Here is a 56498-nt window from a genome sequence, read left to right on the forward strand (position 1 = left end):
AGGAGCCGCCATGCTCGCCATTGTGATCTCGGTCTGCCTCGTGACCGATCCGGCGGTCTGCCGGAACGAGCGTATCCCGCTGCAGCAGGAAATGTCCGCGTTGCAGTGCATGGTGCAGGCGGGGTTCCAGGTGGCACTCTGGAACGGCGAACACCCCGCATGGCAGGTCGTCCGCTGGCGGTGCAGCACCACCGATGACAAGGATATCTGACGCTCGCCCATGCGGGCGTGCGGAGCGCCGGATCAGGGCGGATCGGGGCGGATCGGCGCGGCCGGACCTGTGGCCCCCACCATCCAAGGCTTTGATAGAATAACCTTTTCGGCTTAAGGGCGGTCTGCCTGAAGCGGCACCATCTGCCGTTCCGCCTGAGGCTTGGGCGCGCCCTGAAAGCCGCGGTAGATGAAATCGCTGCGGTGGGAGGCGGCTTCGGCCTCCGCGAGCGCCACGATCTGCTTGTGCAACGGCGACAGCGAGCAGGCCGGATCGGTGGCGGATGCATCGCCCGCCAGCGCCATGGCCTGGCAGCGGCAACCACCGAAATCCAGATCCTTGCGGGCGCAGCTGCGGCAGGGCTCCTGCATCCAGTCCGTGCCGCGAAAGGCGTTGAACGCCGCGCCATGATACCAGATGTCGGAGAGGCTGCGCTCCTGCACCGTATCGAAGGCGAGGCCCGGAATGGTCTGCGCCGCATGGCAGGGCAGGGCCACGCCGGCCGGGCTGATGTTCATGAGCCGCGCGCCCCAGCCGCCCATGCAGGCCTTCGGGTAACGGGCATAGTAATCGGGCAGGACGCAATCGATGACGAGACGGCCGGCCGTGCGGGCGCGCGCCTCCTCTACATCGGCCATGGCGCGCTCGACCTGCTGGCGCGTGGGCATCAGCCGGGCGCGGTTGACGATGCCCCAGCCGTAATATTGCACATGGGCGATCTCGATGCGGGCCGCGCCCCAGTCTTCGGCGAGTTGCACGAAGTCCTTGGTCTGGTGTGCGTTTTCCCGATGGATCACGGCGTTCACCGTGAGCCGCAGCCCGAGCCGCGCGATGTCGGCGGCCACCATGTGCTTGCGCTGCCAGGCGCCGGCATAGCCGCCGACACGGTCGCAGGTTTCCGCATCCATGGCCTGTATGGACAGCTGGATGTGGTCGAGACCCGCTTCGGCCACCGCATCGAGCGCGGCGGGCTGAAAGCCCACGCCGGAGGTGATCATGTTGGTGTAGAGGCCGACGTCGCGCGCATGGGCGACCAGTTCGGCGATATCCGGCCGCAGCATGGGCTCGCCGCCGGAGAAATAGACGTGCAGGATGCCCAGCGCCGCCGCCTCGTCCAGCAGCCGTTTCCAGACGGCGGTGGGAAGCTCGCGGTCGCGCCGGTCCAGTTCCAGCGGATTGGAGCAATAGGGGCAGCGCAGGGCGCAGCGATGCGTCAGTTCCGCCAGCAGGCCCATGGGCGGCGGCGGCAAGGGATGCGTGCTGGCAGGCCGGTTCAGGGTTTCGGCACGGCTCACAGATCAATCATCCTCTGGCCGGCCAGATCCCGCAGAAACGCCATCACATCGGCGGCGATCTCCGCTGGATCGGCCTCGAATTTCCCAGCCAGATCCTGCGCGATGGCCTCCACGCTGCGCGTGCCATCGATGAGCCGCAGGATCTCCGCCGCTGTATCGTCCGGCTCGAACACCCGCTCGGGGCCGAGCAGGAACCATTGCTGACGGCTCTCGTCGAAGCGCAGGCGAACGCCGCGCGGCAGCGCCGGAACGATGGAGGCAAGGCCGCTGGCGGCGAGATCGACGCTCATGGTGTCGGCGCGTTCCTGTGGGATGTCGGCTGATGGGGTGTCGGCTGAAGTGCCGGCGCCTCCATGCAGCACCGGGATGCGGGTGTGAGCAAAACGTTGGGACGCCTCACTCCGCCGCCCGTGCGTGCCTGGCGGGCACCCGCTGGAACATGTGTGTCTGGCGGATGTGTCTGCCGGACCGAAGGCCCGCTCACGCCCCGCCTGCCGGCAGCTGGCGCGCGCCCGCACGAGGCGCAGGCTTCACGTCGCGGCTGGCTTCACGCAGTTGCCGCCTTCACGTCGTGGCGGGGTTCATGCCGTGGCCGGCTTCACACGGTGGCCAGCTTCACACGGCGGTTGTCGCTTCACGGGCCACCTCTGCACGGGCTCCGGATGTTCCGGCCCCCGACGCACAGACGCCGAAGATGAAGCGACAGGAGCGCGATCACGGCTGGGCGCACCACAGGGGCAGACACATCCGCGACGCGCATCTGCCCCTCAGGGCACCGACGATGGAACCACCGATAAGAGCCCGCCATTTTGGCGAGGGCCACGCGTCAGGGCAGGAGTTCAGAACTCCGCCGGCGCGTAGGACGTAACTTCGCAGCCGACCGCCACTTCGGTGATCATGGGTTTTTTCCATTTGCGCATGACTGGTTTCTCCGAACCGGTGAATGCTTTCTGGCATGACGCCTGACCCGCGCAGGGCGGCGTCCGCAAGCAGTAAAACTCTGCACCTGCACATGGGCGCTGTCAACGAATTGCAGTCGGAAACTGGAGATGAGCCTGACTTTCGTAAATAAATGCATGCAATGTAAAAGTTTCTGACATCATGTATTTCAGGGTGCATTGCAGCGCAATGTTGAGGCACTGCAAAATAAGTCGTTTATGAAGACTGTTTTCGGGGATGATCACATTTTTTCTTAGAAGAGGTACTTGGATGGCGAATTATGTCTTTGTTGTATCTTGTTTGGCGTCGAAAGTTGGCCTACCTCTCTAAGCGTCCAGCCGACTGATGTGCCCATGTCCGTATGCGTTGCATGGGCGGCAACCTGGAAGTCCTAAGCAACGGGTTGCGTTGATAGGCCGGCTGCGACCATTGGAATGCTCTATAAAATAAGACAAAATGCCAGGAGGATCGCCATGGGCAAGTTTTTCCTGTCGGCAGCTTTGTTGACATCTGTCGCCTTGTCGACGCCAGCTTGGGCCAATCCGGATCTGATCAAGAAGATTGCAGATCCCAACCAGTGGGCGATCCAGACCGGCGACTATGCCAACACGCGCTATTCGAAGCTCGATCAGATCAACCGCGACAACGTCAAGAACCTGAAGGTGGCATGGACCTTCTCCACCGGCGTCCTGCGCGGACATGAGGGTTCGCCCTTGGTGATCGGCAGCACAATGTATGTGCACACGCCCTTCCCCAATGTGGTCTATGCGCTGGACCTGAACCAGGAAGGCCGGATCATCTGGAAGTATGAGCCGAAGCAGGATTCGTCCGTCATTCCGGTGATGTGCTGCGACACGGTCTATCGCGGCGTCGCCTATGCGGATGACGTGATCTACCTGCATCAGGCCGACACCACCGTCGTGGCGCTCGACGCCAAGACCGGCAAGGAAATCTGGAAGCAGGTCAATGGCGACCCCAAGAAGGGCGAGACCAATACCGCTACCGTGCTTCCGGTCAAGGACAAGCTGATCGTCGGCGTATCAGGGGCCGAGTTCGGCGTGCGCGGCCATGTCACCGCCTACGACCTGAAGACCGGCAAGCGGATCTGGCGGGCCTATTCCACCGGGCCCGACAATGAGATGCTTATTGATCCGGAGAATACCAAGACGCTCGGCAAGCCGGTCGGCAAGGATTCGTCCCTGAAGACCTGGACCGGCGACCAGTGGAAGATCGGCGGCGGCACCACATGGGGCTGGTATTCCTACGACCCGGAAACCAACCTCGTCTATTACGGCACCGGCAATCCCTCCACCTGGAACCCGGCCCAGCGCGCGGGACCGGACGGCAAGCCCATCGACCAGAAATGGACCATGGCCATCATCGCCCGCGACGCGGACACGGGCGTGGCGAAATGGGCCTATCAGATGACGCCGTTCGACGAGTGGGACTATGACGGCGTCAACGAGATGATCCTGGCGGACATTCCCATCAACGGGCAGACCCGCAAGGCTCTGGTGCATTTCGACCGCAACGGGCTCGGCTACACGCTGGACCGCGTGACCGGCGAACTGCTCGTGGCGCAGAAATACGATCCGGTGGTCAACTGGACGACCGGCGTGGTCATGGACAAGGACAGCCCCCAGTACGGCCGCCCGCAGGTCGTCCCGGCCATGTCCACGTTCAGGAACGGCGAGGACAAGAACACGAAGGGCGTCTGCCCCTCGGCGCTCGGCACCAAGGACCAGCAGCCGGCGGCCTTCTCGCCGCGCACCAATCTGTTCTACGTGCCCACCAACCACGTCTGCATGGACTATGAGCCGTTCCGCGTTTCCTACACGGCCGGCCAGCCCTATGTGGGCGCAACCCTGTCCATGTTCCCGGCACCGGGGAGCCACGGCGGCATGGGCAATTTCGTTGCCTGGGACGCCGCGCAGGGCAAGATCGCCTGGTCACTGCCGGAGAAGTTCTCCGTCTGGTCGGGTGCGCTGGCCACCGGTGGCGGTGTCGTCTTCTACGGCACGCTGGAAGGCTATCTGAAGGCGGTGGATGAGAAGGATGGCAAGGAGCTGTACCGCTTCAAGACGCCCTCCGGCATCATCGGCAACGTCATGACCTACACGCACGGCGGCAAGCAGTATGTGGCTGTGCTGTCCGGCGTGGGCGGGTGGGCCGGCATCGGCCTCGCCGCCGGCCTGACCAATCCCAATGACGGCCTCGGCGCGGTGGGCGGCTATGCGGCCCTGCGCGACTACACCGCCCTCGGCGGTACCTTGACCGTCTTCACCCTGCCCTGACCGGAGGGTTGGGCGATGGCCGGCGTGCCGCCAAGGCGGTGGCGCCGGCCTTTGCAGGTCCGCGCGCGGAAGCTGCGGACGGGTGCCACGTAACGTTTCCGGAGATGATCACGTGCGAAGGATTGGCGTTTCTCGTACGGCCATGGGCCTTGCCTTGGCCTTTGCCCCGGTCTTCGTCTTCATGGCGGCGGGCCCCGGCGCCTCGCAGGATAAACCCCCGCAGAACCAGCCAGCCAAGGATACGCCCGCCAAAGACGCTTCGGGCAAAGACGCGTCGGCCAAGAGCGCGGCAGGAAAGACCGAAGAGGATGGCAAGTGGCTGGATGCCGACGGCAACCCGACCTACAACATCTCGGCCGACGGCAAGGTGGACTGGTACACCTATTCCGGCTTCCGCCGGTATCATTCCGAATGCCACGTCTGCCACGGTCCCGAGGGCGAAGGCTCGACCTATGCGCCGGGGCTCATCAATTCCCTGAAGACCATCACCTATCCGGAATTTCAGGAAGTCGTCGCCAGCGGGCGCACGGTGACGCGCCCGGACAAGACCAGCGTGATGCCGGCGCTCGGCGATAACGTCAACGTCATGTGCTACCTCGATGACATCTACGTCTATCTCAAAGCCCGCGCCGATGGCGCGCTCCCGCGCGGCCAGCGCCCCCAGCGCGGCGTGGAAAAGCCCGAGACGGCCATCCAGAATGAAAAAAGCTGTTTGGGATTGTAGCATGCTGCGGCACCTGAAACACGCACGGGCCGGCACGGGCCGGATGGCGCACGCTTTGCGTTGGCTGCTGGGCGGAGCCGCCGTGCTGTGCCTTGCGGGCGCGGCCGGCGCGGCGGAGAATCGCGCCGATCTGGTGAACCGCGAGGTGCTCCGGGTCTGCAGCGATCCGGCCAATATGCCCTTCTCCAACGAGGCCGGGCGGGGGTTCGAGAACAAGATCGCCGAACTGGTGGCGGCCGAGCTCAAGATCCCGGTGGAATATACGTGGTTCCCGCAGGCCACGGGCTTCCTGCGCAACACGCTGTTCGCCAAGCGCTGTGATCTGGTGATGGGCTACGTGCAGGGGGATGAGCTTGTGCTCAATACAAACCCCTACTACCGCTCGGCCTATGTGCTGGTCCACCGCAAGGGGCAGGGGCTCGACGGCGTGGATACGCTGGGCGACGAGCGGCTGAAAACCAGAAGCCTCGGCATCGTCGCCGGCACGCCGCCGGCCACCATCATGGCCATGCTCGGGCTCATGGAGAAGGCCACGCCCTATCCGCTGATGGTGGACCGCCGCTACGAATCCCCCGCCGAGCGGATGATCGCGGATATCCGCGCGGGGAAGATCGATGCGGGGGTGCTGTGGGGGCCGATCGGCGGCTATTTCGCCGACACGCCCGGCGAGGAGCTGGTGGTGACGCCGCTGGTGAAGGAAGCCACCGGGCCGCGCATGGCCTACCGGATCACTTTCGGCATCCGCCAGCGGGAGGATGAGTGGAAGCATGTGCTGAACGACATCATCGCCCGCCGGCAGGCGGACATCGATGCGATCCTCATCCAGTATCACGTGCCGCTGCTGGACGAGGACATGAAGCCCATCACCGCTCCCCGGCGGTGAGCATGGGACGAGCGGCGCCGTCATAGGCGCGCTGTGTGTCCGGGTTGCGCCGTTTCCACAAAAGCGACGTCCTGCCCGCGCTTGTCCCCCAAGTCGGACATTGCCGACTTCGGCTTCCAACGTGACTTTGGCTTCCAACGTGCGGAAGCCGGAAGCATCCGCCTTTGGCTTCCAATTTGCGGAAGTCGGAAACATCCGACTTCCGGGCATCCACGTCAGACCGATGGTGGACGCCGTGAGACCGGACGGACCCCCGCCGCTCTCCCCATTTGCGACGCTTCACCGAACCACGTGGAGGCCCGGATCACGTCCCGGCCTGACGATGCGCACAAGGGAGCAGGGCGCGGGCCGCCGTCGCCAATCCACCCTCAGTCCTTCATCAGTCCCCGGATGTCGCGGGCCAGCTGGAAGGCGCGCTGTTCGATCTCCACGGGGATCTCGCAGGCATAGGGGAGCGCATCCTGCCGCTCGGCGAAGAAGCGCGTGTCCCATTTGTAGCGGTCCTCGGCCGCCTTCAGCTCGGCGCGGGACTTGTCGTCGGTGGCATTTTTCGCCTGCAACTGGCCGAGGGTCACGCCCTGCGCCTCGATCCGCTGGGACAGTTCCCGCTGCCGGCGCTGAAAGCGCTCGATCCCGGAAATGACCGCGGCGCGATCCTCATTGATGCTCTTCAGAACCCCGGCGAACAGCAGCTTCAGCTTCTCGTCCCGCGTGGTCTCCGGCTGGGTGCCGGCCCATGTCTCCAGCGCCGCGCTGGCCTTCTCGGCCGGCGTGGCGCGGCTGATGAGGAGCCGGATCAGGCGGCCCATCTCCGCATCGTCCTGAAAGCCGGTGAGCCCCTCCACATCGGGGCCATCCCACATCTGCGCCGCCGTGAGGGTCACGACCTTGCGCTGGATGCAGGGCCATTCCGGCGTCTCCGCATGCCCCGGCAGGGGCATCAGCGCCGCGAGGGCGCACAGGGGCCAGAGCGCCGCGCGAAGCAGGCTGTGTCCGGGCAGAAAGTGTTTTGTCCGCCTCATGCCGCGCCTCCGGGGGCACCGCGCCGGCCCAGCAATCCCTTGGAGGGATCATAGGCATAGAGGGCTCCGGCGAGGAAGATGGTCAGAAAGCCAAGCACAGCCGCCAGCGAGACGGGGTCGAGCTGCCCATAGAGGGCAAAGCGGATCAGTTCCACCGCATAGGTGAAGGGATTGAACCGGCAGATCTCGTAGAGCAGCGGGCTCGCCTCCCTGATGCGCCACAGCGGGTAGAGCGCGGAGGAGGCGAAGAACATGGGGAAGATGACGAAGTTCATCACGCCCGCGAAGTTCTCCAGCTGGCGGATGACGGACGAGATGAACAGCGCCAGCGCCCCCAGCATCAGGCCGGAGAGAAACAGCGCGGGCAGCACGGTGAGATAGCCGATGGGCGGCGGCTCGATCTCCCAGGCGTAGGCGATCAGCAGAAACACATAAACCTGCAGAAAGGCCACGAACACGCCGCCGACGAGCTTCGAAACGAGAAGGAACCAGCGCGGGAAAGGGCTGATGAGCAGGGTGCGCATGGCGCCGGTCTCGCGGTCATAGACCATGGAGAGGGACGACTGCATGGCGTTGAACAGCAGGATCATCCCGATCAGGCCGGGCGTGACGAAGACCTCGTAGAGCACGTAGGTCTCGTACGGCGGGATGATGGAGACGCCGAGCACCTGCCGGAAGCCGGCGGCGAAGATGAAGAGCCAGACGAGGGGCCGTACCAGCGCCGAGAGGAAGCGCTCCTTCTGGTGCACGAAACGCAGGATCTCGCGCCAGACGATGCCGTTGAAGCAGGCCAGCCAGGCCGAAAATCCCCAGCGGGCGGGAAGCGCCTGCCGGGTGAGGGCGCTATCCATGGCGCTCCTCCTCCTGTCGCGTCTCCTCTTGCCGGCCCTCCTGTTGCCGCTTGCCGCCGGCGGATGCGGCATCGGCGGCGCGGATCAGCGCCGTGAAGGCATCGCGGATGGTGGCGGCGCCGGTGCGCGCCAGGAGATCGTTGTGGCCGCCGCCGAACAGAACCCGGCCCCGGTGCAGGACCACGATGCGATCGGTGGGCGCGATCTCGTCGATCAGATGGGTCGCCCACAAGATGCAGAGGCCCTCGCGCGCCACCAGATCGCGCACCAGCGCGATGATGCTCTCGCGTGCCTCCATGTCGAGCCCGACGGTGGCCTCGTCCAGCAGCAGCAGGCGCGGTCCGTGCAGCAGGGCGCGCGCGATCTCCACCCGCCGCGCCTGCCCGCCGGAGAGCGCGCGCACCTTGTCGTGCGCCTTGTGCGCGAGGCCGACCATGCGCAGCAGGTCCATGGCGCGCGCCTTGGCCGCTCCGGACCGGTAGCCGTGCAGTGCGCCATGATAGGTGAGGTTCTGCAGGGCGCTGAGATCGGCGTCCAGCGTCCGGCTCTGGAACACGACGCCCATCTGGCGCAGGGCCGCCGAGGGCGCCCGGCGCACGTCATGGCCGAACACGCGGATTTCGCCGCTCACATTGTCGTAGAGGCGGGTGATGAGCGCGAACAGGGTGGATTTGCCGGCCCCGTTCTGGCCGAGCAGGGCCGTGAACGATCCGGCGGCCAGCTCCAGCGACACGTCCACCAGCGCGGGCCTGTCACCGAAGGCGTGACCCACGCCGGCAATGGAGAGTGCGGGCGGGGCGGGGACGCTCACTTGACGATGAACCGCCCGGCCATGCCCTTGTCCGCGAGTCCGCTGCAGGACCAGGCATATTCGCCGGGCCGGATGGGTACGAAGAAGATCTCCGCCTCGCCCTCGCGCTCCATCTCGATCTCGTAGATGTGGCTCGCCTTGATCTCCACCTTCTGGACCTCGACCTTGCGCAGCCAGATGAAGTTGGTGAATTCGGGTGCGATCCAGGCGCATTCCTTGGCGCCGGTGGACTTCAGCTTCAGCACATAGCCCTTGCCGGTCTGGAGGTTGAAATCCTTCTGGGAGACGCCGTAGCCGGCCTGGCCTAGCCCGAGCTCGAGCACGGGCAGCCGTTCGACCTTCTGCGCGAGATAGCCCTCCGCATGGGCCTGCCCCGCCATGAGTGTCGGAACCAGCGCCAGCATCAGCGATACGGCGGCGAGATGGATCTTCATGTGTGCCTCCCCCGGAGTGTGCGGCTTTTCGCCTGTGATTGACTGGATGCTCAGAACGGGGCGACCACCACCCCCCAGGGATAGCGCCCCACCTTCACCGATTTGGTCACGCGCAGCTTCTCCACATCGATGATGGAGACGTCGTTCGAGGTGCCGTTGGTGGTGAAGAGCTGCTTCTCGTCCGGCGTGAAGGCCAGTTGCCAGACCCGCTGGCCCACCAGCAGATAGCGCTCCACCTTGAGGGTGGCGACATCCACCACGGCCACGCGATTGGCCGGCCCCAGCGCGATGAAGGCCCGCTTGCCGTCCCTGGTGATGCGCACGCCCACGGGCTGGATGGCATCGGCATTGACGCCGTTGATCTGGAACGACACCTTGCCGATGGGCTGGCGGGTCTGCACGTCGATGACGCTGACCGTGCCGCCGATCTCCGAACTGACCCAGACCTGCGATCCATCCGGGGTGAATTCCGCATAGCGGGGGCGGGCATCCACCAGCACGTGATCCGTGGTCTGGTTGGTGGCGGTGTCGATGAAATGCGCCATGTTGGTGGTTTCGGAGGTGTTGACGAGCACGGTCCCGGCCGGGTTGATCCCCATGCCCTCCGGCTCGACGCCGACGGAGATCTCGGTCAACACCTTGCCGCTGTCGATATCCACCACGGTGACGATGTTGTCGTCCTCATTGGCGATATAGAGCGGATTGCCGGTGGGGTGCAGGACGAACAGCTCGGGGTCGGGGCCGGACGGCAGGTTCTTGATGAACTCCAGCGTCCGGGCGTTGAACACCTGCACCGTATTGTCGTCGCTGGCGCAGATGAGCAGCCACTCGCCATTCTTGGCCAGCGTGATGCCGCGCGGGCGCTGGCCGACCTTGATGGTCTTCGTCACCGTCATGGTGGTGCCGTCGATGACGCTGACCGTATTGTCCTTCTCGTTGGTCACATAGGCCGTGAAGGCATCGGCGGTGGCCGTGCTCAGGAGAAGGGCGGCGCAGGCAGCAAGTCTGGACAGCATGATCTTCAGCTCCCGACACTCCGGTGGATACCAAGGACGCCATTCATTTCGCGGCAGGGCCGGCGCGTGCCGGCAGCCTGCATTTCGTTTCCGGCCGATCGATCCCGAGCGTGTCGAGTTCGGAGAACTGGTGCAGGAAGCCCGGCTGGGGCGAAACCGTCACCGGAAGCTTCGGGGTTCCGAGCAGGATCGGTTCGCGCAGCTGGCCGTTCCAGTCCCGGAAGGTCAGCTTCTGCCCCTTGAAGCCGGCCACCTCGAATTCAGGGGAGCGCAGGCGCGCGGCAATGGCGGAGAAGTCGGTGGCGCGGGTGCGCGCGGCGGCTTCCCCGAGGCTGCGCACCGCGAGCCAGACGTCGTAATCCTGCGGGCGCATGGTGCGGCCGGCGGAGCGCGCGAAGCGGTTCTGGAACTGGGTGGCGCCCCACTGCTCCAGCGCGGGATGCCAGCTTGCGGGGGTGAGGCCCTGCGTGCCCGCCACCGGGCGCGCGTCCCAGGTGCGGAAGGGCAGATATTCGCCGAACTGCCCGGCCTCGTCGGCGACCACCACCACATCGTGGGCGGCCGCATTCTGCGTGAACAAGGGGATCTGCTGCTGGATCTGCTCGTGGCCGCCATCGGCGCGCCGGGAGCCGGTCTCCACCGGGAAGGCGCGGTCCTCCACGATGCGCGCGCCGAAGCGCGTGGCGGCCCGCCGCATCGCAGCCGCGAACGCCATGTCCTCGGGCTGCGGCCCGACGATGAGGAACCAGCGCCGCCATTGCTTCCAGACCAGATACTGCGCCAGTGCATCGGCGAGCATGGTGCGTGAGGGGCCGGTGTGGAGCACGTTGGCGCGGCAGTCCTCCTCGCGCAGGTTCTCGTCCGGCGCGCCGGCATTGAACAGCAGCGCATCCTGCCCCTTCAGCGCGTCGGCCAGCATCAGGACGGTGCGCGGCTGAACCGCGAGAACCAGGAAACGCTGCCCCTGCGCCACGCGCTTCTGAGCCTCCGCCACCAGCACGTCGGGTGCCGCGTCCGCGAGCACGTCGAGGCGGAACTGCTGGTTGAGGAAGCGCCCCGTATTGTTGTTGTCGGCGATGGCGAGCTTGGCGCCGGCGAGACCCTCGTCCTGCGGCGGGATGTCGAGCAAGGACAGCGGTGCGGGTTTGGCTGCCGTCTCGCGGATGAGCAGGATGTCAATGATGCCCGGCGGGGTCGCAGGCGGGGATTGCGCATGGGCGCCTGACGGCCCGCCCATGAGCCATGGCACGCCCACCGCAAGAGCGATGGCCAACGCACATACTGCCCTTGATCGGTGAATGCGGCGGCGGGCCTCGCATTCCTCCATGCGCACTCCCAGGCGGCCAACTGACCGCTCTCTTATTATCGTTAAAGGCTGCGCTCTGGCGTCCGGCAGGTCAAGGGCTTGCCTGTCTATCCGCGCAGCCGTTCCTCGCTGCTCTTGGCGTCTTAAGAAGATAGCTGCCTATATTGGCGGGTCACGCGTACCTGCTTCTCGCCAGTCGAGGTATCCTTCTCGTCATTTATTGTGCGTTGCACGCATTTTGTATGTGTTGACAATCGTTTGCCTCCCCATAACTTGACGGTGGGTTGGGAGAGCAATTGCAAACATAACAATTGAGAGCATTGAGACGCGAGTTGTGCGCTCCGTCACGCTCCGCGCCTGCGAAGGGGCGTGGAGAGCCTGGGGCCAGCTGCTGCGCCACGATGTCGCGAGCCGGTGGGAAACCCCGGCAGGGGGCGAAAGGGCTTGGGATGATGGGGCTGATTTCTCGGCGCGCCATTGCGGCTGCGCTCGGCTTTGCGACGACACTGCCGGTCTTCGTGACGATGATTCCTTACAGAGCAAGCGCACAACAGGCCACGCCGGCACCGGCGGGGCGGGTGGTGGAGCTGCCCATCGTGCAGGTGGTGGATACGTCTCCGCTCGCAGGCGCCGGGATCGCCGCGGACAAGGTGCCCGGTGCGGTGTACGGGGTGAGCGCGCAGGATTTTCAGCGCCTCTACACCTTCTCCGTCACGGACGGGCTGTTTCAATATATTCCGGGCGTGACCACGTCGGACGTGCAGGGCAACCCGTTCTTTCAGGACTTCCGCTATCGCGGCTTCGCCGCCTCGCCGTTGCAGGGCACGCCGCAGGGCATCGCCGTCTACCAGAACGGCATCCGCCTGAATGAAGCCTTCGGCGACACGGTCAACTGGGATCTCGTCCCGACCATCGCCATCGACCGCGCCGACGTCTATGCCAACAACCCGGTCTTCGGCCTGAACGCGCTCGGCGGCGCCGTCTCCATCCAGATGAAGAACGGCTTCACCTATCACGGTCTGGAGGGCACCATTCAGGGCGGCTCGTTCGGTCAGGTCGGCGGCTCCGTCCAGTATGGCATCGAGAAGGACGGCGTCGGCCTCTATGTGGCGGCGGATGCGCTGCGCGAGGACGGCTGGCGTCTCCAGTCACCCTCCGAGCTGGTGCGCTTCTATGGCGATCTCGGCTGGAAGGGCGACAAGGGCGAGGTGCACATCACCGCCCAGCTCGCCCGCAACAGTCTGGGCGTGATCGGCCCGACGCCGGTGGAGATGCTCGCGTTCGACAATGCCTCGGTCTACACATGGCCGCAGACCACCACCAACGCGGTGGGGGCGCTGGCGCTGAACGGGAAATACGATCTTTCCGACGCCTGGCAGCTGCAGGGCACCCTGTATGTGCGGCGGTTCAAGCAGGCGCATGTGGATGGCAACGATGCGGAGCTGGAAGGGTGCAGCGCGCGCTGGAATCCGACCATCCCGTCCGGGCGCCTGTGCCTGGAGGAGGATGATTTCACAGGTCCCCCCGGCGGCGGCACCGTGGCCTCGAACCCGCTCTATGCGGCGTTCCGCAGCCAGATGGTCCTCTACAACCAGCTCGGCCAGACCGTCCCCTTCGCATCGCTGCCGGACAATGTGCTCTATGGCGTGATCAACCGCACCAACACCGAGACCACCACCACGGGCGGCTCGGTACAGGCGGTGAGCAATGCGCCGCTGCTCGGCCACGGCAATCACTTCGTGATTGGCGGCAGCGTGGACTACAGCACCATCAACTTCCAGTCCTCCGCCGAGCTTGGCCTGACGGATGTCAACACGCTGGGCGTTTCCGGGCTTGGCGTCATTCTGGCGAACAGGCCCAACACGTCCCTGCCGTCGGAATATGTGGTCACATATCTGCCGGTGAACCTGAACGCCACCACCACCTATTACGGCCTCTACGCCACCGATGCCTTCGACATCACCGACCGCCTGACCTCCACCTGGGGGGCCCGGCTGAACATCGCGCGCATTTCCATGAGCGACGGCAGCGGCATCAGTCCGGAGCTGAATGGCGATTACACCTTTTCCCGCGTCAACCCGATGCTGGGCCTCACCTACAAGCTGACGCCCGACATCAGCCTGTATGGCGGCTATTCGGAATCCAACCGCGCGCCGACGCCTCTGGAGCTGAACTGCGCCGATCCGAACCGGCCGTGCATTCTGGAGAATTCGCTGGTTGCCGATCCGCCGCTCAATCAGGTGGTGTCGCACACCTATGAGGCGGGCCTGCGCGGCCGCCATGGGGCTCTGGGGGGCCTCGTCGACTGGAAGGTCGGCTTCTACCGGACCGACGCCGACGACGACATCATCGCGCTGGCGAGCCCGCAGACGGGCTATGGCTATTACACCAACGTGCCGAGCACGCGCCGGCAGGGCTTTGAGGCCAGCGTGCAATATGCCTCCGGCCCGTGGATGTTCTACGCCAATTACAGCTATATCGACGCCACCTTCCAGTTCTCCGGCGCGCTGTCCTCGCCCAACAATCCGTCCGCCGTGGATGGCGAGGTTTTCGTGACGCCGGGCGACCATATGCCTGGAATCCCCACCCAGACGCTGAAAGTCGGCATGGATTACATGATCACGCCGCAATGGAAGGTCGGCGGCGACATCATCGCGGCCTCCAGCCAGTATTATGTGGGCGACGAGGCGAACCAGAATCCGAAGCTTCCGGGCTACTGGATCGCCAATATCCGGACCTCCTACCAGATCACCCGGAATTTCCAGGTGTTCGCGCTGGCCAACAACATCTTCAATGAGAAATACGCGACCTATGGCACGTATTTCGACACGGGCTATCTCGGTCTCAACAATCCGGAGATGCAGACGCCGGGGCAGCCCCTCGCTGTCTATGTGGGCGCCCGGGGGACGTTCTGAGAGGCGCGGGGAGGGGGAGACGGTTGTTTCCCCCGACCGCAGCACGCTGAAGACGGCCGCGCGCGTGACAGAACTCCGTGTCGCGAGCCGTCGGGACGACGCGTGAACGCGATGGGGAACCGCATAGGGAAATCGATGGGGAGTGTTTCGGGTGCGAGTATCGCTAAACCCGAGAAGTAAATGGCGCGCCCGAAAGGATTCGAACCTCTGACCCCCAGATTCGTAGTCTGGTGCTCTATCCAGCTGAGCTACGGGCGCGTTTCCCTTTGGAGATCAAGGACGAAGCACTGGGCTTCACCACGATCCGGAGGCTGGACCTCCGAGGGCCCGCTGCGGTGTTCCGTCAGCGAGGGTTCGTCAGTTACTGCCTTTTCGAAGGCATGGCAAGCCCGATCGCCGTCAAACTGTCATCCGCAACACCGGCCTGTGGACAGCGCAGGGCGCAAAGCCATGATCTTCCGTCTGGCCCGCTCGCCTAGGGCGCGTCAGGCGCGGGCGCGCTGGGCGCGCTGGCGCAGTTCGATGGGACGGTCGGGCAGGGAAATGAGGAAGGTGGCGCCCAGCGTGCCGTCCAGAAGCCGCAGCTCGCCGCCATGGGCCCGCACCAGCTCGTCGGCAATCGGCAGGCCGAGGCCGGTGCCGCCCGGCCGGGCAGACGCCTGGAAGGCCGCGAACAGGCGGTCCCGCAGCTGCGGCGGGATGCCGGGGCCGGTGTCGGAGAGTTCGATCTCCACCACCGAGCCCACCCGGCGGGCGCTGATGCGGATCTGGTCGCGCTCCGGCGTGTTGGGCGCGCGCGCCTCCAGCGCCTGCCGCGCGTTACGGGCGATGTTCAGCAGAACGCGGAACAGCTGGTCCGGATCTGCGTCCGCCCACAGATTGCGCTCCACCGCCGCCACCCAGCCGATGGGCGCGGCCTCGCTGAGGCCCAGCGTCTCGCGCACCTCGGCGATGAGGGCGGCCACGTCCACCTCGCGGCGGTCGGGCAGGGGCTCCTGCGCGCGGCCGTAGGAGAGGGTCTGCTGGCAATAGGCGATGGCCCGGTCGAGCGCCGCCATGAGCTTGGGGGCGAAGCGCTGCACGGCCGGATCGGGAATGGACACCAGACGGTCCGAGATGAGCTGGGCGGAGGCCAGCAGGTTGCGCAGATCGTGGTTGATCTTGGACACCGCGAGGCCGAGGGCGGCCAGATGGGTCTTCTGGGCCAGCGTCTGCGCCAGCTCGGTCTGCATCTCGGCCAGCGCCTCCTCGGCCACCCCGATCTCGTCGCCACGGCCGGAGGGCACGATGATGCGCGAGGCATCCTCGGGCGCCTCATGGAAATCGGACATGCGCCGGGTGAGCTGGCGCATGGGGCGCACGAACATCCAGTGCAGGCTGGAATAGATCAGCACGCCCACCAGCACGGCCACCACCAGCGAGATGCCGAGCAAGGTGGCGGCGAAGCGCAGCATGGCGGTGCGCAGCGGCGTCTCGGCGATGACGATCTCAAGGAACTCGCCGCCGCGCGGTGCATCGCCCACCACGCGCAGGGTGCGGCCATTGCCGGCGCAGAGCGTGTCGAAGGCATCCGCCACCGCCCGCCAGAGCGTGGTGTCGCGGGTGTCCACATGGTGGTCGATGGGCGGAGGCATGTCCGACATGGCGAGCAGGCGCCGCGTGTCCTCGCGCTTCACCACCACCACCTTGGCGCCGACGCTCTGGAGGAGCTGGCGGGTGAGGTCGGCGGGGATGGTGTCCTCCGGCGCGGCATCGAGCACGAGGGCGGCGATCCGCGCGGCGGCGAGGCGGTCGGAAATCCAGGCCAGACGGTAATTGGCCAGCGCCGGCACGAAGATGGCGATTTCCGCCAGCGTGACGAAGACGACGGTCAGCACCAGCAGCTTTCCGGACAGGCCGAAGCGCACCCGCCGTTCCGCGGCAGGCTGTGCGGTCGTCCTGGTGCCTTGCTGGTCCACTGGCAGTCCCACGCCCTCTCCTACGCGCAACCATAGGGAAATGGATGCGCGCTGACTCGCGGCTACGTGAAGAAAGGGGCGTTTTGGTGTGCGAATGCGAAAAAGACGTTCGCAGGCGGAGGTATCCCCGCTTCGAAATAGTTCATGCCGTTAGGGAATTGTCCGCGCCGGGGAGGCGGAAACAGTGTTCCGGGGGCTATTCCTCTTCGCCGAAGCGATCGGCGACCAGCGCCTCGAGGGCATCCAGCACCGCCTCGGCCTGATTGCCGGTAGCCGTGACCACCACGCTGGTGCCGGGGGCTGCGGCGAGCATCATCAGGCCCATGATGGAATTGCCGCCCACCGCCTCGCCATTGCGGCAGACGGTGACATGGGCGTCGAAGGCTTCCACCTTCTGCACGAACTTGGCGGACGCCCGCGCGTGCAGGCCGCGCTTGTTGATGATGGGCAGGCGCCGCACCAGCGCATTCTCCGCCGCCGGCACCCCGCAGGCGGCTTCCACCTCGGCGGGCTGCACCTCGGCGGGCTTCGCGTCCGCGTCAGCGAGGGGCTGCGGGCTATTTTCCGGCAAGGACGCGGCTTGCGACATTGATGTATTTCCGGCCCGCTTCCTGGGCGATGTTCACCGCCTCGGCCAGCGGCAGCTCGCCGCGCACCTTGGCCAGCTTCACCAGCATGGGCAGGTTGATGCCGGCCACCACTTCCACATCCGGTGCGTTCATCACCGAAATGGCGAGGTTGGACGGGGTGCCGCCGAACATGTCGGTGAGGATAACCACACCCTGTCCGGATTGCACTTGCGCGACAGCGTCAATGATATCGTGCCGCCGACGCTCCATGTCGTCGTCGGGACCGATGGTCACGGCCGCGATCTGGGTTTGCGGACCCATGACGTGCTCCAGGGCGGAGCAGAACTCAGCGGCCAGGCGGCCATGGGTGACGAGCACAAGACCGATCATGTTGCCTCCGCCTCCACCTCTTCAAGGGTGAAGGCCTTCCCGCCCAGCGGGGAAGCCATATTCAGAGCGGCTCAAAAATTACGCAAGGGGTGCAGCGCACAATTGCATTACATATTGTTCATCGCTTCGGTGGCCAATGCGGCCGCCAGCACCGGCACAGGGTCCGCACCCTCCGGCAGTGCGATCCGGAAAAGCGTTACGCTTTCAAGGCTTGCGATCTGTGCCTCTGGCATGGGCAGCCGCATGGCGTCGGTCGCACACAGATCGACCAGCCATTTAACCTTCACAGAAAAAAGATGGGGAACCCGGCGCAGGCCGAGGTAGCGCACCTCGATGAGGCCGGCCAGCGCCTCCGGCGGGCGGGCGATCAGGGCGCCATCGGCTACCGCGAGGTGCACCCGGTCGTCCGCCACCAGCCGGGCGGGGGGGAGCGAACGGGGCGGGTCGAGCATCAGGCGCAGCGCGAGGGTGGACTTGCCCGAGCCGGACGGACCGCGGATCAGCACCCCCGTTTCGCCCACCGCCACGCAGGTGCCGTGGATGCTGGCGCCTGCGGGGGAGGGGGCGGGCGTGGTCACGGCTCAGCCGTTGGGCAGGCGGACGACGAAGCGTGCGCCCAGCACCTTGGCCTCGCTCTCGCCGGCCTCGGCGGGAGCGGTGCGGTTCTCGGCCCAGATCTGCCCGGCATGGGCCTCGATGATCTGCCGCGAGATGGAGAGGCCGAGGCCGGAATTCTGCCCGAAGCCCTGATGGGGGCGGTCGGTGTAGAAACGCTCGAAGATGCGGGAGAGGGCGTCCGGCTGGATGCCCGGCCCCTCGTCCTCGACGATGATCTCCGCGCCGGTCTTGGTGCGGCGGCAGAGCACGCTCACCGTGCCGCCCTCCGGCGAGAAGGAGCGGGCGTTGGAGACGAGATTGTCCACCACCTGCCCGAGGCGCGAGGCGTGGCCGGCGAGGGTGAAGTCGGCGGGCGCGCCCTGCGCGCGCTCGAAGGCGAGGGTGACGTTGACGCCGTCATCCTCCTTGCGCACGTCCTGCGCCATGCCGACCACCATCTCCAGCAACTGCTTGAGATCGACGCTGGCCGCCTCCTGCCGCTGCAGCTCGGCGTCGAGCCGGCTGGCGTCGGAAATGTCGGAGATCAGGCGGTCGAGGCGCTTCACATCGTGCTGGATCACCTCCATGAGGCGATTGCGCGAATTCTCCGTCTTGGCCAGCGGCAGCGTCTCCACGGCCGAGCGCAGGGAGGTGAGCGGGTTCTTCAGCTCGTGCGAGACGTCGGCGGCGAAACTCTCGATGGCCTCGATGCGGTTGTAGAGCGAGGAGGTCATGTCGCGCAGGGCGCCGGACAGATGGCCGATCTCGTCGGCGCGGCCGGTGAAATCGGGGATCTCCACGCGGGTCTTGATGCGTCGACGCACGCGCTCGGCCGCATCCGCCAGCTTGCGCACGGGGTCGGCGATGGTGCCGGCCAGCAGCACCGAGAGCAGCACCATGACCACGGCGGCCACGAGGAACACGCGCACGATGACGAAGCGCTCCGCCTCCACCGCCTCGTCGATCTCGCCGCCCTGGGTGGAGAGCAGCAGCACGCCGAGGATGGCGCGGAAGCGCTGGATGGGCACCGCCACGGACACCACCACCCGGCCGCGATCATCCACGCGCACGGCGCTGGCCTTCTGGCCGAGCGCGGCGGAGGCGACCTCGGGATAGTCGCGCCCGCTCTGGGGGCCGAGTTCCTTGTAGAGCGGCAGGTCGCCGCGTCCGACCCAGCCCTGCAGGCCGCGCCATGCACGCTCCAGCAGGCCCGGCGCGGGCTGGGTGGGCGGGGGCAGGTCGAAGCGTAGGATCTCGCCCTTGGAATAGAGCGAACGCGAGTCCAGCAGCATGATGCCGTCGCGGTCGTAGATGCGCGCGCGGGTGCGGGTCGGGCCCACGAGGCGGCGCAGCACCGGGGCCACGCGCTCGGGATTGATGGGGAATTCCAGCGGCGCGAACCCCTCTTCCGAGGGGCCGTAGCTCTCGCCCGCCTGCAATTCCAGCAGGCGTTCGGGGTCGATGGTGATGGCGTTGGTTTCCACCTGCGCGGAGGCGGCAATCGCACCGGCGATGATCTCGCCCTGCACCAGCAGGCTCTGCACGCGGGCGTCGATGAGGCCGGCGCGGAATTCGGACAGATAGAGGATGCCCGAGACGAGCGCGCACAGCCCCGCCAGATTGAGCAGGACGATGCGCCGCGTCAGGCTGGAGAAGCTCTTGAAGGCCACGAAGCGGCGCACCCGCCGCAAGGTGGCCAGGATCCCGAGGCCGCGCTTGGGGGTGGCTTCCGGCCCCTGGCCGGCATTGGGACGGTCAGGCCCCCGGCCGGCGATCTGTTCTGCGGCGTCGGTCATCAGATGAAGCGCACTCCGCGCTCGCTCCCAGGCTCTGTCAGAGAACGGTCAGCGGTCTGGACGGCGGTGCCATCCAGACCACGCGCGCCTCAGGTTTCCTTGAAGCGATAGCCGACGCCGTACAGCGTCTCGATCATCTCGAAATTGTCGTCGGCCGACTTGAACTTCTTGCGCAGCCGCTTGATGTGGCTGTCGATGGTGCGGTCGTCCACATAGACCTGGTCGTCATAGGCCGCGTCCATGAGGGCGTTGCGGCTCTTGACCACGCCGGGGCGCTGGGCGAGCGCCTGCAGGATCAGGAATTCCGTGACGGTGAGGACCACCGGCTCGTTCTTCCAGGTGCAGGTGTGGCGCTCGGGGTCCATGCGCAGCAGGCCGCGCTCCAGCACCTTGGCGCTGTCGGTCTCGCGCGGGACGGAGCCATCCTTGGCGCCGACGCGGCGCAGGACGGCCTTCACGCGTTCCACCAGCAGGCGCTGGGAGAAGGGCTTCTTGATGAAGTCGTCGGCGCCCATCTTGAGGCCGAAGAGTTCGTCGATTTCCTCATCCTTGGAGGTGAGGAAGATGACCGGCATGTCGGTCTTCTGCCGCACACGGCGGAGCAGTTCCATGCCGTCCATGCGGGGCATCTTGATGTCGAAGATGGCGAGATCGGGCGGGTTGGACTTGAAACCGTCCAGCGCCGAGGCCCCATCCGTGTAGGTGTCGATGCGATAGCCTTCGGCTTCCAGAGCGATGGAAACGGAAGTCAGGATATTGCGGTCGTCATCGACGAGGGCGATCGTGGGCATGGCACCTCTTTCAGGCGTCGGTGTCGGTCAGGATCTCAGCCTCTGCGGTGAAGCCGGTTCGCGTGGCCGAAATGTGACACTGCGCCGATTTATACCTGCAAACTAGCTGGAAAAGCTTGAGTCGCCAAATGCCGCACATCTGCAAGGGTTCCAACGTGGCCGCTGCGCGCGGAGGTCATCTTGACAGCGCAGGGGGCGATCCCGAGACCCTGTGACCGCTTTCGGCGTCAGGAGGGGCTTATGGGTGAGGCAGTAACACGCGCGACGGCATGGATCCGCCGCCTGATGCGGGAGGCGCGCTTCGCCACCCTCGCCACGCTGGAAGAGACTGGCGCTCCCTACGCCTCCCTCGCCGCCGTGGCCCCCGATGCGGACGGCACGCCTGGGCTTCTGGTCTCGACTCTGGCCCGCCACACCCAGAACCTCGCCCGTGATGCGCGCGCCTCGCTGCTGCTGGTTTCCGGCGGTGCGGACCCCATGGATTCGCCGCGCGCCAGCCTGCTGGGCAAGGTGGTGAAGGCCGAGAGCCCGGACCTGCGCCCGCGCTATCTCGCCCGCCACCCCGGCGCCGCCCAGTATGCGGACTTCAAGGACTTCGCCTTCTACCGGCTGGAGATCGCGGAAGCGCATCTCGTGGAGGGCTTCGGCAAGGTGGTCACGCTGCCGGCCAAGGGGCTGCTGACCGACTGGAGCGGCGCGGAAGAGGTGCGCGAGAGCGTGGAGGGCGTCATCTCGCACATGAATTCCGACCATGCGGACGCCATCACCCTTTACGCCACCCGCCTGCTGGGCGAGCCGGAGCGCGAGGGCGGGGACTGGCAGATGCTCGGCCTCGATCCCGAGGGCTGCGAGATCGCGCATGGGGAAAAGGTGCGACGTTTGGACTTCCCGCAGCGCGTAACCACGCGCACCGCAGTGCGGCAAGTCCTTGTGGAGCTTGTCTCGCAGGCGCGAGAGAAAATGTGATGAATTTTCAAACGATTTGAGTGCGTTCAAAAGAATAGACACGCGCCTTCACATCGCCTCATCCTGCCTGTCCTTATGTTTTCGGGGGAGTCTGGCCCGGCGGAACGCCGCCGGGTTGAAGAACGTTCCCCTCTCATAAGGCGGAGCCAGCGCTTTGAGGCCTGAGGCCCATGCGATCTGCGCTTTGCAATCCCCACACGCGCCCATCATGCCGCGCGCTTTAAGGAGGCATACCCGTGATCGAGACCGGACACCGCAACCCGCAGCAAGGCGCTGAGACCTTCGGCCTGAAGAACCTTGCCGGGGTGAACTGGAATTTCACGGAGCCCCAGCTTTACGAGCACGCCATCGCCAAGGGCGAGGCGCAGCTTGCGGCCGGCGGGGCGCTGGCCGCCAATACCGGCGTGCACACCGGCCGCAGCCCGAAGGACAAGTTCGTGGTGCGCGATGCGGCCACGGATGGCGAGGTATGGTGGGACAATAACGGCGCCATCACGCCCGAACAGTTCGAGACGCTCTATCAGGATTTCCTGAAAGAAGCCGAAGGCAAGACCCTGTTCGCGCAGGATCTCTACGGCGGCGCCGACCCGGCGCATCGCATCTCGGCTCGCGTCTATACGGAATATGCGTGGCACTCGCTGTTCATCCGCACCATGCTGCGCCGCCCCGAGCGCGCGGAGCTGGATGGCTTCGTCCCGCAGATGACCATCATCGACCTGCCCACCTTCAAGGCCGATCCGGCCCGGCACGGGGTGCGCTCGGACACCATCATCGCGGTGAACTTCTCCAAGGGCATCGTGCTGATCGGCAACTCGTCCTATGCGGGCGAGATGAAGAAGTCGGTCTTCACCTTCCTCAACTATCTGCTGCCAGCCAAGGGCGTGATGCCCATGCACTGTTCGGCGAACGTCGGCAAGGATGGCGACGTGGCGCTGTTCTTCGGCCTCTCCGGCACCGGCAAGACCACGCTCTCCGCCGATCCCGCGCGCACGCTGCTGGGCGATGACGAGCACGGCTGGAGCAAGACCGGCGTCTTCAATTTCGAGGGCGGCTGCTACGCCAAGACCATCCGCCTCTCCAAGGAAGCCGAGCCGGAAATCTTCGCCGCCTCCGACCGCTTCGGCACCATTCTGGAGAACGTCATCCTCGATGAGGTGACGCGCGTTCCCGACTTTGATGACGGGCGGCTCACCGAGAACACCCGCTCGGCCTATCCGCTCGACTTCATCCCCAATGCCAGCCCCACCGGGCAGGCGGGCATTCCGAAGAATATCGTGATGCTGACGGCGGATGCCTTCGGCGTCATGCCGCCCATCGCCCGGCTGACGCCGGAGCAGGCCATGTATCACTTCCTCTCCGGCTACACCGCCAAGGTGGCGGGCACGGAGAAGGGCGTGAAGGATCCGGAAGCCACCTTCTCCACCTGCTTCGGCGCGCCCTTCATGCCGCGCCATCCGTCCGTCTACGGCAATCTGCTGCGGGACCTGATCGCCGAGCACAAGGTGGACTGCTGGCTGGTGAACACCGGCTGGACCGGCGGCAAGTTCGGCGTGGGCCGGCGCATGCCCATCAAGGTCACGCGCACGCTGCTCACGGCGGCGCTGGACGGCTCGCTGAAGGATGCGGCCTTCCGCACCGATCCCTATTTTGGCTTCTCGGTGCCGACCTCGGTGCCGGGGGTGGAGCCGCACATCCTCTATCCGTCGAAGACCTGGGCGGACAAGGCGGACTTCGACGCCACCGCGCGCAAGCTGGTGGCCATGTTCCAGGAGAACTTTTCGAAGTTCGAGAGCCACGTGGACGCCACCGTCCGTGCCGCCCAGCCACACGTCCGCATCGCGGCGGAGTGATATCTTCAAGGGGCGGGCGATCCTCGCTGTTGCCCGCGTCCACCTTCAGGTTTCACCCTCTCCCGTGCGCGGGGGAGGGTTTTTTGTGTGTGGGGGCCTGTCCGCGCTCTTCTTACCCAAGTTACCCAAGCTCTTCGATTTCCCCTCTCCCGCTTGCGGCAAAGCGGGCTTTGCTCGCTCTGGCACCTGCCCTCCGATTTCACCCTCTCCCGCTTGCGGGGGAGGGCAGGGAGCGGGCCGCCGCAGGCGGATGTCGCGGCCTAACTCTCTTGTTGTCCTTCTGAATTCCGGCGCGCCCGTGCCCCCTCCCTAGCCCTCCCCCGCAAGCGGGAGAGGGGACCTGTCGTGCTGGTTGGGAGGCCGTGTCGGTTTCCGGGTGTTGGGGGCAGAAACGAGCCCGTGTCGCTGGGAGGAACCGGCAACCTCCATTCTCGTTGAAGGCGTGCCGCGCCATCGCGGTGCGCCCGAGACATCCCGCATGTCCCATATCCCCGCCGATGCGTCCCTCATTCCCGAAGCTCCGGCGTCCCCGAAGGCCGGCTCCATCTCCGCCCTCGCGCGGCTGAACTTCTTCCTCGCCGATGTCCGCGACGGGCTCGGGCCCTTCCTCGGCATCTATCTGGTGGGGCTCGGCTGGCAGGCCGATGCCATCGGCACGGTGATGACTCTGGGCGGCCTTGCCGGCATGCTCGCCACCACCCCGCTCGGCATGCTGGCCGATGCCACCCGCGCCAAGCGCGCCATGGTGGCGGTGCCTGCGGTGCTCGTGGTGGCGGCCTCCATTGTCCTGCTGCTCAATCCGACACTGGTAACGGTCGCGGTCTCACAGGTGGCCACCGGCATCGCAGGCGCGGCCATCGGGCCGGCCATTGCGGGCCTCACCCTCGGCCTCGTGGGGCAGGCGGGGCTCACCCGGCAGCTCGGCCGCAACGAAGCCTGGAACCATGGCGGCAATTTCGCCGCCGCGGGTCTTGCCGGCCTGTTCGGCTATTTCTACGGGATCACTGCGGTCTTCGTGCTCATGAGCCTGATGGCTGTGGGCTCGCTGCTCATGCTGGTCCGCATCCGCCCCCGCGACATCGATCATGATGCGGCACGCGGCCTCGATGCGGCGGAAGCGGGCGAGGGGCACCCCGTGCCCGGCTTCACGACCCTGCTGCGCAACGGCCCGCTGCTGGTGCTGGCGGTGACGCTCGGCCTGTTCCATCTGGGCAATGCGGCCATGCTGCCGTTGCTGAGCCAGGCAGTGGCGACCTCGGGCGCGTTCGATCCGGCGGCCTATGCGGCGGGCACCGTGCTGGTGGCGCAGGCGACCATGATCCCCATGGCGCTGCTCGCCGCGCGGCTGGCGGAAACGCGCGGCTATGGTCTCGTGATGGTGCTGGCGCTGGTGGCCTTGCCGGTGCGTGGGCTGATCGCCGGCTTCTGGCCCGATCCGCTCGCCATGCTGCCCGTGCAGGTGCTGGACGGGGTGGGGGCGGGGCTGCTGGGCGTGGCGACGCCCGGCCTCGTGGCCCGCATCCTCAAGGGCACGGGCCATGTGAATGCGGGGCTGGGGGCGGTGATGACCGTGCAGGGCATCGGCGCGGCGCTGAGCCCGGCCTTCGCCGGGCTGGTGGCGGCGCGCTTCGGCTATGCGCCCGCGTTTCTCTGCCTCGGCGGCGTGGCGGTGGCGGGTCTGGCCCTGTGGCTGGCCTGCCGACCGGTGGTGCGCGCCGCGTGCGAGGGAAGAGCCGTCAGCGGGTAGCGGTGCAGCCGGTGTCGAAGTCGGTGGTGCCGTAATTGCCGGGCTCGAGGAAGCGCAGCGAGGTGGGCATGGGCCCGCCTGGACGGCGGCACAGCGTGGCAGAGGCAGTCTGCACGGGCGCGTCCATGGCCTTCTCGTAGGCGACGACGGAATCCACCGCCATGGTGCTTTCGGTGACGCCGGGCGCCGCGCGGCCGAGATCCCCGAAGATGGAGGCGCTGCCCGCAACGACCAGGGCGCCCAGAATTACAACGTCCAACCGCATCACACGCTCCGTCGGCCCCCCGATGAGTTTGTATACTGCATTGCAGCATACTGTATCGCGTCGCACAACGCGGCTCAGCTCATGGCTTTTTCGTTTGCCCTGTGCCGGGTGCAGGGCTTGGCCGTACAACCGGGGATGCATGCCGGTGCGTTGCAGCGTATGTTACCCGCGCGCCGCGCATTGTCGCGGCATGCTGGAACTGCTACAAAGCGTCATGACCCGCTCACCCGTCCATGTCCCGCATCTGCCGATGGCCGCTTTCTGCGCCTTCGGGCATTTCGCGCGTACGACCATGGACTTCGCCGACGTGCCGGATCACGTCCGCCTGCCGGGCCGCTTCTTCGGGCGCTTTACCTCGTCGGCCCTCGGCCGACTTTGAGGCTGCGTTCCGGGTGCGCCTTTGCGCCCTGTGTCTTCCTTTTCCCTCGTTCCGACTGATTGCCCCGGCCATTCTGCGCGCGGGGTCCGTGCTCCTTAGGACAAAACCCATGAACGCCCCCGCCAGCGGCCCCAAGACCCTGTACGACAAGATTTTCGACGACCACATCGTCTCCCGGCAGGAGGACGGCACCTGCCTGCTCTATATCGACCGCCATCTGGTGCATGAAGTGACCAGCCCGCAGGCCTTCGAGGGCCTGCGCGTGGCCGGCCGCAAGGTGCATGCGCCCACCAAGACGCTGGCGGTGGTGGACCACAACGTGCCCACCTCCGACCGCTCGCAGGGCATCGACGATCCCGAGAGCCGCACGCAGGTGGAGACGTTGGCCGAGAACACCCGCGATTTCGGCATCGAATATTATAATGAGCACGATATCCGGCAGGGCATCGTGCACGTGATCGGCCCCGAGCAGGGCTTCACGCTGCCGGGCACCACCATCGTCTGCGGCGACAGCCACACCTCCACCCATGGTGCGTTCGGCGCATTGGCCCATGGCATCGGCACCTCGGAGGTGGAGCATGTGCTCGCCACCCAGACGCTGATCCAGAAGAAGGGCAAGAACATGCGCGTCACGGTCGACGGCACCCTGCCCGAGGGTGTCGGCGCCAAGGACGTGACGCTGGCCATCATCGGCACCATCGGCACCGCCGGCGGCACCGGCTATGTGATCGAATATGCCGGCGAAGCCATTCGCGGCCTCTCCATGGAAGGCCGCATGACGGTCTGCAACATGTCCATCGAGGGCGGCGCGCGCGCCGGCATGGTGGCGCCGGATGAGAAGGCCTACGCGTATCTCAAGGGCCGTCCCCGCGCCCCGACGGGTGCCGACTGGGACAAGGCGGTCGCCTATTGGGAGACCCTGAAGTCCGACGAAGGCGCTTTCTTCGACCGCGAAGTGCGGCTCGACGGCGCCAACCTGCCGCCCATCGTGTCGTGGGGCACCAGCCCCGAGGACGTGATCTCGGTCGAGGGCCTCGTTCCCGATCCGGCGGCCATCGAGGATGAGGTGCGCCGGGACGCCAAGCGCCGCGCGCTGGCCTATATGGGCCTCACCGCCGGCAAGAAGATCACCGACATCACCATCGACCGCGTGTTCATCGGCTCCTGCACCAATGGCCGCATCGAGGACATGCGGCAGGCGGCGGCCATCGTGGCCGGCCACAAGGTCAATGCGAATGTGAACGCCATGGTGGTGCCGGGCTCGGGTCTGGTGAAGGCGCAGGCCGAGGCCGAGGGACTGGACAAGATCTTCCGCGATGCCGGCTTCGACTGGCGTGAGCCGGGCTGCTCCATGTGCCTGGCCATGAATGCGGACCGCCTCGCCCCCGAGGAGCGCTGCGCCTCCACCTCGAACCGCAATTTCGAGAGCCGTCAGGGTTTCAAGGGCCGCACGCACCTCGTCTCGCCCGCCATGGCGGCGGCGGCGGCCATCGCCGGCCGCTTCGTGGACGTGCGCAGCTGGCCGAAGGGCTGAGCGCAGGCGCCAAGAACAAAAATGGCCGCGGAAAGGTTCCGCGGCCATTGAATGGTCGGCAATACTTCGGCCGTCATTCAGGTGCGCATGCGGCCACGACGGACAGGGCCGGGCACGCGCAGACCTTTGTTTTCAAAAGGGTCTTTGTCGCCAAAGGGCTGTTGTCGCCAGATGGCGGTGTCAGTTCAGACCGGCGATGGTCGCGGCGATGACGCCCGCGTTCGCTTCGTGAGGAGCCATGAACGCGGCGATACCGAGAAGGGACACCAAAGCGCCGGTGAGCGCAAGCTTGCGAAGCATATCACTCTCCAAGTTCCTGTCTGTAGGGGCAACGACGACTGCGGGTAATAGTTCCTTAACCACGAAGTCGTGTCTTCAACTTGAGCGAAACGTAACGGGCGATGTCGAAACTTTGTCTTTGCCGTGATGCTGGTCACGGCCTCGCGAGCGGCAGGGCGAAAGGCCCCGCCTGCGGGCGGCCTGTGAGAGGATTGCGCGCATGAGCGGCGGGCAGATCGACAACGTCTCCCTGTGGCGGACGCTGGAGGCGCCTTCTCTCGCCGAGATGGAGGTGCTGGCGGACGAGGTCTATGCCCGCCTGCCGGAGCCGTTCCGGCGGCTGTGCGACGGGATCATCATCAAGATCGAGGACTTCCCCACCGACGAGGTGCTGGAGGAGATGGAGGCGGAGACGCCCTTCGACCTGCTTGGGCTCTTCCAGGGCGTGGGGCTGGCGCAGGACGATGCGATGGCCCCCACCGGGCGGCTGCCGAACCTGATCTTCCTCTATCGCCGGCCCATCCTCGATTACTGGGCGGAGCATGAGGAGAGCCTGGGCACCATCGTCGCCCATGTGCTGGTGCATGAGATCGGCCACCACTTCGGCCTGTCGGACGACGACATGGAACGGGTGGAGGCGGCGGCGGACCTGTGAGGCCCGCCGGCAGACACATTCAGGGCCGGTGCGCCGGCCGTCACGGGATCAAGGCAAGGAGCGCCTGAGAATGGACAAGTTCACCAAGCTGGACGGCGTCGCCGCGCCGATGAAGATCGTCAATATCGACACCGATATGATCATCCCCAAGCAGTATCTGAAGACGATCAAGCGCACCGGCCTCGGCAAGGGCCTGTTCTCGGACATGCGCTACAATGCGGACGGCACGGACAATCCCGACTTCGTGCTGAACCAGCCCGCCTACAAGAACGCCAAGATCCTGGTGGCCGGCGACAATTTCGGCTGCGGCTCGTCCCGCGAGCATGCCCCCTGGGCGCTGCTGGACTTCGGTATCCGCTGCGTGATCTCCACCTCGTTCGCCGATATTTTCTACAACAACTGTTTCAAGAACGGCATCCTGCCCATCGTGGTGTCGAAGGACGACCTCGACAAGCTGTTCGACGATGCGGATCGCGGCGCCAACGCCACGCTGACCATCGATCTGGCGGCGCAGGAGATCCACGGCCCGGACGGCGGCACGCTGAAGTTCGAGATCGACCCCTTCCGCAAGCGCTGCCTGCTGGAGGGCCTCGACGACATCGGCCTCACGCTGGAGAAGAAGGCCGACATCGGCACCTATGAGAGCGCGAAGCAGGACAGCCAGCCTTGGCTGTGATTCAGGTCCGGCTTTCCACGGGCGAAAACCGTGACATCTGTTGCAAAGGCGCCGCTCGCGGCGCCTTTTTTCGTTTCCTGAGGAGAAAAAGTGCCGGATCGGGGCAAAAAGCGGCTGCGGTGCAAGCCTGAAGTCACTGTTCTGCCTTTCCTATCGGCTTAAACTGAGCCGCAATCCCGCGCGTCCCGCGTCATTGGCCTCCCTCCGGGGGGGCGGGTTGCCCCCGCCATATCGCAGCGCCCGGAGGATTGCCCGTGCACCATGAAATGCCGCTTGTCGCCACCATCGTGGGAGCCATCGTACTGGCTTTCGTGTTTGGCACGGTGGCGCAACGGCTGCGCGTGTCGCCTCTGGTGGGCTATCTGCTGGCCGGTGTTCTCGCCGGGCCGTTCACGCCGGGTTTCACCGCCAATCCCGAGATGGCGCTGGAACTGGCCGAGATCGGCGTCATCCTGCTGATGTTCGGCGTGGGCCTGCATTTCTCGCTGGCCGATCTGCTCTCCGTCAAAGCCATCGCCATTCCCGGCGCCATCGCGCAGATCGCCGTGGCGACCCTGCTGGGCATGGCGCTCGCCTATTTCATGGGTTGGGGCATCGGCGGCGGCCTTGTGTTCGGCCTCTCGCTCTCGGTGGCGAGTACGGTGGTGCTGCTGCGCGCCTTGCAGGAACGGCGTTTGCTGGAGAGCGAGCAGGGCCGCATCGCGGTCGGCTGGCTGATCGTGGAAGACCTCGCCATGGTGCTGGCGCTGGTGCTGCTGCCGGCGCTGGCGGAAGTGCTGGGCGGCAAGGCGGCGACCCATTCGCAGGCGGAGATGCTGTTCGGCACCTCCAGCATCTGGGCGACGCTGGGCCTGACCATGGCCAAGGTGGTGGCCTTCGTGGCGCTCATGCTGGTGGTGGGGCGGCGCGTCATTCCCTGGCTGCTGGACATGGTGGCGGGCCTGGGCTCGCGCGAGCTGTTCCGCCTCGCGGTGCTGGCCATCGCGCTCGGTGTCGCCTACGGCTCGGCCAAGCTGTTCGATGTTTCCTTCGCGCTCGGCGCCTTCTTCGCCGGCATGATGCTGAGCGAGTCGCCGCTGTCCCATCGCGCGGCGGAAGAGACGCTGCCGCTGCGCGACGCCTTCGCGGTGATGTTCTTCGTCTCCGTGGGCATGCTGGTGGATCCCGGCATCATTCTGCGCAGCCCGATCCCGCTGATCGTGGCCCTGCTGATCGTGCTGGTGGGCAAGTCGCTGGCGGCCTTCGCTCTGGTGCGATTGTTCGGCTACGGCAAGACGACAGGGCTCACCATTTCCGCCAGCCTCGCGCAGGTGGGCGAATTCTCCTTCATTCTCGCCGCGCTGGGCGTGGAGCTTGGGCTGCTGCCGCAGGAGGGGCGCGACCTCATCCTCGCCACCGCCATCATCTCCATCCTGCTCAACCCGTTCTTCTTCATCGCGCTCGACAAGATCAAGCCGATGCTGGTGAAGGCCAAGCCGGCCTCCGCCGCCACCGCAGCCGCGACCCCGGCCGAGCCCGAGCCGGACGCCGCCCTCGTGCCCACGGCCAAGAGCAACCATACGGTGCTGGTGGGCTATGGCCGCGTGGGCCGGCTGGTGGCTGCCGGCCTTGAGACCGCCGGCACCCCCTTCCTCGTCATCGAGGATCAGGAGGATTCGGTGGATATGCTTCGCGAGGCCGGCATCGAGGTGATCGCCGCCAACGCCGCCCTTCCGGAGGCGCTGAACGCGGCCAACGTGGCCGGCGCCCGCCGCCTCATCCTGGCCATTCCGGACGGCTTCGAGGCCGCCCGCGTGCTGCGCAAGGCGCGCGCGCTGAATGCCGAACTTGACATCATCGCCCGCGCCCATTCGGACGCCGAGGTGGAGAATCTGCGCGAGAACGGCGCCGGCTTCATCATCATGGGCGAACGCGAGGTGGCGCGCGGCATGCTGGGCCACGTCTTCGGCCTCGATGGTGCGGCCAGCGAGCAAGAAGCGCACGGCACGGCTGCGCCCGAAGATGCGCCGCTGGCGGCCGTGGTGATGGCGGACGGGGAGGCGGTGCCGCTGGATCAGCTCACCACCCTGCCGCCGGACGCGGGCGTGCTGCCGGACATTGGCGACGTGCTGGCTGGCGGCCCGCCGGAGGAGACATTGGCCGAGCCGGAAGGCAGCGCCGTGCCGGAGAGCGCGGGCGCGCGGGAGCAGGAGCGGGCGGTGCCTGTCGCCTGAATGTGAGGTGTATTGCCACCCTTTGCCCCATCTCGCCCGGATGCCTGCGCGCGAAAGGCAGGGATGCGCGAGGGAAGGGGGAGATCGGTGCCGTTTGAGGGGGTGTTCACCGTTGACGCGCGGCCCTCCCACCCCTATAAGCCGGACCCGAACTCGGGCGGCTCTGCCTCCTGGGGCCCTGCCTTATTCCCGGTTTGAACCCTGCGAGGGGTTCAGGGAAGCGCCGGCGGCACCGTCCTCGGACGGGCAAGGGCTCAGGAAAGTGCCGTCGGGCCAGTCCGGTCTTCCGTCCGCGGGGATCGGGCACCGGCTCAACTGACATCGGGCCATCGGCCCAGACTTGAAATGACGGCCCTGCCTTCCGGCGAGGCCCGACACATCCGGAGACAAGACCCGTGAAGCGCACTTATCAACCGAGCAAGCTCGTGCGCAAGCGTCGGCACGGCTTCCGTGCGCGCATGGCGACGAAGAACGGCCGCAAGATCATTGCGTCGCGTCGCGCGCAGGGCCGTCAGCGCCTGTCGGCGTGAGGCGTGCCTGCGGGGCTGACCATCGTGGATCGTCTCCGCAAGCGTCGTGACTTCCTGGCGGCTGCCAGGGCCGAACGGGCCAGCGTCCCGTCCTTTCTTCTGCAGGGCCGGGACCGCCGCGACGAAGCGGAACCCCGGCTCGGCTTCACCGTGACCAAGAAGAACGGCAATGCCGTGGTCCGCAATCGCATGCGCAGGCGTCTGCGCGAGGCGGCACGCCAGGTGCTGCCTGAGGTTGGTCAGGACGGCTTCGATTATGTGCTGGTGGCGCGCAGCCCATGTCTGCACGCGCCGTTCCAGACACTGGTGCGCGATCTCGAGCGCGCCGTGACCCGGCTGCATGCCGCGAAAAAATCCAAAAAATCTTCTGCCCCCGCCGACGGAGGCCGCCCGGCATGACCGATAACAACCGCAATATGTTCATCGCCATCGGCCTGTCGCTGGCGATCCTGCTGGGCTGGCAATATTTCATCGCCATGCCGCAGGAGAAGCAGCGCCAGGCGCAGCTCCAGCAGCAGCAGGCGACGCAGGCGGGCCAGACCCAGACCGCGCCCGGCAGCAATGCCGGCAGCACCCCGCAGCAGCCCGGCGCCGCGCCCAGCGCTCCCGGCGCCGGTGGCGCACCGACCCGCACCGTGACTCGCGCCCAGGCGCTTGAGGCCAGCCCGCGCGTCGCCATCGAGACCCCGGCCCTCAAGGGCTCCATCGCCCTGCGCGGCGGCCGCGCCGACGATCTGCTGCTCGCCAAGTATCGCGAGACCATCGATCCGAAGAGCCCGAACATCGTTCTGCTCTCGCCCTCCGGTGCGCCCGCGCCCTTCTATGCGGAATTCGGCTGGACTTCGGCCCCCGGCGCCAAGGTGGCGCTGCCCGGCGCCGACACGCTGTGGACCGCGCCCGAAGGCGCCAAACTGACCCCGTCCACCCCGCTGACGCTCAGCTGGGACAATGGCCAGGGCCAGATCTTCCGCCGCACCTTCACCGTCGACGACCATTACATGTTCACGGTCAAGGACGAGGTGGAGAACAAGGGCGGCGAAGCCATCACGCTCTATCCGTACGCGCTGGTGTCCCGCCACGGCATGCCGCATACGGAAGGCTTCTACATCCTGCACGAGGGCCTCGTGGGTGTCATGGGCGACCATGGCCTCCAGGAAGTGACCTATTCCAAGATGGACGACGCCAAGCCGGTGACGCACAAGGCGACCGGCGGCTGGCTCGGCATCACCGACAAGTACTGGGCCGCCACCGTCATCCCCGACCAGAAGGTCGAGGTGGACGCGCGCTTCTCCTCCTCCATGCTGGGCCAGACCCGCACCTTCCAGGCCGATTTCCTGGCGGCCGCGAAGACGGTGGAGCCCGGCGCCACCGCTACCACCCAGTCGCGCCTGTTCGCCGGCGCCAAGGAAGTGGCCGTGGTGGACGGCTATGAGACGCAGTACCAGATCGATCGCTTCGATCGCCTGATCGACTGGGGCTGGTTCTATTTCATCACCAAGCCGCTCTTCCTGGTGATCGACTGGATCTACAAGCTGGTCGGCAACTTCGGCATCGCCATCCTGGCCGTGACCGTGCTGCTGAAGGCCATCTTCTTCCCGCTGGCCAACAAGTCCTACGCCTCCATGGCGAAGATGAAGGCCCTGCAGCCCGAAATGGTCGCCATCCGCGAGCGCTACGCCGACGACAAGGTGAAGCAGCAGCAGGCCACCATGGAGCTGTACAAGAAGGAGAAGATCAATCCGGTGGCGGGCTGTCTGCCCATCATCATCCAGATCCCGGTCTTCTTCGCGCTGTACAAGGTTCTGTTCGTCACCATCGAAATGCGGCAGGCGCCGTTCTTCGGCTGGATCCACGACCTCTCCGCGCCCGATCCGACCACGGTGTTCAACCTGTTCGGCCTGATCCCGTGGGATCCGAGCATCGTGCCGGTGCTTGGCCCCTACCTGATGCTCGGCGCCTGGCCGCTGATCATGGGCGTGACCATGTGGGTGCAGATGAAGCTGAACCCGGCCCCGCCGGATCCGACCCAGCAGATGATCTTCAACTACATGCCGATCATCTTCACCTTCATGCTGGCGCACTTCGCCGCCGGTCTGGTGATCTACTGGGCCTGGAACAACACGCTCTCGGTGATCCAGCAGGCCGCGATCATGAAGCGCCATGGCGTGAAGATCGAGCTGTGGGACAATATCCGCAGTGCCTTCCGCAAGAAGGCTCCGGCCAAGGGCTGAGGCCCCGGACAAGATCGAAAGGGCCGCGCACTGCGCGGCCCTTTTCTTTTGAGCCCTGCCACCTGAGCCCTGCTACCCCTGCTTGTGCGGGCGGGATTTTTCTTTTGCTTCCGCCCGCGCTTGCGCGCGCGGGCGCGGCGGACCATAAGCGGGCCATGACCGACACGCCCGTGCCCGCCGCCGACGAACCCGACGCCGTTGATCCCTTCCTGGAGACGGGGCGGCTGATGTTCGCCGCCGAATGGCAGTTCGTCACCGCCGCGCCCACCACCGAATTCCTGCCCCCCATGCAGGGGGTGGAAGTGGCGCTGGTGGGCCGCTCCAACGTGGGCAAGTCGAGCCTCGTGAATGCCCTGACGGGCCGCACCCATCTCGCCCGAACCTCGGTGACGCCGGGGCGCACGCAGGAACTGATCTTCTTCCGCGCCCAGCCCGAGTTCATGCTGGTGGACATGCCCGGCTACGGCTTCGCCAAGGCGCCGAAGGACAAGGTGGATGCCTGGGTGCGGACCATCCGCGCCTATCTGCGCGGGCGGGTCAATCTGGCGCGCGTGTTCGTGCTGATCGACGGCCGCCACGGCATCAAGGCGGTGGACGAGGAGATCCTCGACCTGCTGGACAAGGCGGCGGTGTCCTACGCCATCGTGCTGACCAAGTCCGATCAGGTGAAGACCACGGAATTCGCCGCCCGTCTCAAGGAGACGCAGGAGAAGATCAGGCGCCGTCCGGCCGCCTATCCGGAGATCTTCCCCACCTCCAGCGAGACCGGCAAGGGGCTGCCGGAACTGCGCGCCGCCATCGCCCGCCTGCTGGCGGAGCGGGGCTGAGGCTTTTGGGCGCCCGCCCGCTGGAGTGTTTCCGTGTTGCGCTGAAACACGGAAACGCGCGATGCCTCGTGGAGATATTGCCGGGGTTGGCGTGAGAACGGGTGGGGGATGTCGGCAGGTGGAGGCATCAGGACCATTGGCAGGGGAACGCCGGACTCCCGGCAGTTCGTCGCGGATGTCGAGCGCGCCATGGCGCTCACGCCCGTGCTCAACCGCCTGACCTATGCCGATGCGGACAAGGTCCGCGCCCTGTTCGAGGACATCACTGCCAGCAAGGTTGGCGAACACTTCCGGCTCATTCCGCCCTTCTACACAGACTGCGGCAAGAATATCCACGTCGGTGCGCGGGTCTTCATCAATCAGAACTGCACCTTCTATTCTCTCGCTGACATCCGCATCGGGGATGATGTGATGATCGGCCCCAACGTGAGCCTGCTCACGTCCGGGCATCCCGTCGCCCCATCCCAGCGGCGGGCGCGCCTTGAGGGGCGGCCGATCACGCTGGAGAACGGCGTCTGGATCGCGGCCGGCGCGATTATCATCGGTGGCGTGACGGTGGGGGAGAATGCGGTGGTGGCCGCCGGCTCGGTGGTGACGCACGACGTTCCCGCCAACACCCTCGTGGCCGGAAACCCGGCGCGGATCGTGCGTTCGATCGAAGGCGAATAGGGCGAGGCCAGGATGACGGCTGGCTGTCTGGCCGGTGTTAGGCGGGACCGATGGTCCCGGTCCGGCTCCATAACTCTGAAAAGAGAGGCTTGCCGGCGCGGATTGTCAGGCAATCACAGCTGGATGCGCCCGGGCGCTGGTCCGGCGGCCTGCAACGCCGCTTCTTACACGGGGAGGCGTGCCGGAGCGTAGGATGTCGGCGCGAGCAAAAAGGACATAAACGCGCATCGCGGCGGCGGGAGACGGCGCGGAATTGAGGAATGCCAGCCGGCGCCGTCCTCGCCCCCACCCGGGGCCGGCGCCTCGCGGCTTCATGTGATCCGCCACCGGGCGAATCCCGCGCTTTATTGACCCTCGCCACCGGGGGCATGAGCCCCATGGCGTCAGCGACGCTTCTTCTCTTCCTGCATGAGCGCCTCCGTAGCGGCGATGGCGCCTTCCAGATCGGCGACCTTGCGGAGCGCGCCGTCGGTGGGAAGGGCATTCGCGTGGGCGGCGGTGATCAGAAGGTCGCGCTGCGCGGTCTTCAGACGTTCGAGGAGGCCCTTGAGGTCTGCCTCTGCAACATGAGCCATATGAAACTGTACTCCCAAAAACGCAGAGACGGACGCCGCCGGTCAGGCTGCGTCCGTCCCCTTGGTCAAAAGCGAAGGCCGATCAGTCGGCGACTTCGATACCGCGAGCCTCGGGACCCTTGGGGCCCTGGCCAACCTGCACCACCACGCGCTGACCTTCAGCGAGGTCGGCGAGGCCGGAGCGGGACACGACGGTCACGTGGACGAACACGTCCTTGCCGCCGCCTTCAACCGCGATGAAGCCGAAGCCCTTCTCGGGGTTGTACCACTTCACGGTGCCGACGCGCTCTTCGGTCGGGCCGGAAGCCGCGCGGGGAGCGCCGCCACCCATGCGGGGGGCGCCGCCGCCGAAGCCGCCCGGACCACCGGGGGCGCGACGGGGCGGGGCGGCTTCGGCGGTCGAGGTGTCAACCTCGAGCACTTCAGTCACCTGGCGACCCTTCTGGCCCTGGCCGACGCGGACGCTGAGCTTGGAGCCGGGCGGGACGCTGTCCTGGCCGGCCTGCTCAAGCGCGCGAGCGTGGAGGAACACATCGCCCGAACCATCCGCGAGCTCGACGAAGCCGAAGCCCTTCTCGGGATTGAACCACTTGACGGTGGCGTCAATGGGCGGACCCGACGGAACAGGCGCGCTGAAGGAGCTGCTGGGCGAGGAGAAAGCACGCTCTCCACCGCCGAACGCGCGGTCACGCGACGGCGGGGCATAATCGTCATCAAAGCCACGACGGCGCGGCTCTCGGAAGTCTCGGTTACGGCTCATGTGTATTTCCGTTGAGGTCAGGTCGCCAACTTTGGCTAAGGCCATCCACCATTTGCTGAACTTGTTGTCGCTTGTACTGATACCGTCTTGGAATGACCTGTTAGTCCCCCTCGACACGCTCAAGCCAGCTATCCGCTTCTCGCCTCGCAGCCTAAATGGACACGGCCGGATTTTCCGCGCGCTCCATGCAAAAACGCGCATCCCACCGGCATGAAGAGATGCTAACACACATTCCTGCCGATTTGGTACATCAATGTTTATCAGATGTGATCGATCCGGCCTCAGGAATTACGCTTTGTTTTTGCACGGGAACCCAGCGCGGGACGCAAGTTGAGCCAGGGGCGATGAACGCCTGTTCAGGGCCCGGATCCCGTGGCCAAAATGGATTGCTTGCATAACATGGCGGACGCGCGCGGAGGGTGCGGCATGACGCAGATGGAAGGGCCGGGCGCCACGGTTTCGCCGGAGCATCCGGAGGGCATTCCTCGGCGTCACCATGGCGCAGCGCCCGCCCATGCCGGCGTGGCCATCGCCGCCCCCCGTTTCGAGGCCGCGCTGGACATGCTGGAGCGTCGCCGCTCCCTGCCTTTGCGCTCGCTGGTGGAGCCGGGGCCCATGGATGACGAACTCCACCGCATGCTCGCCATCGCCGCCCGCGTGCCCGATCACGGCCGGCTGGTGCCGTGGCGCTTCATCGTGGTGGCCGGCGAGGCCCGCGCCGCGGCGGGCGCGCGTATGGATGCGCTCTACAAACGGCAGAATCCGGACCTGCCGGAGAGCAAGGCCGACATGTGGCGGCTCTACATGCTGCGCGCGCCGGTGACGGTGGTGCTGGTCAGCCGGCCGGATGCCGCCGCCAAGGTGCCGGTGTTCAACCAGATTCTCTCGGCGGGTGCCGCCGGCATGGCGCTGGTGAGCGCGGCGAGCGCGCTGGGCTATGGGGCGCAGTGGCTGCTGAAATGGCCGGGGCGCGATCCCGAGGCCGCAGCCCTGCTGGGGGTCGGCGCGGGCGAGCAGGTGGCGGGCTTCATCCATCTGGGCAGCCCGGCCGAGCAGCCGGCGGATCGCCCGCGGCCGGCGGCCGACGCGGTGGTCACTGTGTGGCAGCCGGCGGCAGGCTGACCCGCCGCCGGGCATGGGAGCGCAACAGCGCGAGAGCGGTTCCGTGCTCCGGGAAAGCCCGAACCGCTCCGGACCTGTCGGCGTATCGCGAGCCCTGTCGCAGAACCACGCGCCCCGCCAAGGGAGCTGCGCGGGCGACGGACCTCACTCGAACGAGGCGGAGGTCTTGTCGCTCTGGCGGTTGTAGCGGATGGTGATCTTGGAGACCGAGCACAGGTCGATGCCGTACCAGATCGCGCTGGAGTCATCGTCCGAATAGACGACCTTCAGGTCCCACTTGCAGGTGCGGACGGAGCGATGGAACTTGATCGTCCAGGCATCGCCATTCTCAAGCACGTCCTTGCCCAGAACGTCCTCTTCCCAGTCGTCGGTCTTGGTGGGCGATACGAACACCTTGTCGATGTCGTAGCCGGTCTTGTTGACCAGCGTGAAGTCCTGCTTGCCTTCCTGGGCGGCGGCCGGCGCGGCAAAACCCACCAGGGCCAGAACGGCCATGGCGATCGCAAAGAACTGCCCCTTCATCGTATGTCCCCCTTAGCATTCTACCTCCCGGTAGACGAGGCACGCTTACGTGGCAGCCGACATCCCGTCAATCGGGATGGTCGCAAGTTTCAGTAATACACCTGAGCGGCTGCGCGCATCAGTAATGCGCGTTGGTCTCCGCCACGATGGCCTTCTTCACGTAGAGCAGGCTCACATAGGCCGCGAGCAGGCCGAACAGCGCCATCAGCGCATATTCACCGATGTTGCCGAGCCCGAACAGGCCGGCGATGGCCCAGCCGGCGGCGATGGCGACGGTGATCGCCTGGCAAGCCACGAGAATCGTCGCGCTCACCACGCTCACCAGACCCCGCGCACTGAGACCTTCTCGCGCCGATTTCGCGCCCGCCATGCTCTTCTCCTGCGCGGCATGCCCGCTGGGCGCCGCATAACTTGTATTGCGTGCACACTTCCCCGGCCGGCTGCTTCCAGCGGAGGACAACGTGCTCTATGAGGCCGGGACACTGCTCTGCAACGCCGCGCGGGTCAAGCGCGTGACGGCAGAAGGTCCGCCGGAGGAGCCCCGCCCATGAGCCATGAAAGCCTGCACACCGCCCGCGGCATCGTCGCCGCCCCCCATGCCCTCGCGGTCGAGGCGGGCCGGCAGGTGCTGGCGGAAGGCGGCAATGCCATCGAGGCGGCGCTGGCCACCGCCGCCGCCATCGCGGTGGTCTATCCGCACATGAACCATATGGGCGGCGACGGCTTCTGGCTGATCCGCGAACCCAATGGCCGCGTGCGCTATATCGAGGCCTGCGGCTTCGCCGGCGCCAAGGCCACGGTGCGCTTCTACAATGACGCCGGCTACGACCAGATTCCCGAGCGCGGCCCGCTCGCCGCCCTCACGGTGCCCGGTCTCGTGGGCGGCTGGGGGCTCGCGTTCGAGGCGGCGCAGGCGGCGGGCGGTCGCCTGCCTTTGTCGCGCCTGCTGGAAAGCGCGGTTCATCATGCCCGCGCGGGCGTGCCGGTCACGGCGTCACAGCATCGCCTGACGCAGGAAAAGCTCGCCGAGCTGAAGGACGCCCCCGGCTTCGCCGATACCTTCCTCGTGGATGGCAAGGCGCCCGAGACCGGCCATGTGCAGAAGGCCGAAAAGCTGGCGGACACGCTGGAGCATCTCGGCCGGGCCGGCACGCAGGATTATTATCGCGGCGACATCGCCCATGAACTGGCCTCCGATCTGGAGCGCATCGGCAGCCCGGTCACGCGGGCGGATCTGGAAGCCTACAAGGCCGTGCTGCGCGAGCCGCTCGCCGTGGATCTCTCCGTGGGCCGCGTGTTCAACGCGCCCCCGCCCACGCAAGGCCTCGCCTCGCTGCTCATCCTCGGCCTCTATGACCGGCTGAAGGTCGCCCGCGCGGAGAGCTTCGAATATGTGCACGGCCTCGTGGAGGCCACCAAGCGCGCCTTCCTGGTGCGCAACGCCGTGGTGCGGGATTTCGAGCGGCTGGAGCACGATCCCGCGAGCTTCCTCACCAAGGCGGCGCTGGATGCGGACGCGGCGAAGATCGACATGGGCCGGGCGCTGCCCTGGCCGCAGCCGGCCAAGCGCGGCGATACCATCTGGCTCGGCGCGGCGGACGCCAACGGGTATGTGGTCTCCTACATCCAGTCGATCTTCTTCGAGTTCGGCTCCGGCTGCGTGCTGCCGCGCACCGGCGTGCTGATGCAGAACCGGGGCGCCTCCTTCAGCCTCGATCCGCGCGCCGTGAACCCGCTGGAGCCCGGCCGCCGGCCGTTCCATACGCTGAACCCCGCGCTGGCCGTGCTGAAGGATGGACGCGTGATGGCCTATGGCACCATGGGCGGGGAGGGGCAGCCGCAGACGCAGGCCATGGTCTTCTCCCGCCACGTGCTGCACGGCGTGCCGCTGGGCGAGGCCATCGAGCGGCCGCGCTGGCTGCTGGGCCGCACCTGGGGCTCCACCCACACCAACCTGCGCATGGAAGCCCGGTTCGACGAGGACATCGTCCGCCGTCTGGCCTCCGTGGGGCATGATGTGGAAGTGATCCCCGAACCCTTCTCCGACACCATGGGCCATGCGGGCGCGGTGATCTTCACGCCCAAGCGCGATCTGGAAGGCGCCCACGATCCGCGCGCCGATGGCGGCGCGGGCGGCATCTGATCACAGGCGCCGGGGGGCACGACATCAACGGCGGGGGGATGGCGAAGGGGCGGGCATCAGCCTCGCCCCGCAGCGGTGGAGGCACCTCGCATGTTCGGTTTCCTGAAGCGCCGGTCCGAGTCATCCATCCCGCCGGACCCGGAGGCGTGGCAGCGACGCTGGCACGCGATCCTCGACGGCTATGACCATCCCGAGGATGACGAAAAGGGCGTGCCCGATCCGCTGCCGGACATGATGGAAGACTTCCGCCTGCAGTTCGCCTTCTGGCATTCCGGATGGGCGGATGGGGCGGCGGCCCGCAAGCAGGCCTTCGCCATTCTGCCGCGCGGCGACGACATGCTGGCGCGGGTGGAGATCGTCCTCGCGACCCCGCCGCAGGCCATCGGGCCGGAGGAAGCGCAGGCGCTGCTGCGACCGGCGCTCGCGCACACCCGTGCGCTCGGCCTCGATGCACCGGACCCGGAGGGGCCGATCCGTGTGCTGGTGCCGGAGCTGGTGGCGCTCCAGGAGGCCTTCGGCAGCGCCGATACGCCCTTCATCGACCTGCGCGACCGCATGCCGGATCTGGCGCGGGCGGCGGAAGGGGAGGTCGGAGAGGCGGCCTATTTCTTCCTGTCCGAGCCGCTCTACCGGCTCGCTACCGCCTATGACGTCTCGGCCTGGGTGCTGTGGCCGCTGTGCGCGCCGCCGGATGCCGCCGATCCCACCGAGGCGGGCTACCGGCTCTGGCAGGGTGGCTGGTCGGCGGGCTGGGATGGCGAGGGGCTGTTCCTCTATGATCGCCGGGCGGAATTGCGGCTGGTCTGAGCGGGCCGGGATCAAAGCCGGCCGGCAGGAAGCCCCTTCTCGGCCAGCAGATCCACGCCGCTGTCGTTTGCGATCATCGCCTCGATCGCGCCGGTGTCGAACCGCGAGCGGCGGAACCGGCCGCGCACCTTGTCCAGCGTGCTGAGGGTGAAGCCCGCCGCCTCCAGCTCGCGGAGGAAGGCGTGCGGATCCTGTCCGTGCTGAAGGTAGCGGCAGGGCGCGAATTCGATGATCAGGGCAAGGCGCTGCGCCGCCGCGACCGTCTCGCGCATGCCCTGCCAGGCGGCGTATTCGTAACCCTCGATGTCCATCTTGATGATGGTCGGCACGACGGGGTGGCCCCGCTCCCGTTCGATGTCCCCCAATGCCCGGTCGAGCGGCAGGATCTGGACCGTTTCCGCATGGGCCTCATCCTGCGCGCCGCCCCCGGGGCCGGCTCCCTGTGTCAGGGATGCGGAACCGGACTGGGAGGGCAGGAGGTTCAGCGTGCCCACCCCATCCGCGGCGCCGATGGCCACGGCACGGCAGTGGCAGATGGGATCGAAGCCGTTGGCGTGGATGCTGTCGGCGAGATAGGGGATGAGGGCCTTCTGGGGCTCGAAGGCCGCCACGAGGCCGGACGGCTTGACCAGTTCGCTGGCGAGGATCGTGTAATAGCCGACATTGGCACCGATATCGACGAAGACATCGCCGGGCTTCAGGGTGGCGGCCAGATAGAAGGTGATGTGCGGTTCCCAGCACCCCGTCATGACGATGGCGAGGCCGTTGCCGATGTCATCGGCGGGCAGGAAGATGCCATTGCCCGTCCAGAGCCGCGACAGCAGCCGGTTCCCGCCCAGATGGATGCCGATGGGCGTATAGCGGGAGAGGCTGGCGGCATGGCGCCGGAAGCGTTCGGCGCGTGAGGACCGCCCGCGAAAAAGTCTTGTCCACCACTGCATGTCGCCCGGTCCCCACCGTGGTGGCTTGTCTGGTGTATGTCCGGCCTTGATTGCTTCGCAATCCAAACGACAAGACAGTCTCTATCAATGAGTTTCTGCGTTTCCACGAAACACGGACACGCTCTAGCGTGCGCATGCGGTCCATTGAAAGCAAAAAGGCCGCGCGGAGCGCGGCCTTTTGCAGTTTTCTGGTGCTGTACTTCCATCGAAGCAGCACTGAGCCGGACAGCCAGGGCAGCGGATGCCGCCAAGTCTGGCGTTACGCCCGCTTCATGCCGCCAGAACCGGCGACAGACGGCTCACGCCGCTTCTTCGGCTTCCAGATCGGTTTCCGCATCGGCGTCCGCCTCGTCGGCATCCTCGGCTTCGGCTTCCGCCTTGGCGGCGCCGCGCTTGGGACCCTTCTGCAGGTTCGACTCGATGAGCTTCACGGACTCGGTTTCCGTGATGTTCTGAACGGCGGACAGCTCACGGGCCATGCGGTCGAGCGCAGCCTCATAGAGCTGACGCTCGGAATAGGACTGCTCGGGCTGGGCGTCGGAACGATAGAGGTCGCGGACCACTTCCGAGATGGCGATGAGATCGCCGGAATTGATCTTGGCTTCATATTCCTGCGCGCGACGGCTCCACATGGTGCGCTTTACGCGGGCGCGGCCCTTGAGAGTTTCCAGCGCCTTCGCGACCACCGGGCCATCGGCAAGCTTGCGCATGCCAACGGTGGCGATCTTCGGCACCGGGACGCGGAGCGTCATCTTGTCTTTCTCAAAGGAGATCACGAACAGCTCGAGCTTGAAACCTGCGACTTCCTGTTCTTCAATAGCAGTGATCCGACCCACACCGTGCGAAGGGTACACAATGTGCTCTCCCGTCTTGAAGCCAAGACGGGCCTGCGTGCTGCTCTTCTTTGTCGACATGCTCTGAACCGCTCCTGATCCGCCCCGGAGGCCGGATCGAAATGGCACGCGTAGCCCGTCTTCCGGCAAGACCGGCCTGCGCGTACCTTGTGCTGACGACCTGGGTTGCGGGCGATCACCGGCAACCCGCTGTGGCAGTCGAAATCAACAATCAATCCTTCGCGCCAAGCCGTACCCCGCGGCTGGACACGCTTACTCTCGCCCCTATGTTCCCGAGAATGCGCAGATGAAGTGAGCGCGGGATGGTTGACTGAGACGCAATCGACTGTATCCCATTGTATATCACAAAAATCACATGAATCAAAGCGCCGCTCTTTTCCGCACGCGCCCGCTTGCCGCAAGGCACGCATGCAATTCTGGGTAGCTGTGCCCCTCTTTGGAGGTGTCATATAAACATTTCTTTATATCCTTATTGATGCCTCGCGCCGGCCGTGCTACGTCGCCGGCCATGGGCAGTGTGCACGGGGTCGGACCCGGTGCGCCTGCCGACCAACGGCCCGAACAGGGAGAGCCGACATGACCGATTATGTGGTGAAGGACATCAATCTCGCCGACTGGGGCCGCAAGGAACTGGACATCGCCGAGACCGAAATGCCGGGCCTCATGGCCACGCGCGCCGAATACGGCCCGTCGCAGCCCCTGAAGGGCGCCCGCATCGCCGGCTCCCTGCACATGACCATCCAGACCGGCGTTCTCATCGAGACGCTGAAGGCGCTGGGCGCGGACGTCCGCTGGGCCTCGTGCAACATCTATTCGACCCAGGACCATGCCGCCGCCGCCATCGCCGCTGCCGGCACCCCCGTCTTCGCCATCAAGGGCGAGACGCTGGAAGAGTACTGGGACTACACCCACCGCATCTTCGAGTGGGCCGACGGCGGCGTGCCGAACATGATCCTGGATGACGGCGGCGATGCCACCCTGCTCATCCACCTCGGCCTGCGCGCGGAGAATGGCGACACCGCCTTCCTCGACGGCGCCACCAACGAGGAAGAGTCCGTCCTCTTCGCCGCCATCAAGCAGCGCCTCGCTTCCAAGCCCGGCTGGTACACGCAGATCGCCAAGTCGGTGCGCGGCGTGACCGAAGAGACCACCACGGGCGTGCATCGTCTGTACGAGATGCAGAAGAAGGGCACGCTCCTGTGGCCCGCCATCAACGTCAACGACAGCGTCACCAAGTCGAAGTTCGACAATCTGTACGGCTGCCGTGAGAGCCTGGTGGACGGCATCCGCCGCGGCACCGACGTGATGATGGCCGGCAAGGTGGCCATGGTCGCGGGCTTCGGTGACGTGGGCAAGGGCTCGGCCGCTTCGCTGCGCAACGCCGGCTGCCGCGTGATGGTGTCCGAGATCGACCCCATCTGCGCCCTGCAGGCCGCCATGGAAGGCTATGAAGTCACCACCATGGAAGATGCCGCGCCGCGCGCCGACATCTTCGTGACCACCACCGGCAACGTGGACGTGATCACGGTTGATCACATGCGGGCCATGAAGGACCGCGCCATCGTCTGCAACATCGGTCATTTCGACAGCGAGATTCAGGTCGCCGGCCTGAAGAACTTCAAGTGGTCGAACGTGAAGCCGCAGGTGGACGAGATCGAGTTCCCCACCGGCAACCGCATCATCCTGCTGTCCGAAGGCCGCCTGGTGAACCTGGGCAACGCCACCGGCCACCCGAGCTTCGTGATGTCCGCGTCCTTCACCAACCAGACGCTCGGCCAGATCGAGCTGTGGACCAAGCCGGGTGTGTACGACAAGAAGGTCTACACCCTGCCCAAGACGCTGGACGAGAAGGTTGCCATGCTCCATCTCGAGAAGATCGGCGTGAAGCTCACCAAGCTGAGCGACAAGCAGTCGGCCTATATCGGCGTGGCGCAGGAAGGCCCGTTCAAGCCCGAGACCTACCGCTACTGATCAGCGCCATCCGGCCGGTCCCGCAAGGGGCCGGACGGCATGCCGCGACAGAATGTGCCGATCCGCCCCCGCCGGGCGGGTCGGCATTTTGCTTTTGTGGCCCCCGTTGTCCGAGCGGCAGGCGCGACATACCTCCGTAACGGAGGAGGTGGGCCTTCCGCACTGCATTGTCAGTTGGCCCGAACGGGGCTAGGTGTGGGGACTGCGGCCGCGTGACGGCTGCATGGCGCGGGGGGCGGCCTTGGACTGTTTCGACCGGATGTCGGGTCGCCCAAAGCGGTCCCGATCCAAAGGAAAAGCCTTGCGCATCCTGTTCCCGTGCATGCGGTTCCCGTCCCTGCCTTGCCGACTGAAACGCTGAGCGGCCGGATTTCGCGCCATGTCCTTGAGCTTCAGTCGTGACCGCCAGCGTGTCCTGCCCTTTGCCGCCGAGATCGGCGCGCTGGGCGTCGTGTTCGGCGACATCGGCACCAGCCCGCTCTACGCCCTCAAGCAGGGCGTGCTCGCGGTGGGCGGCACCAATTTCGGGCATGCGGACGTGCTGGGCCTGCTCTCGCTCATCACCTGGAGCATCATCCTCTCCGTCACCGTGAAGTATGTGATGCTGGTGCTGCGCGCCGACAATGACGGCGAAGGCGGCATTCTCGCGCTGGTGACGCTGCTCGACCTGCATCGCTCCGCGCTCGGCCTGCGCTGGTATCTGCTGGGTGCGGGCCTCATCGGCGCGGCCATGCTGATCGGCGACGGCGTGCTGACCCCGGCCATGTCGGTGCTCTCCGCCATCGAGGGTCTGCAGGTCATCTCGCCCGCGCTCGATCACTGGATCGTGCCCATCACGGTGCTGGTGCTGCTGGGCGTATTCCTGTCGCAGCGGCTCGGCACCGAGCGGATCGCCAGCTTCTACGGCCCGATCATGCTGTTCTGGTTCTCCTCGCTGGGCATCCTCGGCATCTATGGCATCGTGCAGGCGCCGCAGGTTCTGGCCGGCCTCGATCCGCGCGCCGGTATCGCCACGCTGATGGACAATCCCGGCCTTGCGGGTGTCATCCTCGGCGCCTGCTTCCTCGCCATCACCGGCGGCGAGGCGCTCTATGCCGATCTCGGCCATTTCGGCCGCAAGACCATCGCCCGTGCCTGGCTGTTCGTGGCCATGCCGGCGCTGCTGCTGAACTATTTCGGCCAGGGCGCCATTCTGCTGAACAATCCGAACGCGGTGCGCAACCCGTTTTACGATCTCTGCCCCGATCCGTTCGATATCCCGCTGCTGGCGCTGGCCACCGCCGCCACCGTGATCGCCTCGCAGTCGATCATCACCGGCGTCTTCTCGCTGGCCAAGCAAGCCATCGAGCTGGGCTATCTGCCGCCCATGCGCATCCGCTACACCAGCGAGCACAATGAGCAGCACATCTATGTGGGCCGGCTGAACTGGCTGCTCATGGTGGCCTGCATCGCCGTGGTGCTGGGCTTCGAGGCCTCCGACCGGCTGGCTTCCGCCTATGGCATCGCGGTGGCCTTCGCCATGGTCACGACCTCCATCCTGTTCATCGCACAGGTGAACCGCTCCTGGGGCTGGCCGAAGCCTGCGGTCTGGGCGCTGGGCGTCGGCCTGCTCAGCCTGGACGCGGCGTTCGCCACCTCCAACCTCACCAAGCTGCATGACGGCGGCTGGCTGCCGCTGACCATCGCCGGCATCGTCATCTTCGTCATGGTGAGCTGGCGGAGGGGGCTGGAGGGCGTGGTGGCGCAGCAGGTGCGCTTCACCGAACCCATGGACGAGTTCGTCGCCCGCAAGGACCGGGCGAACGATGCGGAGAGCCCGCGCACCGCCATCTTCCTGTCCCGTGCCGGCGCCATGACGCCGGTGGCCCTCTCGCGCATGGCGGACCTGCTGAAGATCCGCTTCCAGCGCGGCGTCATCGTCTCGGTCTGGATCGCCGCGCGGCCGCGCGTGTCGGTGGAGGACCGGGTGCGGGTGACGGTGCTGGAGGGCGGCTTCGTGCGGGTGGACCTGCGCTTCGGCTACATGCAGCAGATCGACGTGCCCTCGGTGCTCGGCCCCGCCTTGAGCGCCCGTGGCGTCGATCCGGACGAGGCCATATATGTCATTGGCCATGAGCGCATCATCCCGCCTGACGAGGTGACGCGGATGCGCGATGTGGTGGCCCACGTCTTCGCTTTCCTGGCGCGCAATGCGGAGCGCTCGGTGGACCGCTTCGGTCTGCCGCGCAGCCGCACGGTGGAGATCGGCTATCCGGTGAAATTGTAAGCCGGCCAACGTTTCCGGCCGGAAAAAATATCCGTTTTGGCGGCAGTGCCATGGGAGCGCCGTCTTGAGGCGGTAGGGGTTCAATGCAAGGATGAAGGCGACGTAACGTCAGCCATCCGATTTGCAGGAATCTTACCGCTTCAGGTGGGGCCGCTTAGGCGGTGATCCACCTGGGGTCTGTCCGGCGAGCGGTGCGGCCGATGTGCGGTACGGTGAAGTTCAGGGTGCGGCGGGGGCAGGACCGTCGGGCGGGGAATACGGTGCCTTCATGAGCTTTTCTTCACGGGTCTGGCGTTTTCTGCGGGACAAGGTGGGCCTGCACGGGCTGGGATTCATCGCCAGCCTGATCGTGATCGGCTTCGCGGTCACAGTCCTCTATCGCATGCTGCACAAGCTCAATTTCGCCGACGTGTGGAACGCGCTGGCGGCGAAGGATCCGCTGCATGTGGCGGCGGCCTTCGTGCTGGTGGCCTGCGCCTATGTCACGCTCACCTTCTACGATCTGTTCGCCCTGCGCACGATCGGCAAGAACGACGTACCCTATCGCGTCGCCGCCTTGTCCGGCTTCTGCTCCTATTCGGTGGGCCACAACGTGGGCTTCACGGTCTTCACCGGCGGCTCGGTGCGCTATCGCATCTATTCCGCCTGGGGGCTGAATGCGGTGGACGTGGCGAAGATCTGCTTCGTCGCGGGCCTCACCTTCTGGCTGGGCAACATCGCCGTGCTCGGCCTCGGCATCCTTATCCATCCCGAAGCGGCCACCGCCGTGGACCAGCTGCCGCCGCTGGTGAACCGCCTGCTGGGCGCCGCCGCCATCGTCGTGCTCGTCGGCTATGTGGTGTGGGTGAGCATGGCGCCGCGCAAGATCGGCCGCTCCACCTGGTTCGTGACGCTTCCGGCGGGCAAGACCACGCTGCTGCAGATCGGCATCGGCATCCTCGACCTCAGCCTGTGCGCGGCGGCCATGTACATGCTGATGCCGACGAGCCCCTATATCGACCCGATCTCGCTGGCGGTGATCTTCGTCACCGCGACCCTGCTCGGCTTTGCCAGCCATGCGCCGGGCGGCCTCGGCGTGTTCGACGCGGCGCTGCTGGTGGCGCTGCCGCAGTTCGACACCGGCGAGATGGTGGGCGCGCTGCTGGTGTTCCGCCTGTTCTACTACATCATCCCCTTCGCCTTCTCGCTGGCGCTGCTGGGCGGGCGCGAGCTTTATCTCGGCAGCCAGCGCAGCAAGGCCGCCTGTGCGAAGGATGACGTGGCCGCGTCCGTGGTGGCCGCCAAGGCGCCCGTGGCCCCCGCCAAGAGCGCCACGGCGGCCGAGTAGGCCCTCGAAACGAAACGGCCCGCCGGAAGGGCGGGCCGTTGAACTCTGTCTGCATCTGATGTCCGGCCCTAGAGCGTCTTAGCGTTTCATGGAAACGCTGAGACGCTCCAAGTCTTTGATAGAGAATGTCTTGCGGCTTGGATTGCGGAGCAATCAAGGCCGGACATGCTCCAGGGCCGATTGTGACGCTGCGCGCGCGCCGTTTACTGGCCGAGGCCGGAGACGAAGGGCGCGAGGCCCGGCATGGCGGCGACGGCGCTCTTGGGCAGCTTCACCGTCTGCACGCCCGGCGGCACCATGAACTGGCGCGGATCCTGCGGGCCGCGTGTCACCGACGTGACCTCATAGATCACCTGCTGCTTGCCCTGGATGTCCATCTCGGTGCGCAGCGCGATGCCGTCCTCGGTGATGCAGGCCAGCGTCGGCCCGGTGCCGTGGCTGCTGGCGGTGGCGTCGATCTTCCATAGATCGCAGGGCTCGCCCGCCACCTCCGACGTGCCGGTCCGGACGCCGGAGCCCTTCAGGGACGCGAAATTATATTCCGGCGGCAGCTCCATCTGCACCGCCATCTTGGGCATGGACGGCACCATCAGCACCATCTTGGCGGCCTTCAGGTCCAGCAGTCCCACCACCATGGCGGGGGAGGCCTTGGGCAGCATCTCCACGCGCATCCTGTCGCCGAGCCGCATGAGATCGAGCGAGCCGCCGTCGCGCAGGGTGGCTTTCAGCGCGAAATCACCGGCAGGCGTAGGCAGGGGCTCGGCAGCGGCCGCCGTGACGGCGGTGAGCGAGAGGGCGAGGGCGAGCAATCGACGAGCAATGAGCATCACTGGGTTCCCACCGGGGGCACTGCGCCCCTTATGGGCCTGTGCGGTAAATATCCTGCCATGGGGTATCTCGGTTCCCCGCCCTCATCAAAAAGGACAGTTGCGGCGAAACGCTGTCTTATTGCTTTCGCAGGCGGAATTCACCATGAGCGAGCCTTGTGAGTCGCGAGTGAGCGGACCAACGGCATTCCGCGTGATCGAGGTTCGGGGGGTAGGCCCATGATGGGCAAGAGGACGCAACACCGGAACTGCAAGCCGGCTACCGGCGCAACCGGGAGGAGCAGGCCGTGAGTGGACTGCCTGAAGCGGCCTCCCATCTGCGGCCGACCCGCCGGTTCTGGCCCATAACCCTGTTCGGGCTGATCGCGGCGGTGGTGGTGGTGGCCGCGCTGACGGGCAACATGCACCCGCTGGTGGCAGCGCTGGTGCTGCTCTGCGCGCTTGCCGGCCTGCTGGCGTCCCCCCGCCGCGCGACGGTGGAACAGGCCGGACGGACGCCGCCAGCCGACGCTGCGCCGGCCCCGCACCGTGCCCGGGTGGATCCGCCGCTCATCGCCCTCGTGGCGGCCTTGCCCGAGCCCGCCCTGCTGCTGTCGCCCGCGGGCGAGATCCTCACCGCCAATGCGCGCGTGGCGCTGGCGGTCGGGGCGGCGAAGGTGGGCGATCCCATCTCCTTCCTCGTGCGCGTGCCGGAGGTGCTCGAAGCGGTGCGGGCGGGAGCCGAGGATGGGGTGTCGCGCCGGGTTGAGTTCGCCGAGCGCATCCCGCTCGACCGCTGGCTGGAAGCCCATGTGGTACCGGTCCATCTGAATGCGGTCGCCGGGGGCGTCGTGCCCGCCGGCCGTCCGGAGGGGCGGCCCGACGCGGTCCTGCTGACCTTCCGCGATCTCACCGCCCAGCGGCGGGTGGAGCAGATGCGGGCGGATTTCGTCGCCAATGCCAGCCACGAGCTGCGCACGCCGCTGGCCTCGCTGTCCGGCTTCATCGAGACCCTGCTGGGGCCCGCGCGCAACGATGCGGCGGCGCGCGAGCGCTTCCTCGCCATCATGGGCGCGCAGGCGCGGCGCATGTCGCGCCTTATCGACGATCTGCTGTCGCTCTCGCGCATCGAGCTGAACCTGCATGTGCGGCCGGACACGCAGGTCGACCTCAACGGCATCCTCGCCCATGTGTGCGATACGCTCACGCCGCTGGCGCAGGACCGGGAGGTGGAGATCACCTTCTCCGCGGAGACCGGGCCGGCGACCGTGCGCGGCGACCGGGACGAGCTGATCCGGCTGTTCGAGAACCTTGTGGAGAACGGCCTGAAATATGGCATCTCCGGCAAGAAGGTCGAGGTGGCGGTGGTGCGCGAGCCGGGTCCGGGCGCGGGGACGGCGGCCATCAGCGTACGGGACTACGGTCCCGGCATCGCACCCGAGCACCTTCCCCGCCTCACGGAACGCTTCTACCGCGTGGACGTGGCGGCCAGTCGCGACCAGGGCGGTACGGGATTAGGGCTCGCCATTGTGAAGCACATCATCGCCCGTCATCGGGGCCGGATGTCGGTGGAAAGCGTGCCCGGTGAGGGGGCAAAGTTTACGGTGCGACTGGAGCTCGCCGCCGGTGCTGAGAAAAGTGAAGTAAGTCCAGCGGCTTAGATTGTCATTCAGGTGTCATGGCCCGGTCATAGAAGGTTCGGGCCAGGCCGCTATGTGTGTGCGGCCCAAAGTTGCGTCGGGGCGATCACGCCCAGTTGGCGGCACCTGATTGGCAATGGAGAGAATCCGTGAAGCTCACCACCTTTTTCGGCACGGCGCTCGCTGTCGCCGGCACCCTCATCGCCGGTAGCGCGTCTGCTCTTGATTTCAATGGCGCTGGCGCGTCCTTCCCCGCTCCGGTCTACCAGTCCTGGGGCGCGAAGTATAAGGAAGCCACGGGCAACGCCCTGAACTACCAGTCGATCGGCTCCGGCGGCGGCCAGAACCAGATCATCAACCGCACCGTGGATTTCGGCGCTTCGGACGCCCCCATGGACAGCGCCAAGCTGGCTTCCGCCAACCTGCTCCAGTTCCCGGCCGTGATCGGCTCGATCGTTGCCACCGTGAACCTCGACGGCATCCAGACCGAGCAGCTCAAGCTGACCGGCCCGGTGCTCGCCGACATCTATCTCGGCAAGATCACCAAGTGGAACGACAAGGCCATCGCTGACCTGAACGCCGGCGTGACCCTGCCGAACCAGGCCATCGTGCCCGTGTATCGCTCGGACTCCTCGGGCACCTCCTACGTGTTCACCACCTACCTGGCTGAGATCAGCCCGGAGTGGAAGTCCAAGGTCGGCGCCGCCACCTCCGTGCAGTGGCCGGTCGGCGCGGGCGCCAAGGGCAATGAAGGCATTGCCGGCACCGTGAAGAACACCAAGGGCGCCATCGGCTACGTCGAGTTCGTGTATGCCGCCGCCAACAAGCTGGTCGTGACCCAGCTGCAGAACAAGGCCGGCAAGTTCGTCTCGCCGACCGTCCCGGCCTTCATGGAAGCCGCCGGTGCTGCCGACTGGAACAACACCAAGGACTTCGCGGCTCCGATGACCAACACCGCCGGCGCCGGCGCGTGGCCGATCGTCTCCGCCACCTACATCCTGCTGCCCAAGGATCCCAAGAACGTCGAGGCTTCCAAGGAAGTCATGAAGTTCTTCGAGTGGTCCTACGGCAAGGAAGGCGGCGAGATCGCCGAGAAGCTGCACTACATCCCGCTCCCGGCGGCTGTGGTGGACCGCATCAAGGCCGCCTGGAAGGCCGAAGTGAAGATCTGATGATCCTGCGGCCCGCGCCTCCGGTGCGGGCCGCATTTTCGCGGCTGTCCGCGGATTGAAGATACGAACCATGCACGGGGGCCCATGGCAGCCAGAGTGGCGCCGGGGTAAAGGGACCGCCAAGGCCGGTCACGTCAGGAAGGGCAGGGGATGGACGCGACGATGGACAGTTCGGGCGCCGTGGATCGCATTCCGATCCATCAGGCCAAGCGTATCGGCGGGCTTTCCGACCCGCTGTTCGTCGGCGCACTATGGGGCTGCGGCCTGCTGGTGCTTGTGCTGCTGGCCCTGATCATCGGGCAGCTCTTCCTCGGCGGCCTGCCGGCACTGCGCGAATTCGGTCTCGACTTCCTCTGGACCGCCAGCTGGAACCCGGTGACTGAGAAGTACGGCGCGCTGGTGATGATCTACGGCACGGTGTTCAGCGCCGTGATCGCCGTCATCGTCGCCCTGCCGCTGTCGTTCGGCATCGCCTTCTTCCTCACCGAGATCGCACCCCAGTCGCTGAAGCGGCCCATCGGCGTCGCCGTGCAGCTGCTCGCCGCGGTGCCTTCCATCATCTACGGCATGTGGGGCTTCTTCATCGTCGCGCCGCTGATGGCGCAGTACGTCCAGTCGCCGCTCATCGATCTGCTCGGGCCGATCCCGGTTCTGGGCCTGCTGTTCCAGGGGCCGCCGCTGGGCTCCGGCATGTTCACCGCCGGCCTGATCCTGGCGGTGATGATCGTGCCCTTCATCACGGCCATGTTCGTGGAGACGCTGGAATCCATCCCGCCCATGCTCAAGGAGAGCGCCTACGGCGTCGGCTGCACCACCTATGAGGTGTATCGCAACGTCTCGGTGCCCTACGGCCGCACGGCCATGGTGGGCGCGGTGATGCTCGGCCTCGGCCGCGCGCTGGGCGAGACCATGGCGGTGACGTTCGTCATCGGCAATGCGACCCGCCTGTCCGCCTCCCTGTTCGCGCCCGGCGCCACCATCGCCTCCACCATCGCGAACGAATTCCCCGAGGCGCCCATCGGCTCGCTGAAGCTGACCTCGCTGCTGCAGCTCGGCTTCATCCTGTTCGTGATCTCCTTCATCGTCCTGGCCCTCTCCCGTGCGCTCGTGCGCTCGCGGCTCGACTGAGGAAAGCGCAAAGCCATGGCCTCTCTCGCCGCACGCCGCGCCAAGGACAACGCCGTCAAGGCGATCTCCACCGGCTTCGCCGCCCTCGCCATCGTTCTGCTGGCGTGGATCCTGCTGACGCTGCTCGCCAAGGGCCTGCCGGCCCTCGGCACCAACGTCTTCACCCAGATCACCCTGCCGCCCGGCCAGGGCGGTGGCCTGCTGAACGCCATCGTCGGCTCGCTGATCCAGATCGGCATCGCGCTGCTGATCGGCGGTCCCATCGGCATCTTCGCCGGCACGTTCCTCGCCGAGAACGGCAAGGGCACGAAGATCGGCTCCGCCACCCGCTTCGTGAACGACATCCTGCTGTCGGCACCGTCCATTCTGGTGGGCCTGTTCATCTACCAGTTCCTGGTGGTGCCGTTCGGCGGCTTCTCCGGCTGGGCGGGCTCCATCGCGCTGGCCATTCTGGTGATCCCGGTCATCGTGCGCACCACAGAAGACATGCTGAACCTCGTCCCCGTGGGCCTGCGCGAAGCCGCCTTCGCGCTCGGCGCGCCGCAGTGGAAGGTGGTCATCATGGTGACGTGGCGCGCGGCCCGCGCCGGCATCGTCACCGGCGTGCTGCTGGCCATCGCCCGCGCCGCCGGCGAGACGGCGCCGCTGCTCTTCACCTCGCTCGGCAACAACGGCTGGTCGCTGGACCTGTCGAAGCCCATGGCCAGCCTGCCGATCGCCATCTACCAATATGCCGGAAGCCCCTTCGACGACTGGGTCTCGCTGGCCTGGGCGGGTGCGCTGCTGATTACCGTCGGCGTGCTGCTGCTCAACGTGGTGTCGCGTGTGGTGCTGGCGCGGACCCACTGACCGCGCCGCAGTCCTAACCCAATGCTTGCCCTGCTGCGCTCAGCAGGGCCCCGAGACCGAACGAGGCCTGTCATGACTTCAGCCGTCGATCCGACCTTCAACCTGTCATCCGCCGTGGCCGCCAAGCCCGGCGCGGTGGAGACGCCCACCAAGATCCAGGTCAACAAGCTCAATTTCTACTACGGGCAGAACCATGCCCTGAAGAACATCAACTTCACGATCCCCGAGAAGCGCGTGACCGCGATGATCGGGCCGTCGGGCTGCGGCAAGTCCACGCTGCTGCGCGTGTTCAACCGCATGTACGACCTCTATCCCGGCCAGCGCGCCGAGGGCGAGGTGATGTTCGACGGCGTGAACGTGGTGGGCAAGGAGCTGGACTCCACCGTGGTGCGCAGCCGCATCGGCATGGTGTTCCAGAAGCCGACGCCCTTCCCCATGTCCATCTATGACAACATCGCCTTCGGCGTGCGCCTGCACGAGAGCCTGAACAAGGCGCAGATGGACGAGCGCGTCGAGAGCTGCCTGCGCAAGGCGGCGATCTGGGAAGAGACCAAGGACCGTCTGCACACCTCGGCGCTCGGCATGTCCGGCGGCCAGCAGCAGCGCCTGTGCATCGCGCGCACCATCGCGGTGCGCCCGGAAGTCATCCTGCTCGACGAGCCCACCTCGGCGCTCGACCCGATCTCCACCTCGAAGATCGAGGATTTGATCGACGAGCTGAAGCAGGAATTCACCATCGTCATCGTGACCCACAACATGCAGCAGGCCGCCCGCTGCGCGGATCGCACGGCGTTCTTCTATCTCGGCGAACTGGTGGAGGTCGGCCCGTCCGACGTGATCTTCACCAATCCGAAGGAGATCAAGACGCGCGATTACATCACTGGCCGGTTCGGCTGAGCGGCGCGGGGAGCCTATCCATGACTGAGCATATCGTTTCGGCCTTCGATGCCGAGCTGAAGGAACTGGGCCGCAAGGTCGTCGAGATGGGCGGCCAGGCCGAGCGCCTCGTGGCTGATAGCGTCCTGTCCCTGATCCGTCGCGACAGCACCATGGCCCAGCGCGTGGTGCTGCTGGATGCCACCATCGACCACCTGCAGCGCGAGATCGAGGACAAGGCCGTCCTGGTCATCGCCAAGCGCCAGCCCATGGCGGTGGACCTGCGCGACATCGTGGCGACGCTGCGCATCTCCAACGATCTGGAGCGCATCGGCGACCTCGCCAAGAACGTGGCCAAGCGCGTGCTGGCCATCGAGAGCGAATATCACCCGCAGAAGCTGGTGCGCGGCGTCGAGCACATGTCCGACCTCGTGCTCGAGCAGATGAAGGAAGTGCTGGACGCCTATGCCGGCCGCGATGCGGAGAAGGCCATGGGCGTGTGGCGCAAGGACGCCAGCGTGGACACCATGTACACCTCGCTGTTCCGCGAACTCCTCACCTATATGATGGAGGATCCGCGCAACATCTCCGTGTGCACGCACCTGCTGTTCTGCGCCAAGAACATCGAGCGCATCGGCGATCATTCCACCAATGTCGCCGAGACCGTCTATTACATGGTCACCGGCCAGATGATCACCGACACCCGCCCGAAGGCGGACGAGACCAGCGAGACCACCGTGGCGTTCCCGCCGCGTTCGGTCGAAGGATGAGCAAGTGCCCGCGCAGATCCTGATCATCGAGGACGAGGAGCCTCTCACGCTCCTCCTGCGGTATAACCTCGAAAGCGAGGGCTATGCCGTGGACAGTGTGGCCCGGGGCGACGAGGCCGAGACCCGGCTTCGGGAAAGCGTGCCGGACCTCGTGATCCTCGACTGGATGCTGCCGGGCCTGTCGGGCATCGAGCTGTGCCGCCGCCTGCGCACCCGTCCCGAGACGGAGCGCCTGCCGGTGATCATGCTCACCGCCCGTGGCGAGGAGACCGAGCGTGTGCGCGGCCTCGCCACCGGCGCCGACGATTATGTGGTGAAGCCCTTCTCCGTGCCCGAGCTGCTGGCC

The 56498-nt window shown here is 66.4% G+C and carries 54 protein-coding genes and 1 tRNA gene (1 of these 55 only partly in view); 31 read left to right on the forward strand and 24 right to left on the reverse strand.

Annotated elements, in window-relative coordinates; all coding sequences use genetic code 11:
- Positions 1-10: 10 nt before the first annotated feature.
- Positions 11-211, forward strand: a complete 201-nt coding sequence (locus IEW24_RS21570) for a hypothetical protein (RefSeq protein WP_188582522.1) — start codon at positions 11-13, stop codon at positions 209-211.
- Positions 212-324: 113 nt separating this feature from the next.
- On the opposite strand, the gene pqqE is transcribed toward IEW24_RS21570, so the two are convergent.
- From pqqE to pqqA, 3 genes are all read right to left on the reverse strand, one after another.
- Positions 325-1446 carry a pyrroloquinoline quinone biosynthesis protein PqqE gene (gene pqqE / locus IEW24_RS21575; RefSeq protein WP_188582679.1) on the reverse strand — a complete coding sequence of 374 codons (1122 nt, stop codon included), beginning with the start codon at positions 1444-1446 and terminating at the stop codon, positions 325-327.
- A 56-nt stretch (positions 1447-1502) separates the two neighbouring features.
- Entirely contained in the window at positions 1503-1796 is a 294-nt protein-coding gene (gene pqqD / locus IEW24_RS21580; protein WP_188582524.1) for a pyrroloquinoline quinone biosynthesis peptide chaperone PqqD, read from the reverse strand.
- 549 nt (positions 1797-2345) lie between these two features.
- A complete protein-coding gene (gene pqqA / locus IEW24_RS29125) occupies positions 2346-2426 on the reverse strand; it encodes a pyrroloquinoline quinone precursor peptide PqqA (RefSeq protein ID WP_188582681.1) in 81 nt (26 codons plus the stop codon).
- Between the two features lie 492 nt (positions 2427-2918).
- Here pqqA and IEW24_RS21590 point away from each other — a divergent pair, with 492 nt between their 5' ends.
- The 3 genes from IEW24_RS21590 (at position 2919) to IEW24_RS21600 (ending at position 6346) form a co-directional block, all read left to right on the forward strand.
- Positions 2919-4739, forward strand: a complete 1821-nt coding sequence (locus IEW24_RS21590) for a methanol/ethanol family PQQ-dependent dehydrogenase (RefSeq protein WP_188582526.1) — start codon at positions 2919-2921, stop codon at positions 4737-4739.
- 181 nt (positions 4740-4920) lie between these two features.
- Positions 4921-5463, forward strand: coding sequence for a c-type cytochrome, methanol metabolism-related (locus IEW24_RS21595; protein WP_244644587.1), 543 nt, complete (start codon positions 4921-4923; stop codon positions 5461-5463).
- 1 nt (position 5464) lies between these two features.
- Complete coding sequence (locus tag IEW24_RS21600) at positions 5465-6346, forward strand: substrate-binding domain-containing protein (RefSeq protein WP_244644588.1); 882 nt, start codon at positions 5465-5467, stop codon at positions 6344-6346.
- 368 nt (positions 6347-6714) lie between these two features.
- Here the strand turns inward: IEW24_RS21600 and IEW24_RS21605 are convergent, their stop codons facing one another.
- The 6 genes from IEW24_RS21605 to pedA1 are packed head-to-tail and all read right to left on the reverse strand — an operon-like array spanning position 6715 to position 11717.
- Positions 6715-7368 carry a hypothetical protein gene (locus IEW24_RS21605; protein WP_188582528.1) on the reverse strand — a complete coding sequence of 218 codons (654 nt, stop codon included), beginning with the start codon at positions 7366-7368 and terminating at the stop codon, positions 6715-6717.
- Complete coding sequence (gene pedC, locus IEW24_RS21610; protein WP_188582530.1) at positions 7365-8219, reverse strand: lanthanide ABC transporter permease protein PedC; 855 nt, start codon at positions 8217-8219, stop codon at positions 7365-7367. The genes IEW24_RS21605 and pedC overlap by 4 nt, the downstream gene beginning before the upstream one ends.
- Positions 8212-9030 (reverse strand): lanthanide ABC transporter ATP-binding protein PedB/LutE, encoded by an 819-nt coding sequence (gene pedB, locus IEW24_RS21615; protein ID WP_188582532.1) that lies wholly within the window; start codon positions 9028-9030, stop codon positions 8212-8214. The genes pedC and pedB overlap by 8 nt, the downstream gene beginning before the upstream one ends.
- The gene (locus tag IEW24_RS21620; RefSeq protein ID WP_188582534.1) at positions 9027-9464 is read right to left on the reverse strand and encodes a cupredoxin domain-containing protein; all 438 of its coding nucleotides are present in this window, start codon (positions 9462-9464) and stop codon (positions 9027-9029) included. The genes pedB and IEW24_RS21620 overlap by 4 nt, the downstream gene beginning before the upstream one ends.
- A gap of 50 nt (positions 9465-9514) precedes the next feature.
- Positions 9515-10480, reverse strand: a complete 966-nt coding sequence (locus IEW24_RS21625) for a YVTN family beta-propeller repeat protein (protein ID WP_188582535.1) — start codon at positions 10478-10480, stop codon at positions 9515-9517.
- A gap of 43 nt (positions 10481-10523) precedes the next feature.
- A complete protein-coding gene (gene pedA1 / locus IEW24_RS21630; RefSeq protein ID WP_373870114.1) occupies positions 10524-11717 on the reverse strand; it encodes a lanthanide ABC transporter ABC transporter substrate-binding protein PedA1 in 1194 nt (397 codons plus the stop codon).
- 518 nt (positions 11718-12235) lie between these two features.
- On the opposite strand from pedA1, the gene IEW24_RS21635 reads away from it, so the two are divergent.
- The gene (locus IEW24_RS21635; protein ID WP_188582539.1) at positions 12236-14701 is read left to right on the forward strand and encodes a TonB-dependent receptor; all 2466 of its coding nucleotides are present in this window, start codon (positions 12236-12238) and stop codon (positions 14699-14701) included.
- A 181-nt stretch (positions 14702-14882) separates the two neighbouring features.
- On the opposite strand, the gene IEW24_RS21640 is transcribed toward IEW24_RS21635, so the two are convergent.
- The 7 genes from IEW24_RS21640 to IEW24_RS21670 form a co-directional block, all read right to left on the reverse strand.
- Positions 14883-14959: transfer RNA gene (locus IEW24_RS21640), tRNA-Arg, on the reverse strand.
- A 227-nt stretch (positions 14960-15186) separates the two neighbouring features.
- Positions 15187-16671, reverse strand: a complete 1485-nt coding sequence (locus IEW24_RS21645) for a sensor histidine kinase (protein WP_244644590.1) — start codon at positions 16669-16671, stop codon at positions 15187-15189.
- A gap of 184 nt (positions 16672-16855) precedes the next feature.
- Positions 16856-17143, reverse strand: coding sequence for an HPr family phosphocarrier protein (locus IEW24_RS21650; protein WP_244644602.1), 288 nt, complete (start codon positions 17141-17143; stop codon positions 16856-16858).
- Positions 17144-17216: 73 nt separating this feature from the next.
- Positions 17217-17618 (reverse strand): PTS sugar transporter subunit IIA, encoded by a 402-nt coding sequence (locus IEW24_RS21655; protein WP_188582544.1) that lies wholly within the window; start codon positions 17616-17618, stop codon positions 17217-17219.
- Between the two features lie 107 nt (positions 17619-17725).
- The gene (locus tag IEW24_RS21660) at positions 17726-18196 is read right to left on the reverse strand and encodes an HPr kinase/phosphorylase (protein ID WP_188582546.1); all 471 of its coding nucleotides are present in this window, start codon (positions 18194-18196) and stop codon (positions 17726-17728) included.
- A gap of 3 nt (positions 18197-18199) precedes the next feature.
- Positions 18200-20011 (reverse strand): sensor histidine kinase, encoded by a 1812-nt coding sequence (locus tag IEW24_RS21665; RefSeq protein WP_188582548.1) that lies wholly within the window; start codon positions 20009-20011, stop codon positions 18200-18202.
- An 89-nt stretch (positions 20012-20100) separates the two neighbouring features.
- Complete coding sequence (locus IEW24_RS21670) at positions 20101-20802, reverse strand: response regulator transcription factor (protein ID WP_188582550.1); 702 nt, start codon at positions 20800-20802, stop codon at positions 20101-20103.
- 240 nt (positions 20803-21042) lie between these two features.
- Here IEW24_RS21670 and IEW24_RS21675 point away from each other — a divergent pair, with 240 nt between their 5' ends.
- The 3 genes from IEW24_RS21675 (at position 21043) to IEW24_RS21685 (ending at position 25365) form a co-directional block, all read left to right on the forward strand.
- A complete protein-coding gene (locus tag IEW24_RS21675; RefSeq protein WP_188582551.1) occupies positions 21043-21768 on the forward strand; it encodes a HugZ family pyridoxamine 5'-phosphate oxidase in 726 nt (241 codons plus the stop codon).
- A 236-nt stretch (positions 21769-22004) separates the two neighbouring features.
- Positions 22005-23618: a phosphoenolpyruvate carboxykinase gene (locus tag IEW24_RS21680; RefSeq protein ID WP_188582552.1), complete on the forward strand. Its 1614-nt coding sequence runs from the start codon at positions 22005-22007 to the stop codon at positions 23616-23618.
- A 478-nt stretch (positions 23619-24096) separates the two neighbouring features.
- Entirely contained in the window at positions 24097-25365 is a 1269-nt protein-coding gene (locus IEW24_RS21685; RefSeq protein WP_188582553.1) for an MFS transporter, read from the forward strand.
- Here IEW24_RS21685 and IEW24_RS21690 read toward each other — a convergent pair.
- On the reverse strand, positions 25355-25630 hold the full coding sequence (locus tag IEW24_RS21690; RefSeq protein WP_188582554.1) for a hypothetical protein: 276 nt from the start codon (positions 25628-25630) through the stop codon (positions 25355-25357). The genes IEW24_RS21685 and IEW24_RS21690 overlap by 11 nt on opposite strands.
- Positions 25631-25844: 214 nt before the next feature.
- Here IEW24_RS21690 and IEW24_RS21695 point away from each other — a divergent pair, with 214 nt between their 5' ends.
- From IEW24_RS21695 to IEW24_RS21740, 10 genes are all read left to right on the forward strand, one after another.
- On the forward strand, positions 25845-26009 hold the full coding sequence (locus IEW24_RS21695) for a hypothetical protein (RefSeq protein WP_188582694.1): 165 nt from the start codon (positions 25845-25847) through the stop codon (positions 26007-26009).
- Positions 26010-26118: 109 nt separating this feature from the next.
- Positions 26119-27543, forward strand: coding sequence for a 3-isopropylmalate dehydratase large subunit (gene leuC / locus IEW24_RS21700; RefSeq protein ID WP_188582556.1), 1425 nt, complete (start codon positions 26119-26121; stop codon positions 27541-27543).
- A gap of 499 nt (positions 27544-28042) precedes the next feature.
- Entirely contained in the window at positions 28043-28477 is a 435-nt protein-coding gene (locus IEW24_RS21705) for a metallopeptidase family protein (protein WP_188582558.1), read from the forward strand.
- Positions 28478-28547: 70 nt separating this feature from the next.
- Complete coding sequence (leuD, locus tag IEW24_RS21710) at positions 28548-29153, forward strand: 3-isopropylmalate dehydratase small subunit (RefSeq protein ID WP_188582560.1); 606 nt, start codon at positions 28548-28550, stop codon at positions 29151-29153.
- Between the two features lie 254 nt (positions 29154-29407).
- Complete coding sequence (ybaL, locus tag IEW24_RS21715; protein ID WP_188582562.1) at positions 29408-31366, forward strand: YbaL family putative K(+) efflux transporter; 1959 nt, start codon at positions 29408-29410, stop codon at positions 31364-31366.
- Positions 31367-31761: 395 nt separating this feature from the next.
- A complete protein-coding gene (gene rpmH / locus IEW24_RS21720) occupies positions 31762-31896 on the forward strand; it encodes a 50S ribosomal protein L34 (RefSeq protein WP_188582564.1) in 135 nt (44 codons plus the stop codon).
- A gap of 24 nt (positions 31897-31920) precedes the next feature.
- Positions 31921-32295, forward strand: a complete 375-nt coding sequence (rnpA, locus tag IEW24_RS21725) for a ribonuclease P protein component (protein ID WP_188582566.1) — start codon at positions 31921-31923, stop codon at positions 32293-32295.
- A complete protein-coding gene (gene yidC, locus IEW24_RS21730) occupies positions 32292-34127 on the forward strand; it encodes a membrane protein insertase YidC (protein ID WP_188582568.1) in 1836 nt (611 codons plus the stop codon). Before rnpA ends, yidC begins: the two co-directional genes overlap by 4 nt.
- Before the next feature lie 155 nt (positions 34128-34282).
- Positions 34283-34954 (forward strand): ribosome biogenesis GTP-binding protein YihA/YsxC, encoded by a 672-nt coding sequence (gene yihA, locus IEW24_RS21735; protein WP_188582570.1) that lies wholly within the window; start codon positions 34283-34285, stop codon positions 34952-34954.
- Between the two features lie 189 nt (positions 34955-35143).
- On the forward strand, positions 35144-35623 hold the full coding sequence (locus tag IEW24_RS21740; protein ID WP_244644591.1) for a DapH/DapD/GlmU-related protein: 480 nt from the start codon (positions 35144-35146) through the stop codon (positions 35621-35623).
- Positions 35624-36006: 383 nt separating this feature from the next.
- Here IEW24_RS21740 and IEW24_RS21745 read toward each other — a convergent pair whose 3' ends face one another.
- Together IEW24_RS21745 and IEW24_RS29015 are read right to left on the reverse strand one after the other, a co-directional pair.
- The gene (locus IEW24_RS21745; RefSeq protein ID WP_188582574.1) at positions 36007-36198 is read right to left on the reverse strand and encodes a hypothetical protein; all 192 of its coding nucleotides are present in this window, start codon (positions 36196-36198) and stop codon (positions 36007-36009) included.
- 82 nt (positions 36199-36280) lie between these two features.
- Complete coding sequence (locus tag IEW24_RS29015; protein ID WP_188582575.1) at positions 36281-36958, reverse strand: cold-shock protein; 678 nt, start codon at positions 36956-36958, stop codon at positions 36281-36283.
- 426 nt (positions 36959-37384) lie between these two features.
- Between IEW24_RS29015 and IEW24_RS21755 the strand changes: the two genes are divergently transcribed.
- Positions 37385-38080 (forward strand): nitroreductase family protein, encoded by a 696-nt coding sequence (locus tag IEW24_RS21755; RefSeq protein ID WP_244644592.1) that lies wholly within the window; start codon positions 37385-37387, stop codon positions 38078-38080.
- Positions 38081-38224: 144 nt separating this feature from the next.
- Here IEW24_RS21755 and IEW24_RS21760 read toward each other — a convergent pair whose 3' ends face one another.
- Together IEW24_RS21760 and IEW24_RS21765 are read right to left on the reverse strand one after the other, a co-directional pair.
- Positions 38225-38602 carry an argininosuccinate lyase gene (locus IEW24_RS21760; protein ID WP_188582577.1) on the reverse strand — a complete coding sequence of 126 codons (378 nt, stop codon included), beginning with the start codon at positions 38600-38602 and terminating at the stop codon, positions 38225-38227.
- Between the two features lie 118 nt (positions 38603-38720).
- A complete protein-coding gene (locus IEW24_RS21765; RefSeq protein ID WP_188582579.1) occupies positions 38721-38972 on the reverse strand; it encodes a hypothetical protein in 252 nt (83 codons plus the stop codon).
- A 177-nt stretch (positions 38973-39149) separates the two neighbouring features.
- Here IEW24_RS21765 and IEW24_RS21770 point away from each other — a divergent pair, with 177 nt between their 5' ends.
- On the forward strand, positions 39150-40745 hold the full coding sequence (locus tag IEW24_RS21770; protein WP_188582581.1) for a gamma-glutamyltransferase family protein: 1596 nt from the start codon (positions 39150-39152) through the stop codon (positions 40743-40745).
- Between the two features lie 90 nt (positions 40746-40835).
- Complete coding sequence (locus IEW24_RS21775) at positions 40836-41552, forward strand: hypothetical protein (protein ID WP_188582583.1); 717 nt, start codon at positions 40836-40838, stop codon at positions 41550-41552.
- Between the two features lie 11 nt (positions 41553-41563).
- Here the strand turns inward: IEW24_RS21775 and IEW24_RS21780 are convergent, their stop codons facing one another.
- The gene (locus IEW24_RS21780; protein WP_188582585.1) at positions 41564-42493 is read right to left on the reverse strand and encodes an FkbM family methyltransferase; all 930 of its coding nucleotides are present in this window, start codon (positions 42491-42493) and stop codon (positions 41564-41566) included.
- A 299-nt stretch (positions 42494-42792) separates the two neighbouring features.
- Positions 42793-43407, reverse strand: a complete 615-nt coding sequence (locus IEW24_RS21785; protein WP_188582587.1) for a CarD family transcriptional regulator — start codon at positions 43405-43407, stop codon at positions 42793-42795.
- Positions 43408-43923: 516 nt separating this feature from the next.
- On the opposite strand from IEW24_RS21785, the gene ahcY reads away from it, so the two are divergent.
- The 3 genes from ahcY (at position 43924) to IEW24_RS21800 (ending at position 48911) form a co-directional block, all read left to right on the forward strand.
- Complete coding sequence (gene ahcY / locus IEW24_RS21790; RefSeq protein ID WP_188582589.1) at positions 43924-45318, forward strand: adenosylhomocysteinase; 1395 nt, start codon at positions 43924-43926, stop codon at positions 45316-45318.
- A gap of 379 nt (positions 45319-45697) precedes the next feature.
- Positions 45698-47584 carry a potassium transporter Kup gene (locus IEW24_RS21795; protein ID WP_188582591.1) on the forward strand — a complete coding sequence of 629 codons (1887 nt, stop codon included), beginning with the start codon at positions 45698-45700 and terminating at the stop codon, positions 47582-47584.
- 268 nt (positions 47585-47852) lie between these two features.
- Positions 47853-48911, forward strand: a complete 1059-nt coding sequence (locus tag IEW24_RS21800; RefSeq protein ID WP_188582593.1) for a putative bifunctional lysylphosphatidylglycerol flippase/synthetase — start codon at positions 47853-47855, stop codon at positions 48909-48911.
- Between the two features lie 203 nt (positions 48912-49114).
- On the opposite strand, the gene IEW24_RS21805 is transcribed toward IEW24_RS21800, so the two are convergent.
- On the reverse strand, positions 49115-49738 hold the full coding sequence (locus tag IEW24_RS21805; protein ID WP_188582596.1) for a hypothetical protein: 624 nt from the start codon (positions 49736-49738) through the stop codon (positions 49115-49117).
- A gap of 287 nt (positions 49739-50025) precedes the next feature.
- Between IEW24_RS21805 and IEW24_RS21810 the strand changes: the two genes are divergently transcribed.
- The 7 genes from IEW24_RS21810 to phoB form a co-directional block, all read left to right on the forward strand.
- Entirely contained in the window at positions 50026-51378 is a 1353-nt protein-coding gene (locus IEW24_RS21810) for an ATP-binding protein (RefSeq protein ID WP_244644593.1), read from the forward strand.
- 128 nt (positions 51379-51506) lie between these two features.
- Positions 51507-52529: a phosphate ABC transporter substrate-binding protein PstS gene (gene pstS, locus IEW24_RS21815; protein WP_188582598.1), complete on the forward strand. Its 1023-nt coding sequence runs from the start codon at positions 51507-51509 to the stop codon at positions 52527-52529.
- Positions 52530-52679: 150 nt separating this feature from the next.
- Positions 52680-53657 (forward strand): phosphate ABC transporter permease subunit PstC, encoded by a 978-nt coding sequence (gene pstC, locus IEW24_RS21820; RefSeq protein ID WP_188582599.1) that lies wholly within the window; start codon positions 52680-52682, stop codon positions 53655-53657.
- 15 nt (positions 53658-53672) lie between these two features.
- Entirely contained in the window at positions 53673-54506 is an 834-nt protein-coding gene (pstA, locus tag IEW24_RS21825; RefSeq protein WP_188582601.1) for a phosphate ABC transporter permease PstA, read from the forward strand.
- Positions 54507-54578: 72 nt separating this feature from the next.
- Positions 54579-55403 carry a phosphate ABC transporter ATP-binding protein PstB gene (pstB, locus tag IEW24_RS21830; protein WP_188582603.1) on the forward strand — a complete coding sequence of 275 codons (825 nt, stop codon included), beginning with the start codon at positions 54579-54581 and terminating at the stop codon, positions 55401-55403.
- A 20-nt stretch (positions 55404-55423) separates the two neighbouring features.
- Positions 55424-56152, forward strand: coding sequence for a phosphate signaling complex protein PhoU (phoU, locus tag IEW24_RS21835; protein WP_188582605.1), 729 nt, complete (start codon positions 55424-55426; stop codon positions 56150-56152).
- A gap of 4 nt (positions 56153-56156) precedes the next feature.
- Positions 56157-56498, forward strand: partial view of a phosphate regulon transcriptional regulator PhoB gene (phoB, locus tag IEW24_RS21840; protein ID WP_188582608.1) — the 5' end (the start) only. The gene runs 360 nt beyond the window's last position; the window shows 342 of its 702 coding nt (coding positions 1-342); its start codon is at positions 56157-56159; its stop codon lies beyond the right edge, outside the window.

Source organism: Azorhizobium oxalatiphilum, assembly GCF_014635325.1.
GTDB lineage: Bacteria > Pseudomonadota > Alphaproteobacteria > Rhizobiales > Xanthobacteraceae > Azorhizobium > Azorhizobium oxalatiphilum.

Bases quoted from the DNA above. Each gene is read 5' to 3' on its own strand.
- IEW24_RS21570 (WP_188582522.1), top strand. From the start codon at position 11: ATGCTCGCCATTGTGATCTCGGTCTGCCTCGTGACCGATCCGGCGGTC.
- pqqE (WP_188582679.1), bottom strand. From the start codon at position 1,446: ATGGGCCTGCTGGCGGAACTGACGCATCGCTGCGCCCTGCGCTGCCCC.
- pqqD (WP_188582524.1), bottom strand. From the start codon at position 1,796: ATGAGCGTCGATCTCGCCGCCAGCGGCCTTGCCTCCATCGTTCCGGCG.
- pqqA (WP_188582681.1), bottom strand. From the start codon at position 2,426: ATGCGCAAATGGAAAAAACCCATGATCACCGAAGTGGCGGTCGGCTGC.
- IEW24_RS21590 (WP_188582526.1), top strand. From the start codon at position 2,919: ATGGGCAAGTTTTTCCTGTCGGCAGCTTTGTTGACATCTGTCGCCTTG.
- IEW24_RS21595 (WP_244644587.1), top strand. From the start codon at position 4,921: ATGGCGGCGGGCCCCGGCGCCTCGCAGGATAAACCCCCGCAGAACCAG.
- IEW24_RS21600 (WP_244644588.1), top strand. From the start codon at position 5,465: ATGCTGCGGCACCTGAAACACGCACGGGCCGGCACGGGCCGGATGGCG.
- IEW24_RS21605 (WP_188582528.1), bottom strand. From the start codon at position 7,368: ATGAGGCGGACAAAACACTTTCTGCCCGGACACAGCCTGCTTCGCGCG.
- pedC (WP_188582530.1), bottom strand. From the start codon at position 8,219: ATGGATAGCGCCCTCACCCGGCAGGCGCTTCCCGCCCGCTGGGGATTT.
- IEW24_RS21620 (WP_188582534.1), bottom strand. From the start codon at position 9,464: ATGAAGATCCATCTCGCCGCCGTATCGCTGATGCTGGCGCTGGTTCCG.
- IEW24_RS21625 (WP_188582535.1), bottom strand. From the start codon at position 10,480: ATGCTGTCCAGACTTGCTGCCTGCGCCGCCCTTCTCCTGAGCACGGCC.
- pedA1 (WP_373870114.1), bottom strand. From the start codon at position 11,717: ATGGGCGGGCCGTCAGGCGCCCATGCGCAATCCCCGCCTGCGACCCCG.
- IEW24_RS21635 (WP_188582539.1), top strand. From the start codon at position 12,236: ATGATGGGGCTGATTTCTCGGCGCGCCATTGCGGCTGCGCTCGGCTTT.
- IEW24_RS21655 (WP_188582544.1), bottom strand. From the start codon at position 17,618: ATGATCGGTCTTGTGCTCGTCACCCATGGCCGCCTGGCCGCTGAGTTC.
- IEW24_RS21665 (WP_188582548.1), bottom strand. From the start codon at position 20,011: ATGACCGACGCCGCAGAACAGATCGCCGGCCGGGGGCCTGACCGTCCC.
- IEW24_RS21670 (WP_188582550.1), bottom strand. From the start codon at position 20,802: ATGCCCACGATCGCCCTCGTCGATGACGACCGCAATATCCTGACTTCC.
- IEW24_RS21675 (WP_188582551.1), top strand. From the start codon at position 21,043: ATGGGTGAGGCAGTAACACGCGCGACGGCATGGATCCGCCGCCTGATG.
- IEW24_RS21685 (WP_188582553.1), top strand. From the start codon at position 24,097: ATGTCCCATATCCCCGCCGATGCGTCCCTCATTCCCGAAGCTCCGGCG.
- IEW24_RS21690 (WP_188582554.1), bottom strand. From the start codon at position 25,630: ATGCGGTTGGACGTTGTAATTCTGGGCGCCCTGGTCGTTGCGGGCAGC.
- IEW24_RS21695 (WP_188582694.1), top strand. From the start codon at position 25,845: ATGACCCGCTCACCCGTCCATGTCCCGCATCTGCCGATGGCCGCTTTC.
- leuC (WP_188582556.1), top strand. From the start codon at position 26,119: ATGAACGCCCCCGCCAGCGGCCCCAAGACCCTGTACGACAAGATTTTC.
- IEW24_RS21705 (WP_188582558.1), top strand. From the start codon at position 28,043: ATGAGCGGCGGGCAGATCGACAACGTCTCCCTGTGGCGGACGCTGGAG.
- leuD (WP_188582560.1), top strand. From the start codon at position 28,548: ATGGACAAGTTCACCAAGCTGGACGGCGTCGCCGCGCCGATGAAGATC.
- yidC (WP_188582568.1), top strand. From the start codon at position 32,292: ATGACCGATAACAACCGCAATATGTTCATCGCCATCGGCCTGTCGCTG.
- yihA (WP_188582570.1), top strand. From the start codon at position 34,283: ATGACCGACACGCCCGTGCCCGCCGCCGACGAACCCGACGCCGTTGAT.
- IEW24_RS21740 (WP_244644591.1), top strand. From the start codon at position 35,144: ATGGCGCTCACGCCCGTGCTCAACCGCCTGACCTATGCCGATGCGGAC.
- IEW24_RS21745 (WP_188582574.1), bottom strand. From the start codon at position 36,198: ATGGCTCATGTTGCAGAGGCAGACCTCAAGGGCCTCCTCGAACGTCTG.
- IEW24_RS29015 (WP_188582575.1), bottom strand. From the start codon at position 36,958: ATGAGCCGTAACCGAGACTTCCGAGAGCCGCGCCGTCGTGGCTTTGAT.
- IEW24_RS21755 (WP_244644592.1), top strand. From the start codon at position 37,385: ATGACGCAGATGGAAGGGCCGGGCGCCACGGTTTCGCCGGAGCATCCG.
- IEW24_RS21760 (WP_188582577.1), bottom strand. From the start codon at position 38,602: ATGAAGGGGCAGTTCTTTGCGATCGCCATGGCCGTTCTGGCCCTGGTG.
- IEW24_RS21765 (WP_188582579.1), bottom strand. From the start codon at position 38,972: ATGGCGGGCGCGAAATCGGCGCGAGAAGGTCTCAGTGCGCGGGGTCTG.
- IEW24_RS21770 (WP_188582581.1), top strand. From the start codon at position 39,150: ATGAGCCATGAAAGCCTGCACACCGCCCGCGGCATCGTCGCCGCCCCC.
- IEW24_RS21775 (WP_188582583.1), top strand. From the start codon at position 40,836: ATGTTCGGTTTCCTGAAGCGCCGGTCCGAGTCATCCATCCCGCCGGAC.
- IEW24_RS21780 (WP_188582585.1), bottom strand. From the start codon at position 42,493: ATGCAGTGGTGGACAAGACTTTTTCGCGGGCGGTCCTCACGCGCCGAA.
- IEW24_RS21785 (WP_188582587.1), bottom strand. From the start codon at position 43,407: ATGTCGACAAAGAAGAGCAGCACGCAGGCCCGTCTTGGCTTCAAGACG.
- ahcY (WP_188582589.1), top strand. From the start codon at position 43,924: ATGACCGATTATGTGGTGAAGGACATCAATCTCGCCGACTGGGGCCGC.
- IEW24_RS21795 (WP_188582591.1), top strand. From the start codon at position 45,698: ATGTCCTTGAGCTTCAGTCGTGACCGCCAGCGTGTCCTGCCCTTTGCC.
- IEW24_RS21800 (WP_188582593.1), top strand. From the start codon at position 47,853: ATGAGCTTTTCTTCACGGGTCTGGCGTTTTCTGCGGGACAAGGTGGGC.
- IEW24_RS21805 (WP_188582596.1), bottom strand. From the start codon at position 49,738: ATGCTCATTGCTCGTCGATTGCTCGCCCTCGCCCTCTCGCTCACCGCC.
- pstC (WP_188582599.1), top strand. From the start codon at position 52,680: ATGGACGCGACGATGGACAGTTCGGGCGCCGTGGATCGCATTCCGATC.
- pstA (WP_188582601.1), top strand. From the start codon at position 53,673: ATGGCCTCTCTCGCCGCACGCCGCGCCAAGGACAACGCCGTCAAGGCG.
- pstB (WP_188582603.1), top strand. From the start codon at position 54,579: ATGACTTCAGCCGTCGATCCGACCTTCAACCTGTCATCCGCCGTGGCC.
- phoU (WP_188582605.1), top strand. From the start codon at position 55,424: ATGACTGAGCATATCGTTTCGGCCTTCGATGCCGAGCTGAAGGAACTG.